The organism is Burkholderia sp. BCC1977, assembly GCF_905339595.1.
Classification (GTDB): Bacteria; Pseudomonadota; Gammaproteobacteria; order Burkholderiales; family Burkholderiaceae; genus Burkholderia.
This window is the reverse complement of record NZ_CAJPGQ010000045.1, coordinates 1-57,130: the sequence shown is the minus strand read 5'-3', so window position 1 is coordinate 57,130 and position 57,130 is coordinate 1. Positions and strand designations below refer to the sequence as shown.

50 protein-coding genes and 1 pseudogene (1 of these 51 cut by a window edge) are annotated in these 57,130 nt (G+C 68.2%); 21 read left to right on the top strand and 30 right to left on the bottom strand.

Going from position 1 to position 57,130, the window contains the following annotated elements; genetic code table 11:
- The 7 genes from U5771_RS28620 to U5771_RS28590 all read right to left on the bottom strand — a co-directional run.
- Positions 1–54, bottom strand: partial view of a YhfC family intramembrane metalloprotease gene (locus tag U5771_RS28620; RefSeq protein WP_322027087.1) — the 5' end (the start) only. It extends 735 nt beyond the left edge of the window; the window shows 54 of its 789 coding nt (coding positions 1–54); the start codon lies at positions 52–54; the stop codon falls past the left edge of the window.
- A 54-nt stretch (positions 55–108) separates the two neighbouring features.
- Positions 109–1,152, bottom strand: coding sequence for a LacI family DNA-binding transcriptional regulator (locus U5771_RS28615; RefSeq protein ID WP_322027086.1), 1,044 nt, complete (start codon positions 1,150–1,152; stop codon positions 109–111).
- Between the two features lie 322 nt (positions 1,153–1,474).
- Positions 1,475–2,440, bottom strand: a complete 966-nt coding sequence (locus tag U5771_RS28610; RefSeq protein WP_322027085.1) for an NAD(P)-dependent oxidoreductase — start codon at positions 2,438–2,440, stop codon at positions 1,475–1,477.
- 5 nt (positions 2,441–2,445) lie between these two features.
- On the bottom strand, positions 2,446–3,726 hold the full coding sequence (locus U5771_RS28605; RefSeq protein ID WP_322027084.1) for an MFS transporter: 1,281 nt from the start codon (positions 3,724–3,726) through the stop codon (positions 2,446–2,448).
- Between the two features lie 165 nt (positions 3,727–3,891).
- Positions 3,892–4,884, bottom strand: coding sequence for a sugar kinase (locus U5771_RS28600; RefSeq protein WP_322027083.1), 993 nt, complete (start codon positions 4,882–4,884; stop codon positions 3,892–3,894).
- A gap of 28 nt (positions 4,885–4,912) precedes the next feature.
- The gene (locus U5771_RS28595) at positions 4,913–5,677 is read right to left on the bottom strand and encodes a sugar phosphate isomerase/epimerase (RefSeq protein WP_322027082.1); all 765 of its coding nucleotides are present in this window, start codon (positions 5,675–5,677) and stop codon (positions 4,913–4,915) included.
- Positions 5,678–5,828: 151 nt separating this feature from the next.
- Positions 5,829–6,722 carry a LysR family transcriptional regulator gene (locus U5771_RS28590; protein WP_322027081.1) on the bottom strand — a complete coding sequence of 298 codons (894 nt, stop codon included), beginning with the start codon at positions 6,720–6,722 and terminating at the stop codon, positions 5,829–5,831.
- 111 nt (positions 6,723–6,833) lie between these two features.
- Between U5771_RS28590 and U5771_RS28585 the strand changes: the two genes are divergently transcribed.
- On the top strand, positions 6,834–7,904 hold the full coding sequence (locus U5771_RS28585; RefSeq protein ID WP_322027080.1) for a YeiH family protein: 1,071 nt from the start codon (positions 6,834–6,836) through the stop codon (positions 7,902–7,904).
- Between the two features lie 115 nt (positions 7,905–8,019).
- Entirely contained in the window at positions 8,020–9,753 is a 1,734-nt protein-coding gene (locus U5771_RS28580) for a ClcB-like voltage-gated chloride channel protein (protein ID WP_322027079.1), read from the top strand.
- 70 nt (positions 9,754–9,823) lie between these two features.
- Here the strand turns inward: U5771_RS28580 and U5771_RS28575 are convergent, their stop codons facing one another.
- Complete coding sequence (locus U5771_RS28575) at positions 9,824–10,444, bottom strand: TetR/AcrR family transcriptional regulator (RefSeq protein WP_322027078.1); 621 nt, start codon at positions 10,442–10,444, stop codon at positions 9,824–9,826.
- 191 nt (positions 10,445–10,635) lie between these two features.
- Between U5771_RS28575 and U5771_RS28570 the strand changes: the two genes are divergently transcribed.
- The 4 genes from U5771_RS28570 to U5771_RS28555 all read left to right on the top strand — a co-directional run bounded on the left by U5771_RS28570 (position 10,636) and on the right by U5771_RS28555 (position 17,660).
- The gene (locus U5771_RS28570) at positions 10,636–11,745 is read left to right on the top strand and encodes an efflux RND transporter periplasmic adaptor subunit (RefSeq protein ID WP_322027077.1); all 1,110 of its coding nucleotides are present in this window, start codon (positions 10,636–10,638) and stop codon (positions 11,743–11,745) included.
- Complete coding sequence (locus U5771_RS28565) at positions 11,742–14,888, top strand: efflux RND transporter permease subunit (protein ID WP_322027076.1); 3,147 nt, start codon at positions 11,742–11,744, stop codon at positions 14,886–14,888. The genes U5771_RS28570 and U5771_RS28565 overlap by 4 nt, the downstream gene beginning before the upstream one ends.
- Positions 14,889–14,890: 2 nt before the next feature.
- The gene (locus tag U5771_RS28560) at positions 14,891–16,498 is read left to right on the top strand and encodes an efflux transporter outer membrane subunit (protein ID WP_322027075.1); all 1,608 of its coding nucleotides are present in this window, start codon (positions 14,891–14,893) and stop codon (positions 16,496–16,498) included.
- A gap of 133 nt (positions 16,499–16,631) precedes the next feature.
- Complete coding sequence (locus tag U5771_RS28555; RefSeq protein ID WP_322027074.1) at positions 16,632–17,660, top strand: MerR family transcriptional regulator; 1,029 nt, start codon at positions 16,632–16,634, stop codon at positions 17,658–17,660.
- Between the two features lie 68 nt (positions 17,661–17,728).
- Here the strand turns inward: U5771_RS28555 and U5771_RS28550 are convergent, their stop codons facing one another.
- The gene (locus tag U5771_RS28550) at positions 17,729–19,126 is read right to left on the bottom strand and encodes a sigma-54 interaction domain-containing protein (RefSeq protein ID WP_322027073.1); all 1,398 of its coding nucleotides are present in this window, start codon (positions 19,124–19,126) and stop codon (positions 17,729–17,731) included.
- A 249-nt stretch (positions 19,127–19,375) separates the two neighbouring features.
- Here U5771_RS28550 and U5771_RS28545 point away from each other — a divergent pair, with 249 nt between their 5' ends.
- From U5771_RS28545 to U5771_RS28535, 3 genes are read left to right on the top strand one after another with little or no spacing between them, the layout of a single operon-like run.
- Positions 19,376–20,260, top strand: coding sequence for an MBL fold metallo-hydrolase (locus U5771_RS28545; RefSeq protein ID WP_322027072.1), 885 nt, complete (start codon positions 19,376–19,378; stop codon positions 20,258–20,260).
- Positions 20,261–20,289: 29 nt separating this feature from the next.
- Entirely contained in the window at positions 20,290–21,981 is a 1,692-nt protein-coding gene (locus tag U5771_RS28540) for a TIGR01244 family sulfur transferase (protein ID WP_322027071.1), read from the top strand.
- Between the two features lie 18 nt (positions 21,982–21,999).
- A complete protein-coding gene (locus tag U5771_RS28535; RefSeq protein ID WP_322027070.1) occupies positions 22,000–22,806 on the top strand; it encodes a sulfite exporter TauE/SafE family protein in 807 nt (268 codons plus the stop codon).
- A gap of 104 nt (positions 22,807–22,910) precedes the next feature.
- Here the strand turns inward: U5771_RS28535 and U5771_RS28530 are convergent, their stop codons facing one another.
- The 4 genes from U5771_RS28530 to U5771_RS28515 form a co-directional block, all read right to left on the bottom strand.
- Complete coding sequence (locus U5771_RS28530; protein ID WP_322027069.1) at positions 22,911–23,732, bottom strand: ABC transporter permease subunit; 822 nt, start codon at positions 23,730–23,732, stop codon at positions 22,911–22,913.
- Complete coding sequence (locus tag U5771_RS28525) at positions 23,729–24,658, bottom strand: ABC transporter permease subunit (protein ID WP_322027068.1); 930 nt, start codon at positions 24,656–24,658, stop codon at positions 23,729–23,731. Before U5771_RS28525 ends, U5771_RS28530 begins: the two co-directional genes overlap by 4 nt.
- Entirely contained in the window at positions 24,655–25,815 is a 1,161-nt protein-coding gene (locus tag U5771_RS28520) for an ABC transporter ATP-binding protein (protein WP_322027067.1), read from the bottom strand. The genes U5771_RS28525 and U5771_RS28520 overlap by 4 nt, the downstream gene beginning before the upstream one ends.
- A gap of 86 nt (positions 25,816–25,901) precedes the next feature.
- A complete protein-coding gene (locus tag U5771_RS28515) occupies positions 25,902–26,996 on the bottom strand; it encodes a polyamine ABC transporter substrate-binding protein (RefSeq protein WP_096471022.1) in 1,095 nt (364 codons plus the stop codon).
- Between the two features lie 533 nt (positions 26,997–27,529).
- Between U5771_RS28515 and U5771_RS28510 the strand changes: the two genes are divergently transcribed.
- The 4 genes from U5771_RS28510 (at position 27,530) to U5771_RS28495 (ending at position 32,405) form a co-directional block, all read left to right on the top strand.
- A complete protein-coding gene (locus U5771_RS28510) occupies positions 27,530–27,733 on the top strand; it encodes a DUF1289 domain-containing protein (protein WP_006753492.1) in 204 nt (67 codons plus the stop codon).
- A 625-nt stretch (positions 27,734–28,358) separates the two neighbouring features.
- Positions 28,359–28,997 carry a DUF1120 domain-containing protein gene (locus U5771_RS28505; RefSeq protein WP_322027066.1) on the top strand — a complete coding sequence of 213 codons (639 nt, stop codon included), beginning with the start codon at positions 28,359–28,361 and terminating at the stop codon, positions 28,995–28,997.
- A gap of 122 nt (positions 28,998–29,119) precedes the next feature.
- Positions 29,120–29,857: a fimbria/pilus chaperone family protein gene (locus U5771_RS28500; RefSeq protein WP_322027065.1), complete on the top strand. Its 738-nt coding sequence runs from the start codon at positions 29,120–29,122 to the stop codon at positions 29,855–29,857.
- 28 nt (positions 29,858–29,885) lie between these two features.
- The gene (locus tag U5771_RS28495; protein ID WP_322027064.1) at positions 29,886–32,405 is read left to right on the top strand and encodes a fimbria/pilus outer membrane usher protein; all 2,520 of its coding nucleotides are present in this window, start codon (positions 29,886–29,888) and stop codon (positions 32,403–32,405) included.
- An 11-nt stretch (positions 32,406–32,416) separates the two neighbouring features.
- Here the strand turns inward: U5771_RS28495 and U5771_RS28490 are convergent, their stop codons facing one another.
- The 3 genes from U5771_RS28490 to U5771_RS28480 form a co-directional block, all read right to left on the bottom strand.
- Positions 32,417–33,058: an OmpW/AlkL family protein gene (locus U5771_RS28490; protein ID WP_322027063.1), complete on the bottom strand. Its 642-nt coding sequence runs from the start codon at positions 33,056–33,058 to the stop codon at positions 32,417–32,419.
- Between the two features lie 65 nt (positions 33,059–33,123).
- The gene (locus U5771_RS28485) at positions 33,124–34,314 is read right to left on the bottom strand and encodes a nitronate monooxygenase family protein (RefSeq protein WP_322027062.1); all 1,191 of its coding nucleotides are present in this window, start codon (positions 34,312–34,314) and stop codon (positions 33,124–33,126) included.
- A 128-nt stretch (positions 34,315–34,442) separates the two neighbouring features.
- Positions 34,443–35,879, bottom strand: coding sequence for an aldehyde dehydrogenase family protein (locus U5771_RS28480; protein WP_322027061.1), 1,437 nt, complete (start codon positions 35,877–35,879; stop codon positions 34,443–34,445).
- A 256-nt stretch (positions 35,880–36,135) separates the two neighbouring features.
- On the opposite strand from U5771_RS28480, the gene U5771_RS28475 reads away from it, so the two are divergent.
- Positions 36,136–36,501 carry a hypothetical protein gene (locus tag U5771_RS28475; protein WP_014896950.1) on the top strand — a complete coding sequence of 122 codons (366 nt, stop codon included), beginning with the start codon at positions 36,136–36,138 and terminating at the stop codon, positions 36,499–36,501.
- Positions 36,502–36,545: 44 nt separating this feature from the next.
- On the opposite strand, the gene U5771_RS28470 is transcribed toward U5771_RS28475, so the two are convergent.
- Positions 36,546–37,010 carry an Lrp/AsnC family transcriptional regulator gene (locus U5771_RS28470; RefSeq protein ID WP_322027060.1) on the bottom strand — a complete coding sequence of 155 codons (465 nt, stop codon included), beginning with the start codon at positions 37,008–37,010 and terminating at the stop codon, positions 36,546–36,548.
- A gap of 133 nt (positions 37,011–37,143) precedes the next feature.
- Between U5771_RS28470 and U5771_RS28465 the strand changes: the two genes are divergently transcribed.
- Positions 37,144–38,190 (top strand): zinc-dependent alcohol dehydrogenase family protein, encoded by a 1,047-nt coding sequence (locus U5771_RS28465; RefSeq protein ID WP_322027059.1) that lies wholly within the window; start codon positions 37,144–37,146, stop codon positions 38,188–38,190.
- Between the two features lie 119 nt (positions 38,191–38,309).
- Here U5771_RS28465 and U5771_RS28460 read toward each other — a convergent pair whose 3' ends face one another.
- Positions 38,310–38,786 (bottom strand): DUF2501 domain-containing protein, encoded by a 477-nt coding sequence (locus U5771_RS28460; RefSeq protein WP_322027058.1) that lies wholly within the window; start codon positions 38,784–38,786, stop codon positions 38,310–38,312.
- Between the two features lie 239 nt (positions 38,787–39,025).
- Here U5771_RS28460 and U5771_RS28455 point away from each other — a divergent pair, with 239 nt between their 5' ends.
- Positions 39,026–39,583 (top strand): hypothetical protein, encoded by a 558-nt coding sequence (locus U5771_RS28455; RefSeq protein ID WP_322027095.1) that lies wholly within the window; start codon positions 39,026–39,028, stop codon positions 39,581–39,583.
- Between the two features lie 92 nt (positions 39,584–39,675).
- Here the strand turns inward: U5771_RS28455 and U5771_RS28450 are convergent, their stop codons facing one another.
- Both U5771_RS28450 and U5771_RS28445 read right to left on the bottom strand, forming a co-directional pair.
- Positions 39,676–41,268, bottom strand: coding sequence for an ABC-F family ATPase (locus U5771_RS28450; protein ID WP_415859444.1), 1,593 nt, complete (start codon positions 41,266–41,268; stop codon positions 39,676–39,678).
- 139 nt (positions 41,269–41,407) lie between these two features.
- Positions 41,408–43,705, bottom strand: coding sequence for an AsmA family protein (locus tag U5771_RS28445; RefSeq protein WP_322027057.1), 2,298 nt, complete (start codon positions 43,703–43,705; stop codon positions 41,408–41,410).
- A 152-nt stretch (positions 43,706–43,857) separates the two neighbouring features.
- Between U5771_RS28445 and U5771_RS28440 the strand changes: the two genes are divergently transcribed.
- Complete coding sequence (locus U5771_RS28440; protein WP_322027056.1) at positions 43,858–44,559, top strand: ATP-binding cassette domain-containing protein; 702 nt, start codon at positions 43,858–43,860, stop codon at positions 44,557–44,559.
- Positions 44,556–45,359 carry an ABC transporter permease gene (locus U5771_RS28435; RefSeq protein WP_322027055.1) on the top strand — a complete coding sequence of 268 codons (804 nt, stop codon included), beginning with the start codon at positions 44,556–44,558 and terminating at the stop codon, positions 45,357–45,359. Before U5771_RS28440 ends, U5771_RS28435 begins: the two co-directional genes overlap by 4 nt.
- A gap of 42 nt (positions 45,360–45,401) precedes the next feature.
- Here U5771_RS28435 and U5771_RS28430 read toward each other — a convergent pair whose 3' ends face one another.
- The 3 genes from U5771_RS28430 to U5771_RS28420 all read right to left on the bottom strand — a co-directional run bounded on the left by U5771_RS28430 (position 45,402) and on the right by U5771_RS28420 (position 47,946).
- Positions 45,402–45,875, bottom strand: a complete 474-nt coding sequence (locus U5771_RS28430; protein ID WP_322027054.1) for a PliI family lysozyme inhibitor of I-type lysozyme — start codon at positions 45,873–45,875, stop codon at positions 45,402–45,404.
- Between the two features lie 252 nt (positions 45,876–46,127).
- Positions 46,128–46,679, bottom strand: coding sequence for a DUF6013 family protein (locus U5771_RS28425; protein ID WP_322027053.1), 552 nt, complete (start codon positions 46,677–46,679; stop codon positions 46,128–46,130).
- Positions 46,680–46,929: 250 nt separating this feature from the next.
- Positions 46,930–47,946, bottom strand: coding sequence for a zinc-binding alcohol dehydrogenase family protein (locus tag U5771_RS28420; protein WP_322027052.1), 1,017 nt, complete (start codon positions 47,944–47,946; stop codon positions 46,930–46,932).
- 123 nt (positions 47,947–48,069) lie between these two features.
- Here U5771_RS28420 and U5771_RS28415 point away from each other — a divergent pair, with 123 nt between their 5' ends.
- Entirely contained in the window at positions 48,070–49,011 is a 942-nt protein-coding gene (locus U5771_RS28415) for a LysR family transcriptional regulator (protein WP_322027051.1), read from the top strand.
- A gap of 189 nt (positions 49,012–49,200) precedes the next feature.
- Complete coding sequence (gene serB, locus U5771_RS28410) at positions 49,201–50,046, top strand: phosphoserine phosphatase SerB (protein WP_322027050.1); 846 nt, start codon at positions 49,201–49,203, stop codon at positions 50,044–50,046.
- 79 nt (positions 50,047–50,125) lie between these two features.
- On the opposite strand, the gene U5771_RS28405 is transcribed toward serB, so the two are convergent.
- The 4 genes from U5771_RS28405 to rimO all read right to left on the bottom strand — a co-directional run bounded on the left by U5771_RS28405 (position 50,126) and on the right by rimO (position 54,474).
- Complete coding sequence (locus U5771_RS28405) at positions 50,126–51,307, bottom strand: cystathionine beta-lyase (protein ID WP_322027049.1); 1,182 nt, start codon at positions 51,305–51,307, stop codon at positions 50,126–50,128.
- A gap of 113 nt (positions 51,308–51,420) precedes the next feature.
- The gene (locus U5771_RS28400) at positions 51,421–51,963 is read right to left on the bottom strand and encodes a hypothetical protein (protein ID WP_322027048.1); all 543 of its coding nucleotides are present in this window, start codon (positions 51,961–51,963) and stop codon (positions 51,421–51,423) included.
- 219 nt (positions 51,964–52,182) lie between these two features.
- The gene (locus U5771_RS28395; protein WP_322027047.1) at positions 52,183–53,109 is read right to left on the bottom strand and encodes a sugar kinase; all 927 of its coding nucleotides are present in this window, start codon (positions 53,107–53,109) and stop codon (positions 52,183–52,185) included.
- Between the two features lie 3 nt (positions 53,110–53,112).
- Positions 53,113–54,474 carry a 30S ribosomal protein S12 methylthiotransferase RimO gene (gene rimO / locus U5771_RS28390; RefSeq protein WP_322027046.1) on the bottom strand — a complete coding sequence of 454 codons (1,362 nt, stop codon included), beginning with the start codon at positions 54,472–54,474 and terminating at the stop codon, positions 53,113–53,115.
- 280 nt (positions 54,475–54,754) lie between these two features.
- Here rimO and U5771_RS28385 point away from each other — a divergent pair, with 280 nt between their 5' ends.
- On the top strand, positions 54,755–55,009 hold the full coding sequence (locus U5771_RS28385) for a hypothetical protein (protein ID WP_322027045.1): 255 nt from the start codon (positions 54,755–54,757) through the stop codon (positions 55,007–55,009).
- Between the two features lie 353 nt (positions 55,010–55,362).
- On the opposite strand, the gene phaR is transcribed toward U5771_RS28385, so the two are convergent.
- The 3 genes and pseudogenes from phaR to U5771_RS28370 form a co-directional block, all read right to left on the bottom strand.
- Positions 55,363–55,929, bottom strand: a complete 567-nt coding sequence (gene phaR / locus U5771_RS28380) for a polyhydroxyalkanoate synthesis repressor PhaR (RefSeq protein WP_006478701.1) — start codon at positions 55,927–55,929, stop codon at positions 55,363–55,365.
- 118 nt (positions 55,930–56,047) lie between these two features.
- Positions 56,048–56,788, bottom strand: coding sequence for a 3-ketoacyl-ACP reductase (locus tag U5771_RS28375; protein WP_322027044.1), 741 nt, complete (start codon positions 56,786–56,788; stop codon positions 56,048–56,050).
- Positions 56,789–56,907: 119 nt separating this feature from the next.
- A pseudogene (locus tag U5771_RS28370) lies at positions 56,908–57,130 on the bottom strand (acetyl-CoA C-acetyltransferase); the annotation flags it as partial.

Below are 57,130 nucleotides of genomic sequence, written 5' to 3'. Positions count from 1 at the left end.
GATGATCAGCGTGGCGGCGATCAGCACCGCCAGCGTGACGGGGGCGACAGTCATGAATTTCCTTGTTCGGGGCAGCGCACCTGACGCGCCGCGTGCCCCGAATGATACTCAGCTTGCGGTCGACGCGCGCGCAATCAGCTCGCCCGGCAGCAGCGCGACGCGCACGTCGCCGACCGCGCCGTCGATGCGCTCGTGCACGAATTCGACGGCCTTGTAGCCGATCTCGTAGGTCGGCTGGCGGATCGTCGTGATGCCGATCAGCTCGGCCCACTCCGGATCGTCGATCGACAGCAGCGCGGCCTTTTCCTGCCACGCAGCGCCGAAACGCGCGCGCAGGTGGCGCGCGATCGCGAGCGCGACCGGCGCATTCGCGGCGAACAGCGCCGCACGCACGCCGCGCCGCGTCGCGTCGTCGATGCGCGCGTCGAGGTCGGCGAGCGCCGCGGCGGCGGCGGCAGGCTCGTTCAGGTCGAGCACGACCGTCGGCGGTACCGGCAGCCCGCGCGCCTCGAGCGCCGCGCGGAACGCAGCCTCGCGCAGGCGCCGCGAGCTGACGCGCTCGAACGGCTGCACGACGAAATGGATCGCATCGAAGCCGCGCGCGATCAGGTGCGCGAGCGCCGTCTCGATCGCATCGGTATTGTCGAGCCCGATCAGGTCGGCCTCGAAGCCCTCGACCGTCCGGTCGACCAGCACGGCCGGGATGCCGCCGCCGCGCAGCGGGCGCAGCACGTCTTCCTCGGCGCCGAGCGCGTTGACGATCAGCCCTTCGACACGATAGGTCGTGAGCAGCTGCAGGAAGCGCCGCTCCATCTCGACTTCATTGGCCGCGTGACAGATGAGCGGCATGTAACCGAGCGCGTGGCACGCGGCCTCGACGCCCTGCAGCACTTCGACGGTATACGGATTGGTCAGGTCGGCCGCGAGCATGCCGAGCAGCCGGTTGCGGCCGCGCTTCAGCCCCCGCGCCATCTGGTTCGGCCGGTAGTTGAGGCGCGCGATCGCCGTCTCGATCCGCTGGCGCAGATCGGCGGACAGCACGTGCGTCTCGCCGTTCAGATAGCGCGAAACGCTGGTCTTGCCCGTGCCGGCTTCGCGTGCGACGTCGCTGATCGTCGCCGGACGCTGCGTGGAAGGTTGCGAATCGCTCAAGTCGTGCCTCGCGTCGTACGATCCGCGCCGCTTCGTGTGCGGACGGACCTTTGTTGTTGGATACGAAAGCCACCCGGCGGACGCCGCCGCTCCCCTGCTTCGCGGTCGACCGGAGCCGGCGCATGCGCGCCCGCTCCGGTCGCCTGAAACACATGGCGACCGGCCGCACCGGACCTGGCACGGATGCCCGTCGCCGGACGCCGCCGGCCGTGCGGCCGGGTCGTCGATGCGACGAGCGGGCGATCATAACGCAGCCTGCCCTCCCGCACCAAGACCATCGCCTCTAACGGCGCCGGCGGCCCCGCCGGCTGGCGGCGCCCGCTCAGGCGCGCGCGAGCGCGTCGGGATTGACGAGGTTCGTGCGCAGCGTGCCGGCCAGCGCGCCGACCAGGTTTTCCGCGGCGCAGCGCGCCATCGCATGACGCGTCTCGTGCGTCGCCGAGCCGATATGCGGCAGCGCGACCACGTTGTTCATCCGCAGCAGCGGCGAATCCGCCGGCAGCGGCTCCTTCTCGAACACGTCGAGCCCCGCGCCGCGGATCGTGCCCGCGCGCAGTGCGTCGATCAGCGCGGCCTCGTCGACCACCGGCCCGCGCGATGCGTTGATCAGGATCGCGCCGCGCTTCATCTTCGCGAATTCGGCCGTGCCGATCAGATGATGCGTTTCCGGCGACAGCGGCACCTGCAGGCACACGAAGTCCGACTGCGCGAGCAGTGCGTCGAGCGAGACGCGCCGCGCGCCGTACTGCGTCTCGGCTTCGGCGTGCGCGGAACGGTTCGTGTACAGCACCTGCATCCGGAAGCCGAGCGCCGCGCGGCGCGCGACCGCGCCGCCGATCCGCCCGAGCCCGACGATGCCGAGCGTCTTGCCCTGCACGTCGGTGCCGTACAGATCGGGGCCGATGCTGCGATGCCAGTGGCCGGCCTTCACCCACTCCGCCAGTTCGACCACGCGCCGCGCGGATGCGAGGATCAGCGAGAACACGGTGTCGGCGGTCGATTCCGTCAGCACGTCGGGCGTATGCGCGAGCACGATCCCGCGCCGCGTGAGATCCGCGACGTCGAAGTTGTCGTAGCCGACCGAGATCGTCGACCAGGCCTTCAGCCGCGGCGCGCGATCGAGCATCCGCGGCGTGACCTTCAGGCTCGCGCCGATCGCGCCGTCCGCGTCGGCGAGGGCGTCGGCGAGCGCGTCGGCGCCGTCGGCCTGCACGACGTCCGCGTGCTCGCGCAGGTACGCGAGAACGTCATCGGGCAGCGGCTTGTACGCGACGATACGAGGCTTCATCGTTTTCACTTTCCTTGCAGCGGCGTCGCGAGCGGGTGCGCATCGCGCGCCTGGGGTTTGACGGACAGCGTGAGGATCACCGCGGCGACGAGCGCGACGCTCATGAACGCATACGACGCGACGGGCGAACCGGTCGCACCGTTCAGGTAGCCGACGAAATACGAGCCGACGAACGAGCCGAGCGCGCCCATGCTGTTGATCAGCGCCATCGCCCCGCCGGCGACGTTCTTCGGCAGCAGTTCCGGCACGATCGCGAAGAACGGGCCGTACGGCGCATACATCGCGGCGCCCGCGACGACCAGCAGCGCATACGAGATCCAGAAATGCGACGAGCCGAGCGCATACGACGCGGCGAACGCGGCCGCGCCGACCAGCAGGAACGGCCACACGAAGCCGCGGCGCGAGCCGACCTTGTCGGACGCCCACGACGCGACCAGCATCGCGATCGTCGCCGCGAGGTACGGCAGCGCCGACAGCCAGCCGGTCGCGACCATCCCGAGCTCGGAACCGTTCTTGACGATCGACGGCAGCCACAGCACGAAGCCGTACACGCCGATGCTCCAGCAGAAGTACTGCGCGCACAGCTTGATCACGGCCGGCGAACGGAACGCCTCGCCGTAGTTGCGCACGGGCTTGATCGTCGCCTGCTCGGCCGCGAGCGCGGCGTCGAGGTCGCGCTTTTCCTGCGCGTTGAGCCACGGCGAATCGGCCGGCTTGTCCTGCACGAGGAACCACCAGCACACGGCCCAGATCACGGCCGGCACGCCTTCGGCGATGAACATGTGGCGCCAGCCGAATTCGTGCACGAGGTAGCCCGACACGATCGACATCCACAGCACGGTGACCGGGTTGCCGAGGATCAGGAACGTGTTCGCGCGCGAGCGCTCGTTCTTCGTGAACCAGTTGCTGATGTAGATCAGCATCGCCGGCATCACGGCCGCCTCGACCACGCCGAGCACGAAGCGGATCGCCATCAGCGACGGGATGTTGGTGACGACGCCGGTGAGCGCCGCGCACGCCCCCCACAGCACGAGGCTGGCGAACACGAGCTTCTTGACGCTGCGGCGCTCCGCATAGATCGCGCCCGGAATCTGGAAGAAGAAGTAGCCGAGGAAGAACAGCGCGCCGATCAGCGACGACAGGCCCTTGCTGATCCCGAGGTCCTGGTTGATGCCGGCGGCCGCCGCGAACCCGTAGTTCGCGCGGTCGAGGTAAGCGAGGCTGTAGGTGATGAAGACGATCGGCATGATCGTCCACCAGCGTCGAGCTGCAAGATTGGCTGCCATCAGAGTGTCTCCTGGGTAGATCGGAGCAGGCGGATCAAACGCCTGGCTCCGCTCCCGTCCTGTCGGGAATCGACCGGCGTCGGCGCATCGGCGCCTGCTCCGGCCTCATGCAAAACCGTGCACGAAGCACGAAATGGGTCCGCGGATTGTGCCGTGTCCGGCCTCTCATTGCGCGGTGACGGTTTCCTCTAAGCGATCGGCGCGATTGCTGACGTTTTCGAGCTGATCGAGCGCCGCACGGGTCGGCAGGCCTTCCGAATCGCCGATCACCTGGATCGCGAGCGCCCCGATGCGGTTGCCGCGCGCGACCGCCTGCTCGACGGACCGGCCTTCCAGCAGCGCGCTGACCACGCCGACCGCGAAGCCGTCGCCGGCGCCGACCGTGTCGACCACGTTCGCGACGCGCTCGCCCGCCACCGTGCCCTCGTGGCCGTCGGCCGTGCGGAAGTACGCGCCCTCGGCGCCGAGCTTGATCACCACGCCGCGCGCACCCTGTGCCAGGTAGAAGCCCGCGATGTCGGCCGGCGTGTCGTGCCCGGTGAGCTGCTGCCCTTCGGCGAGGCCCGGCAGCACCCAGTCGGCGAGCGTCGCGAGCGCATTCAGCGTCTTCGCCATCACGTCGGCGGACGGCCACAGCGTCGGGCGCAGGTTCGGATCGAACGAGATCGTCTTGCCGGCCGCGCGCATCTCGCGCGCCAGCTGGAACGCGAGCTCGCACGACGTCGCGGAAATCGCAGGTGCTACGCCCGTCAAATGCAGGTGCCGCGCGCCGAGCACGTAGTCGGCCACATAGTCGTCGCACGACAGGTGGCTCGCGGCCGAGCCCTTGCGGAAATATTCGACGGTCGGATCGCTGCCGTCGTCGTTGCGCGACTTCAGCTGGAAGCCGGTCGGATAGCGCGGATCGACGGTCACGCACGACGCGTCGATGCCTTCGCGCGCGAGCGTGTCGAGCACGTAGCCGCCGAACGAATCGCGGCCCACCCGGCTCATCCAGCCGACCCGGAAGCCGAGCCGCGACAGGCCGATCGCGACGTTCAGGTCCGCGCCCGCGATCCGCTTCGAGAATTGCGCGGCATGCGCGAGGTGACCGGGCTCGGCGGCGACGAACATCGCCATCGCTTCGCCGTAGGTCACGACATCGAGTGCTGCTTTCATGAGTGCATTCCTCCGTATCCTTCCGGCGTCACGCGGCGGCGAGCCACGCGACGCGCCGGCCGGCATCGCCCGCCAGGTCGGCCGCATCGAACGGAAACTCGATGCCGCGCGGCGCCGCTTGCGGCAGGGCCGCGAGCACGCCCGTGACGAGCGGATCGCCCGGCGCCGGCGCCACCGCGAAGCGGCGCGCGCCCTCGCCAACGACTGCCTTGCAATGAATGTATTCCACGTGCGGCGCAAGCGCGTGCGCGCACGCGAGCGGCGCTTCGCCCGGCCACTGCCAGTTGCCGATGTCGAACGTCATGCCGAGTGCATCCGGCATGCTCGCCGCGGCCAGCGCATCGAACAGCCCGCGGAACTGCGCGAGCGCGCCGCCCACCGGCAACTGGCCGTTCTCGACCACCACGCGGGCACGCGCGCCGCGCGACAGCGCGACGATCTCGGCCGCATGCGCGTCGCCGGCGAAGCCGCCGAGCTGGAACTTGACGAAACGCGCGCCGAGCGCGTCGGCTTCCACGAGCGTGTCGCGCAGCGCGTCGGCATCGAGCGCGCCGGTTTCCGTGTACAACAGGGCCGGCGTCGAATAGACCGACCACAGCCCGTGCGCGGCGAGTGCCGTGCCGAGCGCGGCCAGCGCGCCGGGCGTCGCGTCGTCGTCCGATGCGAACAGTTCGCGCCGCACCTCGAAGCCCGTCGCGCCGGATGCCGCCGCGGTCGCGATGAATGCACGGTGGCCCTCCTGACGCACGCGGTCCATCCCGAATGCGCTCGCCACGATCACGATGTCTGCCATTTCTGCCCTTTTTTTCACCGGAATGGAACCGGTTCCATTTGCTTGAGACGGATGGTGCGCTTCGCGTCTGGTGCACGCCATAGAGGAAATCCCTAAGACCGGCTGCCGTGCGAGCGCGCGCCTGCGGCGTTCCCGGGCCGGCTTCGGCCGCCTATCGGGCGTCGTGCGTGACGCACATGTCGAGGAACTGGGCGGCCACGCGCGACGGCGCGGCGCCGTGCGGCACCAGGATCGAGAAATGGCGCGTGAGCGGTGCCGGCGCCAGCGAGCGCGGCACGAGCGCCGCCCCCTCGTGGCGCAGCGACATCGCGGACACGAAGCCGACGCCCATCCCCGCGCGCACGGCCTCCTTCACGGCCTCGACGCCCGCGATCTCGAACGCGACGCGCATCGGCGCGGTGCCGTGCGCGAACGCGCGTTCGACGAGCTGCCGCACGGCGGAGCCCTCCTCGCGCAGCACGAGCGGATGCGCGGCGAGTGCGTCGAGCGTGACGCCGGTTTCGTAGTCGGGCGCGGCGAGCGGATGTCCGGCCGGCACGACCGCGACGATCTCGTCCTCGTGCCACGCGTGCACGGCGGTGCCGGGCGGCAGCGCCTCGCCGGGCGGCCCTTCGATCATCGCGATGTCGAGCGACGCCAGCGCGGCCACCACGTCGGCCGTATTGCCGCTCATCGTGTGGATCGCGACCCGCGGCACGCGCGGCTGGAACGCCGCGATCAGGTACGGCAGCAGGTAGCTGGCCGGCGTCGTGCTCGCGCCAATCCGCAGCGTGCCGGCGTCGAGCCCGCGCACCGCGTCGCGAAACGCGCGCGCCTGCGCGAACGTGTCGCGCTGCGCCTTCGCGTACTGCGCGAGCTGCTCGCCGACCGGCGTCAGGCGGATGCCGCGGCCGTCGCGCTGGTACAGCGGCTCGCCGAATTCGTCCTGAAGCTGGCGCAGCTGGCCCGACACGGCCGGCTGCGACAGATGCAGCGCCACGGCAGCGTGGCTGATGTTCAGATGTTCGGCGACGGCCGCGAACGTTATCAGTTGATCCGGGGTCATGGAGATGAATTATCGGCTTTCCGGATAGTTTACGTCACAAATCACTATTTTTCATATCGATATAACCAAATTAGGATTAAGCCATCGCAACCTGCTTGATCACGGTGCCCCATGTCCACTGCTCCAACTCCCCATCTCAACCACGCCGCGCCGTCGATGCGCGGCCAGTTGAACGGCGTGCTGTTCGTCGCGCTGTTCGCCGCCGCCGTCACCAGTCTGTCGCAACTCCCGGCGATCGCCGGGCTCGGCCTGTCGCCGCTGATCGTCGGCATTGTCGCGGGCGCGCTGTACGGCAACGCGTTGCGCGACGGCATGCCCGCGAGCTGGGCGGCCGGCGTCAACTTTTCCGCGCGCAAGCTGCTGCGCATCGCGGTCGCGTTCTTCGGCCTGCGCGTGAGCCTGCAGGAAATCGCGCAGGTCGGCCTGCCGGGCCTGACGGTATCGGTGCTGGTCGTCGTCAGCACGCTCGCGATCGGCACCTGGGTCGGCATGAAGGTGATGAAGCTCGATCGCGACGCGGCGCTCCTGACCGCCGCCGGCAGCGCGATCTGCGGCGCGGCCGCCGTGCTCGCGTTCGAATCGACGCTGCAGTCGAAGCCGCACCAGAGCGCGATGGCCGTGGGCAGCGTGGTGCTGTTCGGCACGCTGTCGATGTTCCTCTACCCGCTCGCGTATCACGCCGGCCTGCTCAACCTCGACCCGACCGGCCTCGGCCTGTTCTTCGGCGGCACGATCCACGAGGTCGCGCAGGTGGTCGGCGCGGCGAGCGACATCAGCCCGCAGGTCACGCACGTCGCGACGATCGTGAAGATGACCCGCGTGATGCTGCTGGTGCCGGTGCTGCTCACGCTCGGCTGGTGGCTCGCCCGCTCCGCACGTTCGGCCGACGCCGACGGCGCGCAAGGCAAGCGCAAGGTGGCGGTGCCGTGGTTCGCGCTCGGCTTCCTCGGCTTCGTGATCGTCAATTCGCTGAACGTGCTGCCCACCGACGTCACGCACACGCTGAACGTGCTCGACACCTTCGCGCTGACGATGGCGATGACCGCGCTCGGCATCGAGACCCGCGTGTCGCAGATCCGCGAGGCCGGCCCGCGCGCCCTGACCACCGGCCTGATCCTGTACGTGTGGCTGATCGCCGGCGGCTACGGGATCACCTGGGCCGTGCAGCACTGGCTTGGCTGAGCCGCGCATCCCCGCCGCGACACGCGCCGCGCCCGACGGGAAGGTCCCGCGGGCGCGGCGCAGTGCTATGCTTCGCGTCGTTTTCCTTCGTCCTCTTCATCATCCTCTTTCAGCCGTGCTCTCGTTCCTGCTGAAGCTGCGCACTCGCGCCCAGACGCTGTTCCGCCTGTCGGACGCCCATACGATGCTGATCTGGTCGGCCGTCGTCGGCGTCGGCGGCGCCTTCGCCACCATGGCGTTCCGCGAAGGCATCGACCTGATGCAGCACCTGATCTCCGGGCACAGCGGCAGCTTCGTGCAGATGGCGAAAAGCCTGCCGTGGTACGTGCGCTTCTGGATGCCGGCCGCGGGCGGCTTCCTCGCCGGCTGCGTGCTGTTGCTCGCGACGCGCGGCGACCGGAAATCCGGCAAGACCGACTACATGGAAGCCGTCGCGCTCGGCGACGGCGTCGTGCCGGTACGGCAGAGCCTGTGGCGCAGCGTGTCGTCGCTCTTGACGATCGGCAGCGGCGGCTCGATCGGCCGCGAAGGCCCGATGGTGCAGCTCGCGGCGCTCGCCGCGTCGCTGGTCGGCCGCTTCGTGCACTTCGATCCGCCGCGCCTGCGCCTGCTCGTCGCGTGCGGCGCGGCAGCCGGCATTACCTCGGCGTACAACGCGCCGATCGCCGGCGCGTTCTTCGTGTCCGAAATCGTGCTCGGCACGATCGCGATGGAGAGCTTCGGGCCGATGGTCGTCGCGTCCGTCGTCGCGAACATCGTGATGCGGGAATTCGCCGGCTACCGGCCGCCGTACGAGATGCCGGTGTTCCCGGCCGTGACGGGCCCCGAGGTGCTGCTGTTCGTCGTGCTCGGCGCGCTGTGCGGCGTGCTCGCGCCGCAGTTCCTGCACCTGCTCGATGCGTCCAAGAACCAGTTCAAGCGGTTGCCCGTGCCGCTGCCGGTGCGGCTCGCGCTCGGCGGCCTCGTGGTCGGCGTGATCTCGGTGTGGATTCCGGACGTATGGGGCAACGGCTACAGCGTCGTGAACCACATCCTGCATTCGCCGTGGACCTGGCAGGCGCTCGTCGCGGTGCTGGTGTTCAAGGTGATCGCGACCGCCGCGACCGCGGGCTCCGGCGCGGTCGGCGGCGTGTTCACGCCGACGCTGTTCGTCGGCGCCGTGTTCGGCTCGCTGTTCGGGCTCGCGATGAACGCGCTGTGGCCCGGCCACACGTCGGCGTACTTCGCGTACGCGATGGTCGGGATGGGCGCGTTCATGGCCGGCGCCACGCAGGCGCCGCTGATGGCGATCCTGATGATCTTCGAGATGACGCTGAGCTACCAGGTCGTGCTGCCGCTGCTGGTGTCGTGCGTGTTCGCGTATTTCGTCGCGCGTGCGACCGGCACGACGTCGATGTACGAGATCACGCTGCACCATCATCAGGACGCACGGGAACGGCTGCGGCTGCGCACCACCCAGATGCGCGAGCTGATCCAGCCCGCGCAGACGGTCGTGCCGCTCGCCGCGAGCGTCGCCGACATGACGCGCGTGTTTCTCGAATACCCGGTGAAGTACCTGTACGTGACCGACGACGCCGGGCGCTTCCGCGGCGCGGTCGCGCTGAAGGACATCACGTCCGACCTGCTCGACAAGCGCGACACGACCGACAAGACGGCCGCGCACTACGCGCATACGCCGTTTCCACTGCTCACGCCCGACATGCCGCTCGCGACCGCGCTCGAACGCTTCATGGCGTTCCAGGGCGAACGGCTGCCGGTGATCGAAAGCGAGGCCGAGCCGACGCTCGCGGGGGTCGTCTACAAGACATCGTTGCTCGATGCGTACCGGCGGATGACCGGCGAGCGCTGACGGCTCCCGTGCGTGGCGCCCGGTGCGGCGGGCGCCGCCGCCTCGATCACCGCGCCGCCCGCCGGATCGTTCAGTCCGGCGCGCGCCCCAGCACGACCCGTGCGAAGAAGCCCGCGAGCACCGATTCGGCCACGTCGGCCGACACGTGCTGCGGATCGGCCGTGTAATACGACTGCACACCGTCGCACAGGCACATCAGCCCGAACGCGAGCGTCTCGGCCGGCAACAGCAGCGGCGTGCCCGCGCGCTCGGCGAAGCGCTGGATGAATTCGGCCATCTGCAGCCGCTTGCCGTGCAGGAACTGGTTGAAGCGCACGCGAAACTTCGCGTCGCGCGCCGCCTGCAGCTTCGCCTCGCCCCACAGCAGCGAATACTCGTCGTCGCGAAACAGCGTCCGGTAGTACGCGAGCGCCGTCGACTCCATCTGCTCGCGCGGCCCGCCTACCTCGAAGATCGCCTCGAAATCGGCCCGCACCGAATCATGGTCGCGCTCGAGCAGCTCGAGCAGCAGTTCCGACTTGCTGCGGAAGTTCGAGTAGAACGCCCCGCGCGTGTAGCCGGCGGCCGCCGCGATGTCCTCGACGCTCGCCGCGACATAGCCTTTCTTCATAAAAATCCGGTGCGCGGCATTCAGCAGACGTTCGCGCGTCTGGTCCCTGCTCTGCTCGCGAGTTAAGCGCTGTGGTTTCATGGCGCGCAGTCTAGCACCATCCGGCTTTCAGATTCATCTTTGCATTCAGATACAGGTGTGTATTAGAATCCGCCACAGTTTCCGAACGAATGCGTTCGGCTCTGTTCGTGCGCGCCGGGTCGGCGCCACTCGGGGCAAGCGCCCGCCGCGCTTGCCGGCTTCGTTCCGCTCTCACCTCATCTGGGGGTTTCGTGAATCGCTCCGGTTCCCGCGCCGTGCTGCTGATCGGCACCGCGCTCGTCCTCGCCGCCTGTCACCCGAAGGAAGCCGCGCCGCCCGCACCGCGCCCGGTCGTCGCGCTGCCCGCGCACGCCGACGGTGCCGCGGCCGCGGCCACGCTGCCCGGCGAGATCCAGCCACGTTATGCGACACCGCTGTCGTTCCGCATCGCGGGCAAGATCGTCGAGCGCAAGGTGCGGCTCGGCGATGCCGTCAAGGCCGGCCAGGTCGTCGCGCTGCTCGATCCGTCCGACGTCGAGAAGAACGCCGCCAGCGCGCAGGCGCAGCTCGATGCCGCGTCGCACAGCCTCGCGTTCGCGAAGCAGCAGCTCGAGCGCGATCGCGCGCAGGCGCGCGAGAACCTGATCGCGACCGCGCAGCTCGAGCAGACCGAGAACAGCTACACGTCGGCGCTCGCGCAGCGCGACCAGGCGCAGCAGCAGCTCGCGCTCGCGAAGAACCAGCTCCGCTATGCGACGCTCGTCGCCGATCACGCGGGTACCATCACCGCCGAACAGGCCGACACCGGCCAGAACGTATCGGCCGGCCAGGCCGTCTACCAGCTCGCGTGGTCCGGCGACGTCGATGTCGTCAGCGACGTGCCCGAAGCCGCGCTCGCGTCGCTCACGCCGGGTCACGCGGCGAGCGTCACGCTGCCGTCGCTGCCGGGCCGCCAGTTCGCCGCGAAGGTGCGCGAAATCGCGCCGGCCGCCGATCCGCAAAGCCGCACCTATCGCGTGAAGCTCACGCTCGCCGCCCCCGATCCGGCCGTGCGCCTCGGGATGACCGCGAACGTCGCGTTCGACGGCGCGCCGGTTGACGGCAACGCGCCGAGCATCACGCTGCCCGCGACCGCGCTGTTCCACGACGGCCCGCATCCGGCCGTGTGGGTCGTGCGCACGAAGGACGACACGCTCGAGCTGCGCCGCGTCGACGTCGCGCGCTTCAACGAACGCACCGTCACCGTGTCGCACGGGCTGCAGCCGGGCGAGCGCGTCGTGCTGCAAGGCGTGCATACGGTCAGCGCGGGCGAGAAGGTGCGGCCGGTCGCGCCGCTGCATCCGGAGGACTTCGCGTCATGAGCAGCCCCCGCGAAGAAGGCCGGTTCAACCTGTCGGCATGGGCGCTGCGCCACCAGGCACTGGTCGTCTACCTGATCGCGCTCTCGACGCTCGCGGGCATCCTCGCGTACACGCGGCTCGCGCAATCCGAAGACCCGCCGTTCACGTTCCGCGTGATGGTGATCCGCACGTTCTGGCCCGGCGCAAGCGCGCGGCAGGTGCAGGAACAGGTGACCGACCGGATCGGCCGCAAGCTGCAGGAAACGCCGGCCATCGACTTCCTGCGCAGCTATTCGCGGCCCGGCGAATCGCTGATCTTCTTCACCATGAAGGACTCGGCGCCCGTGAAGGACGTGCCCGAGACCTGGTACCAGATCCGCAAGAAGGTCGGCGACATCGGCTACACGCTGCCGCCCGGCGTGCAGGGCCCGTTCTTCAACGACGAGTTCGGCGACGTCTACACCAACATCTGGACGCTCGAAGGCGACGGCTTCACGCCCGCGCAGCTCCACGACCATGCGGACCAGCTGCGCACCGTGCTGCTGCGCGTGCCGGGCGTCGGCAAGGTCGACTACTTCGGCGATCCCGACCAGCGGATCTTCATCGAAGTGAACAACGCGCAGCTCACGCGCCTCGGCATCTCGCCCCAGCAGCTCGGGCAGGCGATCAACGCGCAGAACGACATCTCGTCGGCCGGCGTGCTGACGACCGCCGACGATCGCGTGTTCGTGCGGCCGAGCGGCCAGTTCGACAACGTCGCCACGATCGCCGACACGCTGATCCGCATCAACGGCCGCACGTTCCGGCTCGGCGATCTCGCCACCGTGACGCGCGGCTACGACGATCCGACCGTCACGCAGATGCGCACGGCCGGCCATGCGGTGCTCGGCATCGGTGTGACGATGCAGCCGGGCGGCGACGTGATCCGGCTCGGCAAGGCGCTCGACGCCGAATCGAAGAACCTGCAGGCGCAACTGCCGGCCGGTCTCAAGCTGACGCTGGTGTCGAGCATGCCGCACGCGGTCGCACATTCGGTCGACGACTTCCTCGAAGCCGTCGCCGAGGCCGTCGCGATCGTGCTGGTCGTGAGCCTCGTGTCGCTCGGCCTGCGCACCGGGATGGTCGTCGTCATCTCGATTCCGGTCGTGCTCGCCGTCACGGCGCTGTTCATGTACCTGTTCGACATCGGGCTGCACAAGGTGTCGCTCGGCACGCTCGTGCTCGCGCTCGGGCTGCTCGTCGACGACGCGATCATCGCGGTCGAGATGATGGCCGTGAAGCTCGAGCAGGGCTACAGCCGTGCGCGCGCCGCCGCGTTCGCGTACACGAGCACCGCGTTCCCGATGCTGACGGGCACGCTCGTCACGGTGTCGGGGTTCCTGCCGATCGCGCTCGCGAAATCGAGCACCGGCGAGTACACGCGCTCGATCTTCGAGGTGTCGGCGATCGCGCTGATCGCGTCGTGGTTCGCGGCCGTCGTGCTGATCCCGCTGCTCGGCTATCACCTGCTGCCCGAGCGCAAGAAGCACGCGCACGAAGCCCACCTGCCCGACGATCACGAGCACGACATCTACGACACACGCTTCTATACGCGGCTGCGCGGCTGGATCGACTGGTGCATCGAGCGGCGCTTCGTCGTGCTGCTGATCACCGGCGCCCTCTTCGTCGTCGCGCTGATGGGCTTCTCGCTCGTGCCACAGCAGTTCTTCCCGAGCTCCGATCGCCCCGAGCTGCTGGTCGACCTGCGGCTGCCCGAAGGCGCGTCGTTCGCGGCGACGCTGCGCGAGACCGAACGCCTCGAGAAGGTGCTCGACCAGCGGCCCGAGATCGACCACTCGGTGAACTTCGTCGGCAGCGGCGCACCGCGCTTCTACCTGCCGCTCGACCAGCAGCTGCAATTGCCGAACTTCGCGCAGTTCGTCGTCACCGCGAAATCGGTCGAGGATCGCGAGAAGCTCGCGAGCTGGCTCGAAACCACGCTGCGCGACCGGTTCCCGGCCGTGCGCTGGCGCCTGTCGCGGCTCGAGAACGGGCCGCCCGTCGGCTACCCCGTGCAGTTCCGCGTGAGCGGCGACGACATCGCGACGGTGCGCTCGATCGCCGAGAAGGTCGCGGCGACGATGCGCGGCGACGCGCGCACGGTCAACGTGCAGTTCGACTGGGACGAGCCGGCCGAGCGTTCGGTGCGCTTCGAGCTCGACCAGAAGAAGGCGCGCGAGCTGAACGTCACGTCGCAGGACGTGTCGAGCTTCCTCGCGATGACGCTGTCCGGCACGACCGTCACGCAATACCGCGAACGCGACAAGCTGATCGCGGTCGACCTGCGTGCGCCGCGCGCCGATCGCGTCGATCCCGCCCGGCTCGCGGGCGTCGCGATGCCGACCTCGAACGGCCCCGTGCCGCTCGGTTCGCTCGGCCGCTTCACGCCGACGCTCGAATACGGCGTGGTGTGGGAACGCGATCGCCAGCCGACCATCACCGTGCAGTCCGACGTACGCGCCGGCGCACAGGGCATCGACGTCACGCATGCGATCGACGGCAAGCTGAATGCGCTGCGCGCGCAACTGCCGGTCGGCTACCAGATCAACATCGGCGGGTCGGTCGAGGAAAGCGCGAAGGCGCAGACGTCGATCAACGCGCAGATGCCGCTGATGGCGATCGCCGTGTTCACGCTGCTGATGATCCAGCTGCAGAGCTTCTCGCGCGTGCTGATGGTCGTGCTCACGGCCCCGCTCGGGCTGATCGGCGTGGTCGGCACGCTGCTGCTGTTCGGCCAGCCGTTCGGCTTCGTCGCGATGCTCGGCGTGATCGCGATGTTCGGGATCATCATGCGCAACTCGGTGATTCTCGTCGACCAGATCGAGCAGGACATCGCGGCCGGCCACGGACGCTTCGACGCGATCGTCGGCGCGACCGTGCGGCGCTTCCGCCCGATCACGCTGACGGCCGCGGCCGCCGTGCTCGCGCTGATCCCGCTGTTGCGCTCCAACTTCTTCGGGCCGATGGCGACCGCGCTGATGGGCGGGATCACGAGCGCGACCGTGCTGACGCTGTTCTACCTGCCCGCGCTGTACGCCGCGTGGTTCCGCGTGAAGCGCGACGAACGCGACCCGCTGGACGGCCCGCCGCACGACGGCACGCCTGCCGCGCCGTCGGGAGCCTGATCATGGAACTGTCGATGAACCTGAAAACGAAGGCCGCGCGGGCGCTCGCGGCCGCGAGCCTCGTCGGCCCGCTCGCCGGCTGCGCGTGGTTCGCGCCGAGCGGCGAGCCGCCCGCGATGCCGTCGCCCGCGCATTACGGCGCCGCGCCGCAAGTGCAGCAGACGGTCGCCGCGCAAGGCGTCGCGCAACAGTTCGAAGTCGGCGCGCAGCCCGTGCCCGACTGGTGGACCCAGTACCGCTCCGAGGCGCTGAACGCGCTCGTCGACGAAGGGCTGCGCAACAGCCCGACGCTCGGTGCGGCGTCGCATTCGCTGGATGCCGCGCGCGAGCAGTTGCGCGGGCAGATCGGCAGCTCGATGCTGCCGTCGATCGACGCGGGCGGCCAGGCCACGCGCCAGCGTGCGCTCGGCGTGCCGATCCCCGCGCTCGGCGCGCCGACGCTGCTGTACGACACGTTCGTCGGGCAACTGCAGGCGAGCTATACGGTCGACCTGTTCGGCGTGTCGCGTTTCGCGAACCGCGCGCTCGCGAAGCGCGTCGACGTCAGCGCGTTCCAGCTCGAATCGGCGCGCCGCGCACTCGCCGCGAACCTCGTCACCGCGTCGATCACGGTGTCGGTGCTCAACGCGCAGATCGCCACCACCGAACGGCTCGTCGCGCTCGCGAACGACCAGGCGCACGACGCGCAACGCCGCTATGCGCTCGGCTCGGCGTCGCACAGCGACGCGCTGAACGCGCAGCAAAGCGCGGACACCTTCGCCGCGAGCCTGCCCGCGCTGCGCCAGCAGCGCGACACGGCGCGCCATGCGCTCGCCGTGCTGGTCGGCCGCACGCCCGACCGGCCGCCCGCCGACCTCACGCTCGCCGACCTCCACCTGCCCGAGCAGGTGCCCGTGGTCGTGCCGTCCGACCTGCTGCAAAGCCGCCCCGACATCCAGGCCGCCGACGCGGGGCTGAAAGCGGCCGCCGCCGAAGTCGGCGTCGCGACCGCGCAGCTGTTCCCGCAGCTGTCGCTGTCGGCGGCCATGGGCAAAGGCGGTTTCAGCTGGCCGACGATGCTGTCGGGCGCCGGCGCGATCTGGAACGTCGGCGCGTCGCTGAGCCAGCCGCTGTTCCACGGCGGCGCGCTGCTCGCGCAGCGCCGTGCGGCGAAGGCGACCTACGCGGCCGCGGTCGACCAGTACAAGCAGACCGTGCTGAGCGCGTTCCAGAACGTCGCCGATTCGCTCGCCGCGCTCGAGCACGACGCGGAGGCGCTCGATGCGTCGTCGCGCGCCGCGCTGTCCGCGCACGGCGCGTACGACGACGCGGCCGCCCGTGTGCGGCTCGGCGCGTTGCCGCCGGCGGCCGCGCGCGCGAGCGAGCTGCAGTACCGCAACGCGCGGCTCGACGAGATCCGTGCGACCGGCGCACGCTTCGCGGATACCGCGCGGCTCTATCAGGCGATGGGCACGCCGCCGGTCGACGCGACCGGCAAGGACGCGAAAGCCGCGAAAGCCGGGACAGCCGACTCGGCCGGCAACACCGGCCACACCGGCCACGCGGATCAAGACACCCCCGCCGCCCAGGCGCGCGCGGCCACGCCCGACGCGCCGCCGTCTCCGCAATAACCGCAATAGCGCGCCCCCGCGCCGGGCGCGCGGCGCGCGGGACCACCCCCGCGCGCCGATCCGCGATCTTCCGCTTGACCCTCACGTAGCGTAACGTTCGAGACTCCAGTGTGCGCACCGAACGGAGGACACCATGCGGCTGAAAGTGGGAGAACTGGCGAAACGCAGCGGACTGACCGTCCGCACGCTTCATCACTATCACGCGATCGGTCTCCTGACGCCTTCGGCGCGCGCCGACAACGGCTACCGGCTGTACGACCGCGACGACATCGCCCGGCTCCACCAGATCCAGGCCCTGCGTCGCTTCGGACTGTCGCTCGCCGAAATCGGCGATTACCTGAACCAGCCCGGCACCCCGCTCGTCGAGCTCGTCGCGAAACAGATCGCGTCGCTCGACCACCAGCTTGCGCAGACCGCGCAGCTGCGCGAGCGGCTCGTGCACCTGCACGCGCAACTCGCGGCGGGCACGGAGCCGGAACTGGCCGATTGGCTCACCACACTGGAGTTGATGACCGTGTACGACAAATACTTTTCCGAGGAAGAACTCGCGCGCCTGCCGATGTACCGCAAGAGCCAGGCCGGCGACGCGGAATGGATCGCACTCGTCGCCGACGTGCGCACGCTGCACGACGCGGGCGTGCCGCCCGAGGACGAGCGCGTGCGCGCGCTTGCCGGCCGCTGGATGGCACTGCTCGTGCGCGACACGAACAACGATCCGCGGCTGCTGGCGAAGCTCAACCTGATGCACGAGCGCGAACCGTCGATGCAGTCGAAAATCGGCATCTCGACGGCACTGCGCGACTATGTGCTGCGCGCGTCCTCGGAAACGAAGATGCGGATCTTCGAGAAGTATCTCGCGCCGGACGAGATCCGCTTCATGCGGGCGCACTACGGTGAGCGCGCGATGGAATGGCCGCAGCTGATGGGCGACGTGCGCGACGCGATCGATGCGGGCGCGAAGCCCGATTCGCCGGAAGGCCGCGCGCTCGCGCAACGCTGGCTCGACCTGTTCCGCGGCTATGCGGGCAACGATCCGGCCACGCACGCGAAATTCCGGCATGCGCTGATGAATGAGCCCGCGCTGACGAAGGACTCATGGGCCGACGACACGCTGCTCGGTTTCGTGCGCGCGGCGATGGCGCAGCTTGCGCCGGCGCGTTGATGGCGTGACGCCCGGGCACTGCGCCGGGCGCGACCGGATCGCGCCCGGATCGCACACGACGCGCCCGCTCACCGGTCGCGCACCCCGAGCCCGAGCGCCTTCATCCGCCGGTACAGCGTGCGCTCGCTCATCCCGACGTGCTCGGCCAGCTGCTTGCGCGTGCCGTCGAACGTGCCGGCAATCCGCACGAGTTCCGCGTCCGACACGCCGCGCGCGTCCGCCGCACGCGCGTGCGGCGCGGCCGACGCCGCGACCAGCTCGGCCGGCAGATGCTCGACGCGAATCGTCCCGTCGTCCGCAAACAGGCACGCGCGTTCGAGCACGTTGCGCAGCTCGCGGATGTTGCCCGGCCAGGCATACGCGTCGAGGCACGCCCGCGCACGCTCGGACAGCACGAACGGCCGGGCCGCGAACGGCCGCGCGAGTGCGTCGCCCGCGCCGGCACGCGCATTCGCGATGCGCCGCAGGATCGATTCGGCCAACAGCGCGACGTCGCCGCGCCGCTCGCGCAGCGCGGGCAGCGGAATCGGGAACGCGTTGATCCGGTAGTACAGGTCCTGGCGGAACCGGCCGTCGTCGATCATCTCGCGCAGCGGCTTGTGGGTCGCCGCGACGAGCCGGAAATCCGCGCGCAGCGCCTCGACGCCGCCGACGCGCCGGAACGTCCCCGACTCGATCAGCCGCAGCAGCTTCACCTGCATCGGCAGCGGCACGTCGCCGATCTCGTCGAGAAACAGCGTGCCGCCCTGCGCGGTCTCGACGAGGCCCGGCTTGCGCTGGTTCGCGCCGGTAAACGCGCCCTTCTCGTAGCCGAACAGTTCGCTCTCGAACAGCGTCTCGGCGATGCCCGAGCAATCGACTACCACGAACGGCCCCATCGCACGCTCGCTCGCCTCGTGCAGCGCCCGCGCGAACAGCTCCTTGCCGGTACCCGATTCGCCGAGCAGCAGCACGGGCAGCCTCGACGGCGCGACGCGCTGCAGCGCGCCGAGCGCCGCATTGAACGCGTCCGCGCCGCCGACGAGCCCTTCCGCGCTCGGTTGCGCGGACGCGCTGCGCACCGTCGTCAGCCGCTCGACGTACGCGATCACGTCGCCCTGTGCATCGAAGATCGGCCGCAACTCCACGTCGACGTGCTCGGGGCCGCGCGGCGTATGGTGAATGTGCAGCACGCGGTTCAGGCCGCGCGACTCGAGCGCCTGCTTCATCGGGCAATGCTCGCCCGCCTGGTCGCACGGCACGTCGTAGTGATGCGAGACCTGGAAGCAGTGCCGGCCCACGTGCTCGACGCCCGCCACGCCGAACTGGCGCCGGTACGCATCGTTCGCGGCGAGGATGCGGTAGTCGGGATCGACGACGATCATCGGCTGCGGATCCTGCTCCAGATACGCGACGAGCGCGCGCACGTCGGGCATGACGTCGCGCGACGGCGCGGGAACGATCGGAATGGTGTCGTGCGGATTCATGGGGAGGCTCGGGAACGGATGGCCGGACGGACTGCCAGGCTGGCTGCCAATTCTGCCACGACACTGCCAGACGTGGCAGTCTCCGTCGACGGCAAGCCGTCGGCCGCGCCCGCGACGCACCGCGATCGCACCAAAAATCCGAACCAAATCAAGCACCTGCCACATCACCCGGGATCGCCGCGTGAATTGGCATGCTTCTTGAACATGGGATACCCGATTGCAGATGCAGAACCCGATCGAGGACATCCCGTGAGCCATGCCCCCAAGCTGTCGGTCGAAGGCTTTTTCGACCCGGCGACCCACACCGTCAGCTATCTGTTGCTCGAACCCGCGAGCCGCGCATGCGCGCTGGTCGACAGTGTGCTCGACTACGACCCGAAATCCGGCCGCACGCACACCGCCAGCGCCGACCGGCTGATCGCGCGCGTCGCCGAACTCGGCGCGACCGTCCACTGGCTGCTGGAAACCCACGTGCACGCCGACCACCTGTCGGCCGCGCCGTACCTGAAGGCGCAGGTCGGCGGACAGATCGCGATCGGCTCGCACGTGCGCCGCGTGCAGCACGTCTTCGGCACGCTGTTCAACGCCGGCCCCGGCTTCGCGCAGGACGGCAGCCAGTTCGACCGCCTGCTCGACGACGGCGACACGCTCGCGCTCGGCCCGCTGACGATCCGCGCGCTGCATACGCCGGGCCATACGCCCGCGTGCCTGACCTACTGCGTCGACGACGCGACGCAGCGCGCGGCATTCGTCGGCGACACGCTGTTCATGCCCGACTACGGCACCGCCCGCTGCGACTTCCCGGGCGGCGACGCACGCACGCTGTACCGCTCGATCGCGCGCGTGCTCGACCTGCCGCCCGACACGCACCTGTACCTGTGCCACGACTACCAGCCGGGCGGCCGCGACGTGCAGTTCGTGACGACGGTCGCCGAGCAGCGCCGCGCGAACGTGCACGTGAAGGACGGCGTGACCGAGGACGATTTCGTCGCGATGCGCACCGCGCGCGACGCGACGCTCGACATGCCCGTGCTGATGCTGCCGTCCGTGCAGGTCAACATGCGCGCCGGCCACCTGCCCGAGCCCGAAAACAATGGCGTGCGCTACCTGAAGATCCCGCTCGACGCGATCTGAGCCGCCGCCCCGACCGGAGAACCCCCGACATGACCATCCGCACGCTGACCGACCTGCTGTCGGTCTCGCCCCAGATCGCCGCGACCGACCTGCCCGCGCTGCACGCGGCGGGCATCCGCACGATCGTCTGCAACCGCCCGGACGGCGAAGGCGCCGACCAGCCGACCGTCGCCGAGATTCGCGCCGCCGCCGCGCCGCTCGGCATCGCCGTCCATTACCTGCCGGTCGATACCGGCAAGGTCACCGACGAGCAGGCCGCGCAGTTCGGCGCGCTCGTCGCGTCGCTCGCCGGCCCGGCACTCGCGTACTGCCGCAGCGGCACGCGTTCGGCGACGCTGTGGGCGCTGTCGCAGGCAGGCCGGCGTCCGGTCGCCGACATCGTCGCGATCGCCGCCACGGCCGGCTACGACCTCGGCGCGCTCGCGCCGCGTCTCACCCAAGATCTCACCCAAGGTCTCGCGCAAGGCGGCCACCCGGCCGCACCGGCCGTCGACGCGCGGCACGACATCGTGATCGTCGGCGCGGGTGCGGCCGGCGTCGCGGTCGCGTCGAGCCTGCTTGCGCGCGACGCATCGCTCGATATCGCGGTGATCGACCCGGCCGATACGCACTACTACCAGCCGGGCTGGACGATGGTCGGCGCGGGCGTGTTCCGGCCCGACACGACCGCGCGCCGGCTCGCCGACCTGCTGCCGCGCGGCGTGAAATGGATCCAGGCGGCCGTCGCCGGCTTCGAGCCCGACGCGCACGCGGTGGTGCTCGACGGCTGCCGGCGCATCGGCTACCGCAAGCTGGTCGTGTGCCCGGGGCTCAAGCTCGACTGGCACGCGATCGACGGCCTTGCGGAAACACTCGGCCGCAACGGCGTCACGTCGAACTACCGCTACGATCTCGCGCCGTACACGTGGCAACTGGTGCAGGCGTTCCGCGGCGGCAATGCACTGTTCACGCAGCCGCCGATGCCGATCAAGTGCGCGGGCGCGCCGCAAAAGGCGATGTACCTGTCGTGCGATCACTGGCGGCGCACGGGCCGCCTCGGCGCCGCGAACGTCGAGTTCCTGAATGCGGGCGGCGCGCTGTTCGGGGTCGCCGACTACGTGCCCGCGCTGATGGAGTACGTGAAAAGCTATGACATCGCGCTGTCGTTCGGCCACAACCTCGTCGCGATCGACGGGCCGGCGCGGCGCGCGACGTTCAGGCGCGCGCTGCCCGACGGCGGCACGGAAACCGTCGAGCGTGCGTTCGACATGATCCACGTCGTGCCGCCGCAGAAGGCGCCCGATTTCGTGCGCGCGAGCCCGCTCGCCGACGCGGCCGGCTGGATCGACGTCGATCCGGCGACGCTGCGGCACAAGCAGTTCGCGGACATCTTCGCGCTCGGCGACGTCACCAACACCACCAATGCGAAAACCGCCGCGGCGGCCCGCAAGCAGGCGCCCGTCGTCGCGCACAACGTGCTTGCGTCGCTGGGCCGCGCGCACGGCGACGCCGCGTACGACGGCTACGGATCGTGCCCGCTCACCGTCGAGCGCGGCAAGATCGTGCTCGCCGAATTCCTGTACGGCGGCAAGGTCGCACCGACCTTCCCCGCGTGGCTGATCGACGGCAGGCGTCCGTCGCGACTCGCGTGGCTGCTCAAGGAGCGCGTGCTGCCGCCGCTCTACTGGAAGGCGATGCTCAAGGGCCGCGAATGGCTCGCGAAGCCCGCGATCGCACGTTGACCGGAACCCGATGACACCATGCTGATTTCCCTCGTACTCGGCGGCTTCGTCGGCGCCGTGCTCGGCCTCACCGGCGCGGGCGGCGGCATTCTCGCGGTGCCCGCGCTCGTCGTCGGGATGGGCTGGCCGATGCAGCAGGCCACGCCCGTCGCGCTCGTCGCGGTCGCGGGCAGTGCCGCGCTCGGCGCGCTCGAAGGGTTTCGCCGCGGGCTCGTGCGCTATCGCGCGGCACTGCTGATGGCCGTGGCCGGCGTGCCGCTCACGACGCTCGGCGTGAAACTCGCGCACGTGCTCCCGCAACGCGTGCTGCTCGCGCTGTTCGCGCTGACGATGCTGGTCGTCGCGGGTCGCCTGCTGCAGCAGGCGCTGCGCCACGCGCGCGGCGACACGGACGAATCGCCGCTGTGCGTCGGCCGCGTGAATCCCGATACGGGCCGGCTCGTGTGGTCCTGGCCGGTCGGGCTCGCGCTTGCATCGACCGGCGCGGTGACGGGGCTGATGACGGGCTTGCTCGGTGTCGGTGGCGGCTTCGTGATCGTGCCGATGCTGCGCAAGTTCACGAACGTGTCGATGCACGGCGTGGTCGCGACGTCGCTGATGGTGATCGCGCTGGTCGGCACCGGTGGCGTGTTCGCGACGCTCGTGTCGGGCACGCGCGCGCCGCTCGACATGATGCTGTGGTTCACGGTCGCGACCGCAATCGGGATGGCGGCCGGCCGCGGCGCATCCCGGCACCTGTCCGCGCGACACGTGCAGGCCGGGTTCGCGGGCGTGCTCGTATTGGTCGCGTTCGGGCTGTTGGCCAAGGCAGCGTTCGGCGCGTAAGCCGCCGCGTCGCGCCCCCCGAAGCAAAACGCCCGGCCCGACTCTTTGTCGGCACCGGGCGTTTTGCGTTGCGTCGGCAACCTGTGCGCGAGGACGTGAGGACCTCAGGTCGCGAACGCGGCCATCCGCTTGCGCTCCTGGCGCAGCATCACGAAGTTCGCGATCACGACGCCTGCCGTCACCGCGACGATGAACAGCGTCGCGAGCGCGTTCATCTCCGGGTTCAGGCCGAGGCGCACGCGCGAGAACACGACGAGCGGCAGCGTCGTCGAGCCGGGACCCGACAGGAACGCCGACAGCACGAGGTCGTCGATCGACAGCGTGAACGACAGCAGCCAGCCCGCGATCAGCGCCTGCGAGATCAGCGGCAGCGTGACCGTGAAGAACACCTTCAGCGGCGTCGCACCCAGATCGAGCGCGGCTTCCTCGAGCGACGGGTTCAGTTCGCGCACGCGCGACTGCACGATGATCGCGACATACGAGATGCACAGCATCACGTGGCCGAGCCAGATCGTGAAGATGCCGCGCTCGGCCGGCCAGCCGATCCACTTCGCGAGTTCGATGAACAGCAGCAACAGCGAGATCCCCTGGATCACCTCGGGAATCACGAGCGGCGCGTTGATCATCCCGCTGAACAGCGCGAAGCCGCGAAAGCGGCCCATCCGCGCGAGCACGAAGCCGGCCCACGTGCCGATGATCACCGACGCGAACGCGGTCAGCACGCCGATCTTCAGCGACAGCCACGCGGCCGTCAGCAGCTCGTCGTCCTCCACGAGCGCCGAGTACCAGCGGAACGAGAAGCCCGACCACACGGTGACGAGCTTCGACTCGTTGAACGAATAGACGATCAGGCTGATGATCGGGATGTACAGGAACGCGAAGCCGGCGAACAGCGCCGCGAACTGCAGGTAGCGATTCGGCTTCATCGACGGCGGCCCTCCTGCTCCTTCGCCTGGAAGTGCTGGAACATCGCCATCGGCACGAGCAGCAGCAGCACCATCGCGCAGGTCACGGCCGACGCCATCGGCCAGTCTGCGTTGTTGAAGAACTCATTCCACATCACGCGGCCGATCATCAGCGTGTTCGCGCCGCCGAGCAGTTCCGGAATCACGTACTCGCCGACCGCCGGAATGAACACCAGCAGGCAGCCCGCGATGATGCCGTTCCTCGACAGCGGCAGCGTGATCTGCACGAACGCCTTCCACGGCTTCGCGCCAAGGTCGTACGCGGCTTCGAGCAGGCGCAGGTCCATCTTCACGAGGTGCGCGTACAGCGGCATCACGAGGAACGGCAGGTACGAATACACCATCCCGATGTAGACCGCGTAGTTGGTGCGGTACAGCTCGATCGGCGTATGGGTCAGGCCGATCCACATCAGGAAGTTGTTCAGCAGGCCGTTGTTCTTCAGGATGCCGATCCACGCATACACGCGGATCAGGAACGACGTCCAGAACGGCAGCATCACGCCCATCATCAGCAGGTTGCGGGTCGCCGGGTTCGAACGCGCGATGTAGTACGCCATCGGATAGCCGATCAGCAAACACAGCAGCGTGGTGATCGCCGCGACCACCACCGAATTCACGTAGGTCGCGAAATACAGGCTGTCGGTGAGCAGGAACGCGTAGTGCGACAGGTTGAGCGCGACGTGCACCACGCCGTCCGCGTACGACGCGAGTTCCGTATACGGCGGGATGCCGAGCTGCAGCTCCGCGAAGCTGATCTTCACGACCAGCACGAACGGCACGAGGAAGAACAGCACGAGCCACGTGTACGGCCCCGCGACGACCGCCGAGCCGCCGGTCAGGTTGAAGCGTCGCACGGGCCATGCGAGCAGGGACTTGAACGTGGTCATGACGTCAGCACCACGCCTGCGGTCGCGCTCCAGCGCACGTAGATCTCGTCGCCGAGCGCCGGCGTGTCGAGCTCGGAGATCGCGAGGCTCGACACGTTCGCGATCACCGTCTTGCCCGCGTCGAGCTTCACGTGATACAGCGAATAGCCGCCCATGTACGCGATGTTGGTGATCTTGCCGCGCGCCCAGTTGAACGCACCTTCGGGCGGCTTGCGCGTGAGCGCGATCCGCTCGGGGCGCACCGACACCGTGACCGGCATCCCGAGCGGGCCCGTGATCCCGTGGCTCACGTACAGCCGGCTCGGCAGCTCCGGCGATTCGATGTAGACGTAGTCGGGCTCGTCCTCGACGGTGACGCCTTCGAACAGGTTGGTCGAGCCGATGAACTCCGCCGAGAAGCGGCTGTTCGGATATTCGTAGACTTCGTTCGGCGAGCCGATCTGCACGATCTGCCCTTCGCTCATCACGGCGAGCCGGTTCGCCATCGTCATCGCCTCTTCCTGATCGTGCGTGACCATGATGCAGGTGACGCCGACCTTGTTCAGGATGTTGACGAGCTCGATCTGCGTGCGCTGGCGGATCTGCTTGTCGAGCGCCGACATCGGCTCGTCGAGCAACAGCACCTTCGGGCGCTTGACGAGCGAACGCGCGAGCGCGACGCGCTGCTGCTGGCCGCCCGACAGCTGATGCGGCTTGCGCTTCGCGTACTTGCTCATCTGCACGAGCTCGAGCGCCGCCGCGACGCGCTCCTTCAGCTCCGCCTTCGGCGTGCCTTCCTGCTTCAGGCCGTAGGCGACGTTCGATTCGACCGACATGTGCGGGAACAGCGCGTACGACTGGAACATCATGTTCACGGGCCGCTTGTACGGCGGCATCTGCGCGAGGTCCTCGCCGTCGATCAGGATCTTGCCCGACGTGACCGTCTCGAGGCCCGCGAGCATCCGCAGCAGCGTCGACTTGCCGGAACCCGAGCTGCCGAGCAGCGCGAACAGCTCGCCCTGGCGCACCGTGAGGTTCACGTTGCGCACCACTTCGGTCTCGCCGAATTGCTTGACGACGTCGACGATCTGGACAAAGTTCTCGGCGCGCGTATCGGCGCCGGACGAAGGAACGAAGGACGGCGCGCCCGCAACCGGCGCACCCGACTGGCTATTCATGATGTGCTGCTTCTCTCCTGCGTTTGACGAACAAAGCCCCCGGGGGCACCAGGGGCTTCATGACTGCTGGCTGACTCCGGTTCGCTTCAGCGGCCCGATTTCAGCTCGGTCCACAGACGCGTCTGCAGACGCTGGATTTCAGGCGGCAGCGGCTTGAGCAGGAACAGCGTCTTCACGACGTCGGCCGGCGGATAGACGGCCGGGTCGTTCGCGACGTCCGGCCGCACGTACTTGCGGGCCTCGGCGTTCGCGCTCGGGTAGTACACGGCGTTCGTGATCGCCGCGTGCACCTTCGGATCCTCGATGTAGTTGATCCACTGCAGCGCGGCGTCCTTGTTCTTCGCGTCCTTCGGGATCGCCATCACGTCGAACCAGACCGGCGCGCCGCCCTTCGGAATGTAGTACTCGACCTTGTACGGCTTCTTCGCCTCGATCGCGCGATGCTTCGCGATCACGACGTCGCCCGACCAGCCGAACGCGAAGCAGATGTCGCCGCCGACCAGGTCGTTGATGTAGCCCGACGAGTTGAACTGCGTGATGTACGGGCGGATCTTCTTCAGCACTTCCATCGCGGCCTTGTAGTCGGCCGGGTTCGTGCTCATCGGATCCTTGCCGATGTAGTGCAGCGCCGCCGCGAACATCTGGTCGGGCGCGTCGAGCACCGACACGCCGCAGGTCTTCAGCTTCGCGAGGTTTTCCGGCTTGAACAGGATGTCCCAGTTGTCGAGCGGCACCTTGCCGAGCGCCTGCTGCGCCTTCGTCAGGTTGTACGCGAGACCGGTCGTGCCGTACGCCCAGGGCACCGAGTACTTGTTGCCCGGGTCCGCGCCGGCGACCAGCGCCATCAGTTGCGGATCGAGGTACTTGAGGTTCGGCAGCTTCGACTTGTCGAGCGGCGCGAAGATGCCGGCCGCGATCTGCTTGCCCGCGTAGTTGCTGGTCGGCACGACGATGTCGTAGCCCGAGCTGCCCGTCAGCAGCTTCGCCTGCAGCGTGTCGTCGCTGTCGTAGTTGTCGTAGCGAACCTTGACGCCCGCCTGCTTCTCGAAGTTCGGGATCGTGTCCTTCGCAATGTAGTCCGACCAGTTATAGACATTGAGCTGCGTATCCTTCGCCGCCGCCGCCGAAGCCCCCACGCACAGCGCGAGCGCTGCGAACCGGCCCACTACCTTTGCTTTCATCCCGTTCTCCCTCCGGCCGGACCGCGTGTCCGGCTGCCGTCTGCCTCGTCATGGCGGCGCATTCTGGCACGCCGCCCCTCGAAAACCCCGAACGCTACCACCATTCGCGCGCCGTCACAAAAAAATCATGCCCATGTCGCGCAAACGGAACAGATTCCCGCCGCCGGCCGCTCGGGCGGCCCGCGCAGCGGGGCGTTCCGGGAGAATTCTATCGGGTAATCGGCGTCTGTCCATCGGGAAAAGAGCGCGGCGAGGAAACCGCGTCCGCACGCCGCATCTGCGGTGCTCGCGACGGCCGTGCACAGCGCCGTTTCACCGGTGAAATCGCGACACGTCGCGACGCGCTGCGCGCGCCCGGTCCTGCCCGGCACGGCACGGCGGACGAGCCATTGCCGACGGCGATCCGGCCACCGTCCGGCCGGCCGTACCGTCACGACAACGCGACCGTACAGCACGGTCGCGGCGCCCGCCGGCCGCCCCGTTCCGATGCATTAAAATGACGCCCTGACGATTTCACTGCGCGAACCCTTCCGATGGCCTCCAATCTCCACGACCTGCCCGACAGCCCCTGCATCGGCGTGTGCTCGACCCTCTTCGACGAAGTCTGCAAGGGCTGCGGCCGCACGGCCGCCGAAGTGTCGAACTGGGTGTTCCTGAGCGACGACGAAAAGCAGGCGGTGTGGGAGCGCATCACGCGTGAAGGCACCGCGATGCGCTTCCAGTACGACAAGCTGTAAGCCGTCCCGCGTCGGCGCATGCCGACGCGATGCGCCCGACCGGGCGCCGCCGGCTCCGCTCACGGGCCGCCCACCGGCGGGCCGAATCCGGCCCCCGCCACCCGCCTCCGCCACTGCGCCACCGCGCACGCCCCGTCGCAATCGACGCGACGCACACCGATTCCGTTCCGACTTCCCGCTGCCGGCAAACGCCATGGCCGCAATGACGCCGCGCGTCCTTCTCACGATCGTCCGATACCGACCGGCGTGCCGCGGTCGTGCGCCGATCTTCGACCTCGTCCGCTCAGCTCGAATCCATGCCGCTCGCTCCTTATCGAAGCTGAAACAAATTGCATCTGACATTCGTAACGATCAAAACACCATTTCCCATCGATAAATCGGATTATTTTCTCGATTAAGCACCATCGATTTCGCGAAAATGGACGCGAAAATCTGTACAAGTACGATTTCAATTCAGACATCTAATTGATAAATTTCATCCGCTCTCCGGAAATTGCGTTGAGCGATTTTTCTTCCATTAATCGAAAAGCCGGATCACCGAATCAATTTCGGCGTTCCGGTCAGCTACCAGGAACCCCTTCAGATGAAATTCGTTAAGATGACGAAACAAACCTCGAGCCTCGTGATGGCAGGTCTGCTCGCACTGGGAAGCGCATCGGCATTCGCCGACTCGTTCGACGTCAAGGTCACGGGGAAGATCAAGCCCGGCGCCTGCACGCCGACGCTCGCCGGCGGCGGCACGTTCGATTACGGATTGATCGGGGTGGCCGAACTCAGCCCGGCCGCGCCCACGCTGCTCCCGGTACTTTCGGATTCGATCACGATCACCTGCGATGCCGCCGCCCGCGTCGCACTGAGCGCGCAGGATAATCGTGCCGGCACCGGCGCATTTAACAGCAATATCAATTTCTTCGGCTCGTCCAATTCGACCCTCTCGCAATTCGGCCTCGGCACGGCGGGTGGCAAGAATATCGGCGCATTTGCCTTCCGTTTCAGAACGAACACGTTCCAGGCGGACGGCGCAGCCGTCGATTCGATTTATTCGAGCACCAGCGGCGCCTCCTGGGTGTCGTCCAACGGGGTCGCCACCAACACCGGCGGCTACGAGTCGTGGGCAAAGAAAGGCCTGACCGTCCCGGTCGCGGCGAAGGTCTTCACCGGCACGCTCGACGTGCAGGCCGCGATCGACAAGACGCCGAACCTCGACCTGAGCCAGGAAATCAATCTCGACGGCCTCGCCACCGTGTCGCTCGTGTACCTGTAAAGCCGGTACGCCTCCTTCCATCGATCGTGTCGACCGCCTGCTGACAGGCGTCGACTACGCCGCCGCTTCGCCGAAGCGGCGGCGCGCTGCACGCTTGCGCCACCTCCCAACGACCTGCCTCCATGAAACTCCCTGCACGCCACTGCCTGCGGACGCCATTGCTCGCCCCGCTCTTCGCTTGCCTGATCGGTTCCAGCGCCGTCCACGCGATGGGCGTCGTGCCCGAAACGTCCGTGGTGATCGTCGACGAAGCCGACGGCGAAGGAACGGTCTCGGTCAAGAACACGGACAGCCACCCCACGCTCCTGCATACGACGATCGAGCCGATTCCCGACGACCCGGCCGAACTCGTCATCGTGACGCCGCCGATCGCGCGCGTCGAAGGCGGTGCGGTCCAGCTCGTGCGGTTCGTGCTCGCCGGCAACGAACCGCTCGCCACGCAGCGCCTCGCCCGCGTGTCGTTCTCCGGCATTCCACCGAAACGCCAGGGCAAGAACGAAATCCAGACGATCCTCCGCCAGAACCTGCCGGTGCTGATCCAGCCGACCGACCTCGCGCGCAACGACAAGCCATGGGAATTGCTGACGTGGTCGATCGAGGGCGGCGAACTGGTCGTGCGCAACGACAGCCGCTATGTGGTGCGTCTCGAACAGAAAGTGCAGTTGCTGCCCTCGCAGCAGATCGTGACGCTGCCGGCGCCCTACGTGCTGGCCGGCCAGAACCGCCGGATCGCCATGCCCGGCGGGACCGCGACACCCGAGCGCGTGCGCCTGTTCCCCGCCACCGTCTACGGCTACTCGGTCGACCACTTCGACGCCGCGCTCGCCCCCGCCGCGGCCGGTACGGTCACGCACCGGTAAGCACCGCACCTTCGATTCCGGATTTGCCATGTCAGGTGCCATCCATGGCCGGAGCGGTCTGCTCGCGTTCGGGCTGTCGCTCGTCGCGGGCTGCACGTCGTGCGCCGCCGCGCCCGGCCCGCGCGGCACCGCGCCCGACCTGCTCGAGTTCGATGCCGGCGCGCTGCACGAGCACGGCATCGACGCCGCGACGAGCCGCTATTTCGCGCACGCGCCGCGGTTCGCGCCCGGTACGGCTTCCGTTCGGCTGACGGTCAACGGCAGACGTGCCGGGCGCGCCGATGCGCGATTCGACGACAACGGCAACCTGTGCGCGACGCCCGGCCTGCTGCGCGCGGCCGGCCTCGTCGTGCCCGACGCCGTCCGTGAGGCGGCCGCGCGCAGCGACAGCGCCCGCATGCCGCCATGCCACGACTACGGGCGCGCCTATCCGCAGGCGATCGTCACGCTGCGTCCGGCCGACGGCGCCGTCGACCTCGTCGTGCCGGCCGATGCGCTCGATACCGCCCGACGCACGCCCGACACCTTCGAGCGCGGCGGCATCGCCGGGCTCGTCAACTACGACCTGCTCGCGATGGCAACGCGCAATCCGGCCGGCACGTCGCAATACTGGCAAGCCACGACCGAAGCCGGCTTCAACGCGGCGGACTGGATCGTGCGCAGCAGCCAGATCGCCACCGTCGTCGACGGCCGTGCCGGCGTCGACCATCAGGCCGCCTATGCGCAGCGTACGTTCGCATCGCGCGGCACGACGCTGCAGGCCGGGCAGATCGTCCCGCGCTCGACGCTGTTCGCGGTCGGCCGGATGTTCGGTGTGCAGACGTTTCCCGACGAGGCGCTGGCCGCGACGCCCGGCTCCGCCGCACGCGTGACCGGGATCGCACGCACGCAGGCACGCGTCGAGGTGCGCCAGCTCGGCGTGCTGATCCATTCCTCGCAGGTACCGCCCGGTCCGTTCGCGCTGGGCGACCTGCCGCTCGTCAGCGGTACCGCGGATCTCGACGTGACCGTCGTCGAGACCACGGGCGACGTGCAGCATTTCATCGTGCCGGGTGCGTCGTTGCCCGGCGCCGGGCTCGCTGCCGCCCAGGGGCTCGCGATCGCGGTCGGCCGCCTGCAGAACGACGGATACGCGCAGGCCCCGTGGCTCGCGACCGCCACGCGCGGCTGGCAGATCAGGCAACGCGCCCGGCTCAATGCCGGCATCCTCGTGTCGTCGCCGTTGCAGTCGGGCGCCGCGAGCGTCGAATTCGCGCCGCTTGCCGGCGTCGCGGCGGCCGTCGGCGTCGACGTCAGCCGCACGGCCGGTCGTCTCGGCACCCAGACGCGTATCGCGCTGGCGAGCAACCGCGACACGGCATGGAGTGCCAATGTGTCGTTCGTCCGGCGCACGCCCGGATACCGGGAACTGACCGATGCGGTCCGGCCGATCGACACGTTCACGCCGCCGTCGCCCACCCAGTTCGCGGCGGCGCTCGGCTGGCGCGATCGGTCGCTCGGCGCGCTGTCGCTCGACTACACGCGGGTCGCGGTGTTCGACGGCCGTCCGATGCAGCGCATCGCCGGCACGTGGACCCGCCCGTTCGGCCGCGGCGCGGTCGCGCTGAACGTGAACCGTACGCTCGGCACCCGCGGCGCCGGCGGCACCCAGGTTTACGTGACGGCGACCGTGCCGATCGGCACGCGCAGCGTCAGCACCTTTGCGAACGTCACCGGCGATTCGGTGCGTTCGGGCGCCCGCTATGCCGACACGTTCGGCCGGACCGGCAGCTACAGCGTCGCGGCCGACTACGACACCGCGCTCCGGTCGCCGTCGCTCCGTGCGACCGTCAGCGCCACGCCGAACCATACGCGCGCGACCCTGAACGCGGGCCTCTACGGCACCGACCGCGCCACGCTCGGCGTCAACCTGCGCGGCGCGGTCGCGCTGCTCGACGGCGCAGCCCTGCTGTCGCCGCACGAGATCCGCGACACATTCGCGCTCGCCCGCGTCGGCGATCGCGCCGGCATCGAGCTCGCGACGCCGTCCGGCCCGGTCTGGACCGATCGGCACGGCCGTGCCGTCATCGCGTCGCTGCCCGCGTACACACAAACGTTCATCCGGATCAACACGAAAAGCCTGCCGCGCAATCTCGACCTGAAGAACGGCATGCAGACCGTCGAAGCCGGCCGCGGTTCGGTCGGCCGCGTCGAATTCGCCGTCGAGCAAACCCGCCGCGTCCTGCTCACCGTGACGCAAGAGAATGGCGCGGCGCTGCCGGTGCTGTCGACCGTCATCGACGACGACGACCGGTTCGTGACCGTCACCGGCAGCGAAGGCAGGTTGCTGCTCGCGGGCGCCCAGTTGACGACGCCGCTGCGGGTCGCGTTGCCGGACGGGACGTTCTGCCGCCTGGCGATCGCGCTGCCGGACACGCCACCCGCCACGACGCGCTATTACGAGCGGGCCGACGCGCGCTGCGCGTCGTCGTCCGCGCCCGTCGCACACGCCGCACAAAAAAAGAGCGGCATGCCGACTGCCATGCCGCCAACCCCAACTCTGTTCTGATCCGCAGGTGTCTAGAACTTCATCCCGACGCCCACGCCGACGATCAACGGATCGATGTGCAGCGTGCCGATGCCCTTGTCGCCGAGCGTCGCATCGGTGCTCATCCAGATCTTCTTCACGTCGACGTTCATGAATACCTTCTTCGTGACCTGCACGTCGACGCCGAACTGCAGCGCCGGCCCGAAGCTGCTCTTGTTGATCGACACGCCCTGCCCGCCGACGTTGAGCCCGTTGTTGTAGAAGTACGTGTAGTTCAGGCCCGCGCCCACGTACGGACGCACCTTGCCGGCATGGTTGAAGTGGTACTGCAGCAGCAGCGTCGGCGGCAGCACGCCCACGCCGCCGAGATTGCCGAGGCTCGACGTCATCTGGTGCCGCGACGTGCCGAGGATCAGCTCCACGCCCAGGTAGTCGCGGATCATGTAGGTGAAGTCGAGCTCCGGCACGATCGCGTTGTTCACGCCGGTATTGATCGCGCCGAGCGTGTCGCTCGCGCGCTCGTTCGGCTGGATGCTGATCGCGCGCAGCCGGACCAGTACGTCACCCTGGTTGATCCCGTCGCCCGGCGACGCCGCGTGCGACAGCGTGGGCATCGTGACGAGACTCGCCGCGACGGCGGCAGCGGTGACACAGGTTCGAATCGTTTTGTGCATGGTGCGGACCCTTGAAGAATGTATTCCATTCTCCTCGTAGGGTCTTTTCGTCGTCTTGATATCCGTCAAGCCAGCGTAAACATCGGACGGTTTGTCGCAGGCTCCGCCGCACGGCCCGTCAGCAGCAGATCGAACAGATCGCGCACGCTGCGGATCGCGTTGCCGAACGGCAGCGCTTCGCGGCCGCGGAAGAACAGGCCGTTCGCGACGTCCCCGCGCAACGCGGCCGCGAGCCGCGTGTCGATGCAGAAATGGCCGAATTTCTCGATGCCGTCGCGCAGCCCGCAGACGCTCAGGCATTCGAGCGCGGTCGGGCAGCGCTGCCTGAACGCGCCGAGCTTGTTGCGAATGCGCGTTTCGTTGCGCAGGTAGCGGTCGAGCCAGGGCGTCTTCACCGCGCGCGCCGGCAGACCCGTCACGCTGACGAATTCGACGATGTCGTCGGGCAGCGCATCGGCCAGCACGCGCTTGAAGTTCGGATGCGCGTCGCCCTCTTCCGTCACCGCGAACGGCGTTCCCACCTGCACGCCGTTCGCGCCGGCCGCGAGCGCCGCGCGCACCGTGTCGTGACTGTTGATTCCGCCCGCGACGATCAGCGGGATCGTGTCGCGCGCAAGGCCGAGCGACGCCATCACCTGCGCGGTCTCGTCGAGCACGCGCGCGAAATCGAAGCGCGCATCGTGCATGTCGTCGATCTGCGTGACGCCGAGGTGGCCGCCCGCATGCGCGGGATGCTCGATCACGATCGCATCGGGCAGCCGCCCCTTCTTCATCCACCTCTTCAGCACCAGCGCGATCCCGCGGCTGTCCGACAGGATCGGGATCAGCGCGATGTCGCGGCCCTGCGTGAGATCGGGCAGATCGAGCGGCAGGCCGGCGCCCATCACGATCGCGTCCGCGCCTTCGTCGCACGCGACGCGCACGTAGTCCGCATGCGCGCTCACCGCCTTCATCACGTTGACCGCGATCATCCCGCGTCCTTCGCTATAGGTCTTCGCGAGGCGAATCTCGCGCGCGAGCGCGTCGAGGTTCGCGGCCTCGAGCGTCGCGCGGTCGGGATTCGCACGACAGCGCGCGAGCAGGTCCGCGTGGTGGTGACGCAGGTCGATGCTGGCGATCGTGCCGAGCGCGCCTTCGCGCGCGACGGTGCCCGCGAGGCGGTGCGCGGAGATGCCGACGCCCATGCCGCCCTGCACCACGGGCAGCAACGTGCGGCCGCGAATCGTGAGCGGCGGGAAGGAAGTGCGTGCGGTCATCTGAACCTCGTCGAAACATCGGAAATCGGAAACGCGATGATCGACGATCCACCGGCGCGCACCTTGACGGCCGTCAATAAAAAAACGGCACGCGAGCGTGCCGTTTCGGGTCATGCGGGGTGAAACGCTCAGGCCGGATTCGCCGGCTTGAGCTGCATCGACTTGTATTCGAGATACTCTTCGAGCCCGTACACGCCGTTCTCGCGGCCGTGCCCCGACTGCTTGTAGCCGCCGAACGGCGCGGCACCGTTCCAGGTGCCGCCGTTGATGTCGACCTGCCCCGTGCGGATGCGGCGCGCGACGCGCATCGCGTGCTCGTCGCTGCCCGCCCACACCGCGCCGCCGAGCCCGTACGGCGAATCGTTCGCGATGCGCACGGCTTCGTCTTCGTCGCGATACGTGATGATCGACAACACCGGCCCGAAGATTTCTTCCTGCGCGATCGTCGATTTCGGATCGACGCGGCCGAACACCGTCGGCTTCACGAAGAAGCCCTTCGCGAGCCCTTCCGGCAGGCCCGTGCCGCCCGTCACGAGTTCCGCGCCGTCGTCGATCCCGCGCTGGATGTAGCCCTGCACGCGCTGCTGCTGCGCGGCCGATGCGAGTGCGCCGAGGCGCGTCGTTTCCTGGCGCGGGTCGCCCGCGACATACGCTTCGGCCGCCGCCTTCGCGATCGCGCGCGCCTCGTCGTAGCGCGCCTCCGGCACCAGCATCCGCGTGTGCGCCGAACAGGTCTGGCCCGCGTTCAGGTAGCACGCGTTGACCGTGCCCTTCACCGCCGTCGCGAAATCGGCATCGTCGAGGATCACCGACGCCGACTTGCCGCCCAGTTCGAGCGCAACGCGCTTCACGCCCGCGGCCGCGAGTTCGGCCACGCGCTTGCCGGCACGCGTCGAACCCGTAAACGACACCATGTCGACGTCCGGATCGGTCGCCAGCACCTCGCCGACGACCGGCCCATAACCGCACACGAGGTTGAACACCCCCGGCGGCAGGCCCGCTTCATGAATCGCCTCGGCCAGCATGAACGCGTTGAGCGGCGCGACTTCGGACGGCTTCAGGACGACCGTGCAGCCGGCCGCCAGCGCCGGCGCGACCTTCAGCGTGACCTGGTTCAGCGGGTAGTTCCACGGCGTGATCGCCGCGACGACGCCGACCGGCTCGCGCACCACCAGCGAGTTGCCGACCGTCGCCTCGAATTCGAACGATTCGGCGAGCTTCGCGTACGCCTTCCAGTTGTAGATCGGGCCGCCAACCTGGATCGCGCGCGACAGCTTGATCGGCATCCCGACTTCGCCGGTGATCGACTGTGCGAGTTCCTCGCTGCGCGCCTGCAGGCGTTCGACGATCTTGCGCAGGTAGCCCGCGCGCGTCGCGGCCGGCGTCGCGGCCCACCCGTCGAACGCCGCGCGCGCCGCGCGGATCGCGTCCTGCGCGTCCGACGCCACGCCCTCGGGAATCCGGCCGATCACGGCCTCGGTGCCCGAGTCGATTACGTCGATCGTGCCCGTTCCGGCCGGTTTGCGCCATGCGCCGTCGATGTAGAACTGATCGTAGATTTTCATCGCTTCCTGTCTCCCGGAAAACGGCCATTCTAACGAGTGTCGCGCGGCGCGGCGACGCCGCCGGACCAGACTGCAGGCGCCGCCGAACGGCCCGCCCGGACGCCGGCGAACGGGCGCCGGACACCCGCCTCCCGCGGCTACGGCATCCGCGCCACGCGCAGCGCACCATGTGGCCCGCATCGTGCTATGTTTTTAATATCGGCGCCGGCCGCTGCAGGCCGCGCCACCCGGAATCGATGCCTTCGTGAGCGCTGCCATGACCGACGCATCCCATATCCTCGGCTCGCAAGATCGCCTGGAGCTGCTGTGCTGGCTCACCTGCGGCAATCTCGGCGCGTTTTACCTGAATGAGTCCTGGCCGGACGCATCGTTCCAGGTGCAGGCCGCGCACCGCTGGCTCGACCGCCATCACCGGCAGTCCGACTGGCTCGCGATCGCGAAGCTGGCCGCGCTGGCGCAGGACATCGCGAAGCGGCACGCCGGCTTCGTCGACGCGTCGTGGGCGCGTGACGCGGTCGAGGAAATCGTCGACACCGACGATCTCGACTACCGGGCGAAACTCGTGCAATGGGTGTACGAAGACTGCTGCAAGGCGCTCGCCGACAAGCGGCTGGCCGACTGACCGCTCGCGCATGCACGAGCGCCGGTGTGCGCCGGTGCGCGCCGTCACGCGATCGGCAGCCGCTGCGTCGACTTCAGCTGCCGCAGCGACAGGTTCGAGCGGATGCTCAGCACGCCCGGCAGTTTGCGCAGCACCCTTTCGACGAAGTGACTGTAGTCGTCGAGATCGGCTGCCACCACCTGCAGCAGGAAATCCGCCTCGCCGGTCGTGTTGTCGCAGGCAAGCACGTTGGGGCTTGCCTGGATCAGGCGCTCGAACTCGGCCGTCACTTCCTCGCTGTGCTGCGTGCAAACGATCTGCACGAACGCCATCACGCCGAACCCGAGCTTTCTCCGGTCGAGCCGCGCGTGATAGCCCGCGATCAACCCCGCTTCCTCCAGCCGTCTGAGCCGGCGCCAGCAGGACGTCTCGCTCAGCGAGAACGCTTCGGCGAGTCGCGCGTTCGACACGCGTCCGTCCTGCTGGAGCATGTCGAGCATGCCGCGATCGATCCTGTCCAGTGGTTCCATGAAAGCTCCTTGCGGCAATCGCGCGATGGTCGCAAGGCTATATCAAAAACATCCGTTTCTCAATTGCAAAACGAAATATAAATCCACTCTTTCCCGGATATATTGAAAGGGTCATTCGATTCAGGAGGAGATAGTGAAAGCAGTCGTCTATGAAGCATTCGGCGCCGCGCCTCGGTTGATGAACGTCGACGATCCGACGCCGGCACCCGACGGCGTCGTGATCGAAGTGAAGGCGACCGGCGTGTGCCGCAGCGACTGGCACGGCTGGATGGGGCACGATCCGGACATCGTGCTGCCGCATGTGCCGGGCCACGAACTCGCGGGCGTCGTGGTCGCGGCCGGCGCGGCGGTCACGCGCTGGAAGGCTGGCGATCGCGTCACGGTGCCGTTCGTCGCCGGTTGCGGCCTCTGCCCGGAATGCCACTCGGGCAACCAGCAGGTATGCGAGCAACAGTTTCAGCCCGGCTTCACGCACTGGGGCTCGTTCGCCCAATACGTCGGCATCCAACACGCGGACCTGAATCTCGTGCGACTGCCCGATGCGCTCGATTTCCCGACCGCGGCGAGCCTCGGATGCCGCTTCGTGACGTCGTTTCGCGCGGTTGTCGACCAGGGTCGCACGTCGGCCGGCCAGTGGGTTGCCGTGCACGGCTGCGGAGGCGTGGGTTTGTCGGCGATCATGATCGCGAATGCGATCGGTGCGAACGTCGTCGCGATCGACATTTCGGACCAGGCGCTCGCGCTTGCGCGATCGGTCGGCGCAGCCGCGACCGTCAATGCGTCACACGTGACCGACGTTGTCGATGCGGTGAAGGAGATCACGCGCGGCGGCGCGCACGTGTCGCTCGATGCGCTTGGCCATCCGACCACCTGCTTCAACTCGATCAGCAATCTGCGCCGCCGCGGCAAGCATGTGCAGGTCGGGCTGATGCTCGGCGAGCATGTGACGCCGGCCGTGCCGATGAGCAAAGTCATCGCGCACGAGCTGGAGATTCTCGGCAGCCACGGGATGCAGGCGCATCGTTACGACGCGATGCTCGAGATGGTGCATGCCGGCACGCTCGCGCCGAACCGGTTGATCGGCAAGGAAATCAGTCTCGGCCAGTCGATCGACGCGCTGATGAACATGAACCGGTTCGAAGGCGCCGGCGTGACGGTCGTGACGGATTTTTCGGGCTGACGCGGCCTGACATTACCGCCGGCGATGGCGACAGCCTGCTTCCGGTGCCGCCGCACCGGCCTGTTCTGCGGTGCGCGCACGCCTTGACTCGACGCGCGCGAACGGTACGCGACGCCGGCTTACAGCAACGACTTCCCTTGCGCCAGCACCTTGTCGCAGATCTGCTTGGCGACCTGCTGCTTCAGGCCGCCGCCGCTCAGGTCGAGCTTGTTGCCGTTGCCGGCGTCGAGGATCCCGCTTGCGCCGCTCGTATAGCCGCTGTCGGACGATGCGTTGCCGCCGAGCTTGCCCAGCAGCGCGTCCTTGACCGACGATGCGCCGCCGGATGCACCGCCGAGATAGTTGTTCTGGACGCAGAACTGCAGCAGCCCCGCGACGTTGCCGGTGCTGCCCGGCATCAGCGACGATGCACCGCCGCCCGTCAGTGCACCGCCGAGGCCGCCGAGACTGCCCAGCGCGCCGCCCGCGCTGCTGCCCGAGTCGCCGCCGCCGACCTGCTTCAGCACATCACCCAGCTGCGCATGGGCCACCGAAAACGGCGCGAGCAATCCGATCAGCGCGCCGGCAACGGTCGCGCGGTATAGACGTGCCTTCATGTGAAGCCTCCCTGTAGTGACTGCGTGAGTGCCGCGATTCGAATCAAAGCATACTCAATCGATCGGTCGATGACAGTCTCGGCGCAGGCGCGAAACGTCAGGCATCGTGATATCGGCGGGGATTTGACAATGCTTGACGGGGCATGCGGTACCTACCGATGACGCACTCGGGTCGTCTAACATTCATTTCCGGCGGCGTCGACCGCTCGATTCCAATCATTACTCACAGGGACCACCGCGTGGCGCGCCTCTCCCGATTTCCGCTTGCAGCCGGCGTATTTGCCGCGCTGACGCTGTGCGCCGGCGCGACTTGGCCTGCGACGCCGTCAGCCGTGATGTCCGTGAGCGAATGCCCGACGCCGTCGTTCGAGCGCTACCCGGCGCGCGCAGCACACGCGCCGCGTACGCCGGCCAGGTCGCCGCGACTGGGCGGCAAGGAAGCCCGTCTTTATCGCACCGTCATTCGCGATGCGTTCACGCAAGCGGCCAATTTTGCCGGCCACTACCGCGTCGCGATCTGGGGCTGCGGCACGGATTGCCGGAATTTCGCGATCGTCGACAAGTACAGTGGCGCGACCTATACGATGCCGGGCGTGCGGGCGATCTCGGGCGTGATGGGCAACGACGACGAGCGCGTCGATTTTCGCCCCGACAGTGCGCTGCTGATCGTGTCGGGCTGCTTCAACGACGACTGCGACGACAGCAACGCGAAGGCCGCGCGGTTCTTCTATGAATGGACGGGCACGCGGCTGCGTCCTGTCGGCCGATGCCCGCTGCGCATCGAGCCGATCCAGTAACGGCGAGCGCTTGCCCGAATACGAAAAAGCCCGCCAGGCTTCCACCTGGCGGGCTTCCGGGACCTCAGTGTCGGGCATGAACGCCCTGGCAATTACTCCTGCCCCTGACTCGTCAGGAAATCCTCGTAATTCCCGCCGAAGTCGAACAGCGTGCCGTCCGTCTTCACTTCGATGATCCGGTTCGCCAGCCCGCTCACGAATTCGCGGTCGTGCGACACGAAGATCAGCGTGCCTTCGAACTGCTCGAGCGCGATCTGCAGCGACTCGATCGACTCCATGTCCATGTGGTTGGTCGGCTCGTCCATCAGCAGCACGTTGTGGCGGCCGAGCATCAGCTTGCCCCAGATCATGCGGCCCTTCTCGCCGCCCGACAGCACCTTCACCGACTTCTTGATGTCGTCCGACGAGAACAGCAGGCGGCCCAGCGTGCCGCGCACCATCGTCTCGTCGTCGCCGTCCTTGCGGTACTGGTCGATCCAGTCCATCAGCGTGATGTCGTTCGGGAACTCCTCGTACGTGTCCTGCGGCATGTAGCCGACATTCGCGTTCTCGGACCACTTCACCGTGCCGTGCTCAAGTTCCAGCGCGCCGAGCAGCGAACGCAGCAGCGTCGTCTTGCCCGCGCCGTTCTCGCCGATGATCGCGATGCGCTCGCCCGGCTGCACCGACAGGTTGAAATTCTGGAAGATCGTGCGCTCGTACTTCTTCGTGATGTCTTCGGCGACCACCGCGACGTTGTGCAGCTTCTTCTCGAACTCGAAGCGGATGAACGGGTTCTGACGCGACGACGGCTTGAATTCCTCGATCTTGATCTTGTCGATCTGCTTCGCACGGCTCGTTGCCTGGCGGGCCTTCGACTTGTTCGCCGAGAAGCGGCGCACGAAGTCCTGCAGTTCGGCCACGCGTTCCTTCGCGCGCGCGTTCGCCGCGGCCTGGCGCTCGCGCGCCTGTGCCGATGCGAGCATGTAGTCGTCGTAGTTGCCCGGCCAGACCTTCAGCGTGCCGAAGTCCATGTCGGCCATGTGCGTGCACACCGAGTTCAGGAAGTGACGATCGTGCGAGATGATGATCATCGTCGAGTTGTACTCGTTGAGCGTGTGCTCGAGCCAACGGATCGAGTTGATGTCGAGGTTGTTGGTCGGTTCGTCGAGCAGCAGGACATCCGGCTTCGAGAACAGCGCCTGCGCGAGCAGCACGCGCAGCTTCCAGCCCGGCGCGACGTCGGCCATCGTGCCGTTGTGGAACTTCTCCTCGATACCGATGCCGAGCAGCAGCGCGCCCGCGCGTGCCTCGGCGTCGTAGCCGCCGTATTCGGCGAACTTGCCCTCGAGCTCGGCGGCGTGCATGTAGTCGTCGTCGGTGGCTTCCGGGTTCGCGTAGATCGCATCGCGCTCGGACATCGCGGCCCACATTTCGGTGTGGCCCATCATCACGACGTCGAGCACGCGCACGTCTTCATACGCGAACTGGTCCTGGCGCAGCTTGCCCAGGCGCACGTTCGGCTCCAGCGCGACGTTGCCGGCGCTCGGCTCGAGGTCGCTGCCGAGAATCTTCATGAACGTCGACTTGCCGCAGCCGTTCGCGCCGATCAGACCATAGCGGTTGCCCTCGCCGAATTTGACCGAGATATTCTCGAACAAGGGCTTCGGCCCGAATTGCATCGTGATGTTGGCAGTAGAAAGCACGGCAGGTCCCGTAAGAGAGAAATCGACGGAAAACCGTGTATTTTAGCAGGTGTCGGCGAAACTGCCGACCGCACTGTTCCGGCCCCGCCAGCCGGGCCGCTGCGCGCGACGCCGGCCTCCGGGTGCGCTCCGGGTCCGGCTACTTGCCGGCCTTCGCCGCCGCCTTCTGTGCCGCCTTCTCCTTCATCTGCCCGAACAACTCCGAGCACGGCACGTCGCGGTTGTTGCTCGGCGCGATCAGCGGAATCAGCGCCGCGAACGGGTTGATCAGGCCCAGCCCGACCATCGCGCCGGCGCGCAGCGCGAGCGCGCCCGCATCGACACCGACGTTCGGTTTCTTGAAGGTGCCCTTCGCGTACAGCGGCGAGCGCAGCGAGAAAATCCGGAACCCCTTCGTATGCGGATGGATCTTCAGGTCGAGCGTTTCGTCGCGCAGGCTGATCGGGCCGTCGACGTTGATCAGCGCATCGTCCGTATCGAGCGCGAACACCTTCGGGTCGAGCATCCCGTTGGTCGCGACGAAGTCGATCGCCGCGCAGTTGATGTTCACGTCGCGGTTGCCGAACAGCTTCTCGTAGACGACGTTCGCGACGTTCAGCCCCGCCGCCTCCATCAGCAGGCGGCTGATGCGGCCGTCGGTGACGAGCGCCTTCACTTCGCCGGTCGACGTCGCTGCGAGCGCGGCCGGCGAGTTGCCGGTCGCCGACAGCGACGCGTCGCCGTTGATCTCGCCGAGCGCCGACTGCATCACCTTCTGCGTCGGGAACAGCTGCTTGAGCTTCAGGTGCCGCGCGGCCACGGTGAAGCGGCCCTTGAGCGGCGTGCCGCTGCCGTCCAGATGCGCGGTCGTCGCGAGCGTGCCGCCCGCGACGCCGAACTGCAGCGGTTCGAGCGACAGCACGCCGTCCTGCATCACGATATGCGTGTACAGGTTGGTGATCGGCAGGTTCGCGCTCTTGATCAGCTTGCGGCCCGTGAACTTCACGTCCGCGTCGAGTGCGCGCCAACGGTCGGTGCGGAACGTCTCGACCGGGAGCACGCGGTCCGGCGGCTGGCGCGTCGTGTCGCCACGCTTGGCCTTGCTCGCGGCCGTGTCGGCGCCGATCACCGGCGCGAGGTCGGAGAACTGCAGCAGGTTCGACACGAGCTCGCCCGACAGCTTCGGCCGCGGTTCGAGCTGCGCCCACGTGAGCGTGCCGCCGAGATCGCTGCCGCCGACGCGGCCGTTGAAGTTCTCGTAGCGGAACGTGCTCGCGTGCGGCTTGAAGTTGCCGATCAGGCGCCCCTCGGTCGCATACGGCGGCGTGTCGGGCAGCGTGATGCCGGTAATCTGGTAGAGGTGCGACATCGAGGTGCCCTGCAGCCACAGCCGCAGGTCGATCGCCGCGAGATGCATCGGATCGGTCAGCGTGCCGACGATCGCGAGCCGCGTGTCGCCGGCCTTCACGTCGGCCTGCAGCGGGAACGGCTGGGTCGTCTTCCCGATCGCCAGCACGCCGCCCACCTTGCCGGTGCCGCTGATCGGCACGTTCTTGTAGCGGCCGTCGACCTTGAGCCCGAACGCATACGTCGGGCCGGACGGCTTCACGGGTGCGGCGGCACCGGATGCCCCCGACGCACCGCTTGCGCCGGATGCCTGCGCAGTCGTCGATGCAGAGGAACCCGAAGTAGCCGGCGCAGCAGCAGCGGCACCCGACGCCGCGACGGCAGACGCCCCGCTCGCGCCCTGCGCCGCCGACGCACCCGATGCGGCCTCGGCACTCGCCTTCGCGCTCAGCTGCGCGGCGCCGCGCTTGCCGACGCGCTGGGCCGACGCCGCCCGCGACGTTTGCTCCTGCTCCTTCAGCACGTCGCCGAGCGGAATCGGCTGGCCGAGCGTATCGATCGCGACCGTGAGATCGGCCTTCGTGATCGCATCGCGATACGTGACGGTGCCCTTCGCGAAACCGAAGCTGTCGAGCCGCACCTTCCACGGCGACGGCTGCGACGATTGCTTGAACTGGAAGGTCCACGTATTGCGGCCGTCGGCGAGCCGCTCGAGGTCGACCGCGGGATTGACGACATCGATCGACGGAATGACGATCTCGTGCGCGAGGAGCGGCAGGACCGCGAGGTCGAAATGCGCGGCATCGAGCGTGACGAACCTGGGCCCCTTCGCCCAGTCGGGATTGCCGATCTCGAGTTGCGTGGCCGAGAAGCTCGGCCAGGGCACCCATGCGCGCCAGCCGGTCTCGCCGTCGGGGCGGCGCCAGCCGACCTTGAGATCGCCGTTGATCGCGAACGGGCGGCCGAGTGCGGCACTCACCTGCTCGTTGACCCACGGCTTCGCGCGGTTCCAGTCGAACGTGAAGATAAAGATGCCGGCGGCCGCGACGATCAATGCGACGATGCCGACGATCCATGCAGCCGATTTGCCGATGGCTCGGGCTAGCGTCATGGCGGTTCCGTTGTTGTTATGCAGAGTGTGCACGCCATGTCGGGCCACGTGCGTGAGTGAACGAAGCACGACACTGGCGGCTTTTCAATCGGTATTATGACGCACGCCGTGGCCACGCTTCGGCGCCATTAACGCTTTTTTTCATTTGTGACATGACAGCCCCAAACGGTCTCATCGAAGCGCAGCACATCACGCGCCGCGACGCCGGCAGCGGCAAGACCTTGCTCGCGCCGACCGACTTCAGCCTCGCCGCGGGATCGCGAATTGCTGTCACGGGACCGTCGGGCTCCGGCAAGAGCGTGCTGCTGCGCGCGCTCGCGTTGCTCGATCCGCTCGACGGCGGCCACCTCCTGTGGCGCGGCCAGCGGATCAGGCGCGGCGCGATTCCGCGCTACCGGCGCAGCGTCGCCTACGTGCGCCAGCGGCCCGCGCAGATGGACGGTACCGTCGAAGCGCAATTGCGCTACCCGTATTCGCTCGCGATCTATCGCGACGTGACGTTCGACCGCGCACGCGGCGAGGCGCTCGCGGCGCGCGCCGGCCGCGGCGCCGATTTTCTCGACAAGCGGGCGAGCGAACTGTCGGGCGGCGAAGCGCAGATCGCCGCGCTGCTGCGCGTGCTGCAACTCGACCCCGACGTGCTGCTGCTCGACGAGCCGACGTCCGCGCTCGACCCCGACTCGACGCGCGCGATCGAAGCGCTCGTCGGCGCCTGGTTCGACGCGGCGCCCGATGCGCGCGCCTACATGTGGATCTCGCACGATCCGGCGCAGGCCGCGCGGATCGGCATGATGCGGCTCGTGATGCAGGCGGGCGTACTGCACGCAGCGAGCACGACGGAGGCGGCGCGATGAGCCCGGCACTGCAGGACCTGAGTCTCGTCGACGTCGGCATCGCCGCCGCACTCGTCGCGGTCAACGGCGCGATCTCGGCCGCGCTGTCGCTCGGCCTCGGGCGCAAGCTCGCGCTCGCCGCCGTGCGCACCGTCGTGCAGCTGCTCGCGATCGGCTACGTGCTCGGCTGGGTGTTCGGTCATCCGCACTGGACCGTCGTGCTGCCGCTCACTGCGTTGATGACGCTGATCGCAGGCTTCGCGGGCGCCGGTCGCGGCAAGCACACGTATCGCGGACAGCGCATCGACAGCATCGCGTCGATCTGGTTCAGCAGCTGGTTCGTCGCGGCGGTCGGCCTGTTCGTCGTGATCCGCATTCATCCGTGGTACGCACCGCAGTACGCGATCCCGATCCTCGGGATGATCCTCGGCAATACGCTCACGGGCGTGTCGCTCGGCGTCGAACGGATGATGGACGAACTGACCGCACGACGCGACCGCGTCGAGACCGCGCTCGCGCTCGGCGCGACACGCTGGGAAGCCGCGCAGGACGCCGCGCGCCAGGCCGTGCGCGCTGGCATGCTGCCGACGCTCAACCAGATGGCCGTCGTCGGCGTCGTGAGCCTGCCGGGGATGATGACGGGCCAGGTACTGGCCGGCCAGTCGCCGCTGCAGGCCGTGCGCTACCAGATCGTGATCATGTTCCTGATCGCCGCGGCGTCCGCGCTCGGCACCGTCGGCGCGGTGCTGATGACGTATCGCCGGTTGTTCTCGGCCGACCACCGCTTTCTTGCATCGCGGCTCGAGGAACGCGCGCATTGACCCGCGGTGCTGCGATGCACGCGGCATCCGCGTGACGTGCGATCAGGGAGCGGCGCGGCGTTTGCCGAGGGCCTGGCGCAACGCGGCCGTGACGTCGGCGTCGGGCGCCAGCCCGTCGACCGACGCGACGAGCCGCACCGCGCGCGGCGTCGTCACATAGGCCTGCGCACCGACGTAGCCGCCGCTGCCCGCCGAGCGCGTCGTGACGACGAGCGCCTGCGGCGCGCGGGCACCGAGATCGGTCGTGAATGCGTCGGCGACGGTGCCGTCACGCGCATGCAGCACACCCGTCACGTAGTCGTCCGTATCGAAGCCCGGTGCGGCATGCGCGGTCGAATACACGCGCACCGCATAGCTGCCGGTCGAGCACGGTTCGAGCGCGCCGCTCGACACGACGGCGGTCTGCTGTCGCGACGGCAGCGCGACTTTCTTCACGAAGCTGCAATCGTCGGCCGCCTGCGCGTGGGCAGCGACGAACGCAGCGGCCGACAGCAGCACGCGCATGCGAAGTTTCATCGGGATATCGTTCGGGGAAGATGGAGGATGCCAGCAGGATAACGCGACATCCGCATGACGTCACGCAAGCCGCCCGGTGAATGGCCGCACGATCGGCTCGTGGCGGGCGTGACGAACTCGGACATCGAACGGCGGAAAAGCACGAAACCGCGCGCCACGAAACCGTCACGCACGGCCCTGCCCGGATCGCCCGGATGCGCACCGCCGCTGGTTGCGCGCGCACCGGACGCCTCGCCGGCCCGCGCGCCCCGCTCAGCGCTTGATCGACACCGTCACCTTCGTGCCGTCGCTCATCGTGACGGACTTCGACCCGCCATTGGTCGAAACCGACACCCACTTGACCTGGCTCACCGACACGACGTCCGGGCACTGCAGCGACTTCCCGCCCGCGCTCACGTTGCGCGTGCCTTTCGGCGCGGCCGCCTGGAAGCTCATCTGCACGTTCGCGATCCCCTTCGCGTCGACCGACGGCGCGAGCCGCACCTGGGTCTGGCGCACCATCGCGCCATTCGCGTCGCGCGGCAGGTTGTCGGCGTTCGGGCAACCGTCCGGCATCGCGATCGCGCCGCCCGGCGGCACCGACTTCCAGTTGAAGTCGTCCGTTTCGCCCGAGCGGATCTTGCGGGTCTCCTGCGTATTGCCGAAGGTCTTCGAGTCGACCTTGACGGTGTATTCGAGCTGCCCTGTCCCGCCACCCTTCAGGCTGCCCTTGACCGGCGGCGCCGCGAATACGCTCGCGCTGACGCACGCCGCCGCGAACACGGCAGACCACGATGCGGCGACTGACAAGCTGCGCTGGCTCATGCTGACCTCCTTGTAATGCGGCGGCACGCGCGTGCCGCGCGGTTTTCGATGCATGATGCGTTGTCAGTCTACCGCCAAGCGGGATGCAATGCGCCGCAAACGCATCGGGTGTTACCCCGCTTGCGTTCGCGACGCGGCATCCCGTACGGGCGACGCCGGCTCGCACGAAAACGCCGGGCCGCCCCAAGTCTTCCGCTCCGAAGGAAGTCCCGTCGGGGCGCCTGGCGCGACGCGACAGGCTTGGGGGCACTCAGAAGCCGCTCAGCACCAGCTTGCCGATCGCGCGCCCGGCCTCGAGCAACTGGTGCGCGCGCCGCACGTTCGCGGCGTTGATCGTGCCGAGCTGTTCGCCGAGCGTCGTGCGCAGCGTGCCGCCGTCGACGAGCCGGGCCACCTCGCTCAGGATCTTGTGCTGCTCGATCATGTCCGGCGTCTCGAACATCGCGCGCGTGAACATGAATTCCCAGTGAAACGCGGCGCTCTTCGCCTTCAGTTGCTCGACCGGAACCGGCTTCTCGTTCTCGACGATCGTGCAAATGCCGCCCTGCGGCCGGATTACTTCCGCGGCGGCAGGGAAATGACGGTCCGTGTCGTTGAAGATCAGCACGTAGTCGACGTTCGGATGGCCGATCTCACGCAGTTGCGCGGGCAGGTCGCCGAAATGATCGACCACGTCGTCCGCGCCGAGCGCGCGCACCCATTCGGCCGACGCCGGCCGCGACGCGGTCGCGATCACGCGCAGCCTGGCGAGCGTCTTCGCAAGCTGGATCGCGATCGAACCCACCCCGCCCGCGCCGCCGATGATCAGCACCGACTTGCCCGCGTCCGCGCCCTGCGGCGACACGCGCAATCGGTCGAACAGCGCCTCCCACGCGGTCAGCGCGGTGAGCGGCAACGCGGCCGACGCCGCGAAATCGAGCGAGCGCGGCTTGAGCGCGGCGATCCGCTCGTCGACCGCGTGGAATTCGCCGTTCGCGCCGGGGCGCGTGATGCTGCCCGCGTAGAACACCTCGTCGCCGGGCCGGAACAGCGTGACCTCGGCACCGACCGCGACGACCGTGCCTGCCGCATCCCAGCCAAGCACGCGCGGGGTCTCCTCGACCTGCGGTTTCGGCGCGCGCACCTTGGTGTCGACCGGGTTCACGGAGATCGCCTCGACCTTCACGAGCAGGTCGCGCGGGCCCGGCACCGGTTGCGGCAGTTCCACGTCGACGAGTGCCTGCGGGTCGTCGATCGGCAGGTAACGGGTCAGTCCAACGGCTTTCATCACGACACTCCTTCAGGGAAATCGGGCGGGCTGCGGCGCAGCCCCATGCATGCCATCGTAGGCGGCCCGATCCTTCGAGAAAACCGCTATATTTCCTGAAACATTTTCAGGAATTTCAGAACAATGGCGTCCGATTCGATCCCGGCCCCCGACAAGCCGCTCGACCTGCTCGACGTCGGCCTGTTCGTGCGTGCCGCGCTGCTCGCGAACGTGAGCGCGGCCGGACGCGAGTTCGGCGTGTCGGCCGCGGTCGCGAGCGCGCGCATCGCGCAGCTGGAGCGCCAGCTCGGCGCGCGCCTGCTGCATCGCACCACGCGCCGCATCAGCCTCACGCAGGACGGCGAAGTCTTCATGGCGCGCGCCGAGGCGCTGCTGTCGGCCGCCGACGCCGCACGCGCGTCGGTCGGCCACGGCCGCAGCGAGCCGTACGGACGGCTGAAGGTGTCGATGTCGTCGTCGTTCGGCCGCCAGCATGTCGCGCCCGTGATTCCCGCGTTCCTGCGCCGCTACCCGTCCGTGTCGCTCGACCTGCGGTTGTCCGACGAGATCGTCGATCTCGTCGACGAAGGCTACGACGTCGCGATCCGCCTCGGCGCGCTGAAGGATTCGACGCTGGTCGCGCGCAAGCTCGCCGCGAACCGGCGCGTGCTGTGCTGTTCGCCCGCGTATCTCGCCGAACACGGCACGCCACGCCATCCGGCCGACCTCGCGCAGCACGAATGCGTGATCCTCGGCGACCAGCGCGACTGGTCGTTCGCCACGCCGCAGGGCCCGCTCACCGTGAGGGTCGGCGGCCGGCTCGTCGCGAGCAACGGCGAGGCGATCCGCGAAGCGCTCGTCGACGGCTTCGGCATCGCGATCAAGTCGACCTGGGACGTCGGCCCGCTGCTCGCGAGCGGCGCGCTCGTCACCGTGCTCGACGACTACCCGTTCGCGCACGACGTCGCGATCTGGGCCGTCTATCCGAGCCGTGCGCACGTGCCGCTCAAGACGCTCGCGTTCATCGCGTTCCTGGCCGAGCACTTCGGCGATCCGCCTTACTGGGATCGCGAGGACGGGCGATGAACGCGATCCTGTAAGCGGAGCGTGCGGCGGCGCCGGCCGGGTGTCCGCCACGATCCGGTCGCGATCGGATACCAACCGGCTACAATGGCGCGTTCGCGACGCAATGGCCCGACGCCAGACGGGGCCCGCGTTCGCAGGCGGCCGCACGCCGGCCGCGCACGCGTTTCATTCGCTTCCAAACATTCCGTCATGACCCACAACCTCGTCATCCAGAGTCTCGCGCCGCTGTCGGACGCGCATCACAAACCGCTGCTCGCGCTGTCGCGCGGCACCCGCATCGTGCAGACCGACGATCACGCGCTGCGCATCGAAAACGCGAACCCCGCGCAGCGTCTCGACATCGACGCGTACTGCGGCACGCATGCGCTCGACTTCGGCTTCGTCGAAGCCGGCCGTACGCTCGGCGAGTTCGGGCTCGTCGTGATGGACATGGATTCGACGCTGATCACGATCGAATGCATCGACGAGATCGCCGATTTCTGCGGGCTGAAGACGCAGGTCGCCGAGATCACCGAAGCGTCGATGCGCGGCGAGATCCGCGACTTCAACGAAAGCCTCACGCGCCGCGTCGCACTGCTCGCGGGGCTCGACGCGCAGGCGCTCGAGCGCGTGTACGAGGAACGGCTGCAGTTGTCGCCGGGCGCGGAGACGATGCTCGCCGGCGTGAAGGCCACGGGCCTGAAGACGCTGCTCGTGTCGGGCGGCTTCACGTTCTTCACCGAGCGCCTGAAGGCGCGCCTCGGCCTCGACTACGCGCACGCGAACACGCTCGAGATCGTCGACGGCAAGCTGACCGGCAAGGTGCTCGGCGAGATCGTCAACGCGGACGTGAAGGCGCGCATGCTGCGCGACACCTGTGCGTCGCTCGGCATCGAGCCGAGCCGCGCGATCGCGATGGGCGACGGGTCGAACGACCTGAAGATGATGGCCGAAGCCGGGCTGTCGGTCGCGTTCCACGCGAAGCCCGTCGTGCGCGATGCGGCCACCGTCGCATTCGACCACGTCGGCCTCGACGGCCTGCTGCGGCTGTTCTGATCCGCGCAAGCCGCCCATGAAAAACGCCCGCGCGATGTCGCATCGCGCGGGCGTTTTGTATTTTGCTCGGATCCGGTGCTCAGCCGAGCGTGGCCTGCATCGCGCGTTCGATGTCCGCACGCAGGTCGGCTTCGTCTTCGAGACCGACGTAGAAGCGCACCAGCGTGCCGCGATGCGGCCAGTCCGTGCGCATCGACGCCACGTCGTAAGGCATCGCGAGGCTGCATGCGCCGCCCCAGCTCCAGCCGATCGCGAACAGCTCGAGCGCTTCGACGAAGCGATCGATCTGCGCGGCGCTGTAGCGTTCGTCGAACACCACCGAGAACAGCCCGCCCGCGCCGGTGAAGTCGCGCACGAACGATGCGTGACCCGGGCAGTCCGCCAGCTGCGGATGCAGCACGGCCGCGATCTCCGGCCGCGCCTTCAGCCATTGCGCGAGCGCGAGCGCGCTCTTGCTGTGCGCGTCGAAGCGCACCTGCATGCTCGGCAGGCTGCGCAGCACGAGCGAGCAGTCGTCGACCGACACGCCGATCCCGCAGCGCATCCGCGCGAGCTTCAGTTGCGCCTGCAGCTCCGCGTTCGCGGTGATCGTTGCGCCCATCAGCACGTCGCTGCCGCCCGATTGATACTTGGTCAGCGCCTGCACCGAGATGTCGACGCCATGCTCGAACGGCTTGAACGCGAGCCCGGCCGAATACGTGTTGTCGATCGCGGTAACGATGCCGCGCGCTTGCGCGACCGTCGTGATCGCACGTACGTCGGGCACTTCCATCGTCACCGAGCCCGGCGCCTCGATCCAGATCAGCCGCGTGTTCGGCTGGATCAGGTCGGCGATGCCGGCACCCACGAGCGGATCGTAGAAGCGCGCGGTGATGCCGAAATCCTTTGCGAGCCAGCTGCCGAAGTCGGCGTTCGGCCCATAGATGTTGTGCGGGATCAGCACGTCGTCGCCCGCCTTCACGATCCCGAAATAGACGTTCATGATCGCCGCGAGGCCCGACGGCTGCAGCAGCGCGTGCGTGCCGCCTTCGATCTCGGCGAGCCGCTGCGCGAGCGCGAGCGACGTCGGGGTCGCATGCAGCCCGTAGCGCCACTGGTTGTCGTTGTGCCAGACCAGCGCGCGCATCGTCGCGAGATCGGGGAACACGACCGTCGATGCACGCTCGACCGGCGGCACGAACGAACGGAAGCCGTCCGGAATGACGTCGTCGGGTTGAACGATGCGGGTCTGGAGTGCGCGCTTCGGAGTGGATGCAGTCATGGCAAGAGGCTGGGGAAAAGACCGTTCGGTTGCGGAATAGGTCGGTAGATTAGTCAAAATCGGCGCGATTGGCCCGGTACAATGCGCGCCGCACGCACCGAGCCAGCGCTCGCTCAGTCGTCGGTACGCAGGTTGACGACGCCGCCGACCGTCTCGATTTCCTGCACGCGGCCGTCGCGCACCTGCAGCGCCGCACGCTTGCCCGGCGCCAGGCGCAGCACGACGGGTTGCGGATCCGATTCGTCCGAGTTCATCCGGTCGGCCTTCAGGTCGCCCGCCGCATCGAAGCGGCCGATCCACACGCCCGTGATGTTCGTGCCGTCGTTCGACTCCTCGATCTCGAGTGTGTCGCCGTCGCGATCGCCGGCGAGCAGGACCACCTCGCCCGTGTCCGTGAACTGGTATTCGCCGTGCACGCCCGCCTCGTCCGTCTTCGGGCCGAGATGCACGACGATCGGTCGATCGCCGAGCTTGCCCTCGTAGCGCGGCAGGCGGGCGAATTCCGGATTCGGCCGCAGCGGCCGTGCGGGCACCGCTTCATCCTGCTGCGCGCCCGGTGCCGCGGCCTGTGCCGCGACCACGCCCGGCATCGCGACGCCCGCCGCCAGCGCGCCGGCGATCAGCAGCGCCCGTTGCCATTCCGAATATCGACCCACCTTGTGTTGCTCCCTTGCTTCAGATTCGCTCGAAAATCGCGGCGATGCGCTGCCCGCCGCCGATGCATATCGTCACGCACGCATGGCGATCGCCGCTGCGCAAACGCCGATCGCGGTACGCACGCCGCCGGCCACCTTCACGTTGCGTGTCGCCCGTCATCCGGGTGTCGAATGCGTGCGCCGCGTGTGCGGGGCCGGGGCCGGCGTGCGTGATCCGCGTCAGCCCTGCATCAGGCGTTCCACCGCGTCACGGCGCGGAATCGGCGCGACCGCGCCATAACCCGTCGTCGACAGCGCCGCCGCCGCGTTCGCATAACGCGCGGCCGCGAACGGATCGTCGCCCGCGACGATCCGCGCCACGAATGCACCGCCGAAGCAGTCGCCGGCGCCCGTCGCGTCGACGGCCTCGACCGCGAAGCCCGGCACCACACGCCGTTCGTTCGGGGTCGCCACGTACGCGCCTTCCTTGCCGAGCTTCAGCGCGACGACCTGCGGCCCGTGTTCGAGCATCGCATCGACGATCGCGTCGCGATCGTTCGCACCCGTGAGCGCCGTGACGTCGTCCCAGCTCGGCAGGCAGATGTCCGTCTGGCGCAGCGCCTCGCGCATCACCGCGCGGGCGCGCGGCAGCGGCCACAGCTTCAGGCGCAGGTTCGTGTCGAAGCTGACCTGCGCGCCGTTGCCGTGCGCGTGGTCGATCGCCGCGAACGCGGCGTCGCACGCAGCCGCGCTGATCGCGAGGCTGATGCCCGACAGGTGCACGGCCTTCGCCGCTGCCAGCGCATCGAGCGGCAGGTCGGCCACCGCGTAGCGGCTCGCCGCGGAGCCCGCGCGCAGATAGTCGAACTGGTGGCCGTCAGCGCCGTGCGTGACGAAATACACGCCGGTCGGCGCCGCGCGGTCGACTCGTACGTAAGTCGTATCGACGTGCTCCGCCGCCCACATGTCGGCCAGCAAGCGGCCGAACGGATCGTCGCCGATCGCCGACACGAAGCCCGTCGACGCACCCTGGCGCGCCGCGGCGATGCAGAAGTTCGACGTGTCGCCGCCGAAGCCCTGCAGGAACTCGGGACGGCCCGGCTGCGACTGGTTGAATTCGATCATCGCCTCGCCGAGCGCGAGGATCTGCGGAAATGCTGCGGTCATCGCTTAAACCTCGCCCCACAGGTCGTGGCCATCCGCGCCCGTGATCTTCACCGACACGAAATCGCCGACCTTGTAGCGCTTCGACGCCTTCGTCGCCGGCTCGACATACACAACGCCATCGATCTCCGGCGCATCCGCCGCCGTGCGGCCGATGCCGCCTTCCGCGCTGACTTCGTCGATCAGCACCTTGAGGGTCTTGCCGACCTTGCGCTGGATGCGCTGCGCCGACACTTCCTCCGCGACTTCCATGAAGCGCGCGCGGCGTGCTTCGCGAACGTCGTCCGGCAGCGCGCCGTCGAGGTCGTTCGCGGTCGCGCCTTCGACCGGCGAATACGCAAAGCAGCCGACGCGATCGAGTTCCGCCTCGCGGATGAAGTCGAGCAGCGTTTCGAACTGCTCTTCCGTCTCGCCGGGGAAGCCGGCGATGAACGTGCTGCGGATCGTCAGGTCCGGGCAGATCTCGCGCCACTTCTGCACGCGCTCGAGCACCTTCTCGGCGTTCGCCGGGCGCTTCATGCGCTTCAGCACTTCCGGATGCGCGTGCTGGAACGGCACGTCGAGATACGGCAGCACGTGGCCCTTGAACGGGCCTTCGGCCATCAGCGGAATGACTTCGTCGACGCTCGGATACGGATACACGTAGTGCAGGCGCACCCAGGCGCCGTACTGCGCGGCGAGTTCGCCGAGCGCGGCGACCAGGTCGGTCATGCGCGTCTTGATCGGCTTGCCGTTCCAGAAGCCCGTGCGGTACTTCACGTCGACGCCGTACGCGCTCGTGTCCTGCGAGATCACGAGCAGTTCCTTCACGCCCGACTTGAACAGGTTCTCGGCCTCGAGCATCACTTCGGCGACCGGACGCGACACGAGATCGCCGCGCATCGACGGGATGATGCAGAACGTGCAGCGGTGGTTGCAGCCTTCGGAGATCTTCAGGTACGCGTAGTGGCGCGGCGTGAGCTTGATGCCGGCGGCCGGCACCAGGTCGACGAACGGGTCGTGCGGCTTCGGCAGGTGCGAATGCACGGCCTGCATCACTTCGCCCACCGCGTGCGGGCCGGTGACGGCGAGCACCTTCGGGTGGACTTCCTCGATCAGGTTCGAGCCGCTGGCGCTCGACTTCGCGCCCAGGCAGCCGGTGACGATCACCTTGCCGTTCTCGGTCAGCGCTTCGCCGATCGCGTCGAGGCTTTCCTGCACGGCTTCGTCGATGAAGCCGCAGGTGTTGACGACGACGAGGTCGGCACCGTCGTAGGTGCCGGAGATTTCATAACCTTCGGCGCGCAGCTGGGTGATGATTTGTTCGGAGTCGACGAGGGCCTTCGGGCACCCGAGCGACACAAAGCCTACTTTGGGGGACTGGGACATCTGGAATGTGGGGGCGTGGCGGCAAAAGCGTGAGTTTACAGCTATTTATGGGTCAGCGAGGCAAAACCGGCGGCCGGAGTGCCGTGGATGGCGCCCCCAATATGCGGTGCGCACGGGCCCATCGAGCCGCCACGCACGGTTGATCCAACCCTTTCACGCCTCCTGTGATGAGCCGACGCCCCGATCACCCCACGCCACCGCTCAACAATCCCCCAGCCAAGCCCCGCCGCCATGCGAAAATCACGGCATCCATTCTCTTCACTTACCCAACGGGGTTCGCATGACCACCCACATCACGATCGAATTTACCGAGCACGCCGCCGAAGCCATCGGCGAGCAGACCAGCACCAGCTTTTCCTATGACCAGGGCGCCCACGTGCCGCAACCCGGCGACTTCGTCGAGCTCGAGAATTCGCGGCAGACGTTTCTCGTGATCGGCCGCGTGTTTTCGCTGAAGGCGAACTACTGCGCGGTGAAGCTCGTGCTCGATCTTCCTCCGGCGGACGACCATCAGGATTTCGATCCGGCACTTTGAGCGATACGGGCGAACTGCACCCGCTTCGCGCCCGGTGTCGTTGCACGAACCCGACGCAACGGCACCGGACCTTACCGGCACGACCGCGCGCCGTCATTAGGCGCGACACCTGCGGGTCTTGCTTCGTTGAGTATCTGGAATTCGATCGACCGGACGACGATCAAGCCCGCGCCACGCGAGGGCACAGGCATTCGGTGCCGACGATCAAGAGCGACCGTCGGCGACATCTTGCGGCAGCGGGCCACCGACCACCGTCGCGCCCGAGCACACGATCGGCCTGATCGCACCGCCGCACGCCGCGGCGCCGACCGCCCGGCGGCACGTGCCGCCGCGGCCGGCCTGCCGCGCAAGCGTTACTTCTTCTCCGGCTCCGGCGTGCCCGGTTGCTTGAACGGGAACGTGCTGAACATCGACTTCGCCTGGTTCTGCATCTGCTCCTGCATCTGCACGAACATGTTCTTCGACTGCTCGATGTAGCTCGTCATCATCCCTTGCATCATCGGCGCCTGCATGTTCATGAACTGCGACCAGACTTCCGGATTCATCGCGTTGCCTTCGTACAGGTTCTTCGATTGATCCGCGAGCTTGTTCTGGATGTCGATGAACGCCTGGATGTTCTTTTCCAGGTACGTGCCCATCATGCCCTGCATCGCATGACCGTAGAAACGGATGATCTGCGACAGCATCGACGACGAGAACATCGGCACGCCGCCGCTCTCTTCCTCCAGGATGATCTGCAGCAGGATGCTGCGCGTCAGGTCTTCGTTCGATTTCGCATCGACGACCTTGAAGTCCTCCTGTTCCAGCACGAGCTGCTTGACGTCGGTCAGCGTGATGTACGTGCTCGTCTCGGTATCGTAGAGCCGGCGGTTCGGGTACTTCTTGATGAGCCGCTCGGCCGTCTTCTTTGTAGTAGTCATGTAACGCCTTTGAGTGCAGCGTAGCGCAAGTGACAAATCCCCGCCTCCCGGATCCGGGAGGCGGGGGCCTTCGGAAACGCCGGGCTGCGCGGCCACCCGGCCCGCGCAGCCCGCGCGTTCAGCCCATGTGCAGGCCGCCGTTCAGCGAGAAGTCGGCGCCCGTCGCGAAGCCGGAGTCGTTCGACGCGAGCCACGCGACGATCGAACCGATTTCCTCCGGCCCACCGAGACGGCGCACCGGGATCGTCGCGACGATCTTCTCGAGCACGTCCGGACGGATCGCCTTCACCATGTCGGTGCCGATGTAGCCGGGCGACACGGTGTTGACCGTCACGCCCTTGGTTGCGACTTCCTGCGCGAGCGACATCGTGAAACCGTGGATGCCGGCCTTCGCGGTCGAGTAGTTCGTCTGGCCGAATTGCCCCTTCTGGCCGTTCACCGACGAAATGTTGACGATCCGGCCCCAGCCGCGCTCGACCATCCCGTCGATCACCTGCTTCGTCACGTTGAACAGGCTCGTCAGGTTGGTGTCGATCACGGCCGTCCAGTCTTCATGCGTCATCTTGCGGAACACGACGTCGCGCGTGATGCCCGCGTTGTTGACCAGCACGTCGATCTCGCCGACTTCGGCCTTGACCTTGTCGAACGCTGCCTTGGTCGAGTCCCAGTCGCCGACGTTGCCTTCCGACGCGATGAAATCGTAGCCGAGCGCCTTCTGGTCCTCGATCCACTTCACCCGGCGCGGCGAGTTCGGGCCGCAGCCCGCGACCACCTTGAAGCCGTCTTTCAACAGACGCTGGCAGATGCTGGTGCCGATGCCGCCCATCCCGCCCGTTACGTACGCAATTCGCTGAGACATGAATCTCACTCCATTTTCTTGGTTTCGAGAGCCGCCGGCGGCCCCTCTGACTTCACGTGCACCGGCCGAAGCCGCAATCGGCCGGCGCCCGGATTGGTTTCGCAGTGACGGACGGCCGGTTACGGACGTTCGACCGCGAGTGCGACGCCCATCCCGCCGCCGATGCACAGCGACGCCAGCCCGCGCTTCGCATCGCGCTTGGCCATCTCGTGCAGCAGCGTCACCAGGATCCGGCAGCCCGACGCGCCGATCGGGTGACCAATCGCGATCGCCCCGCCGTTCACGTTCACCTTCGACGTGTCCCAGCCCATCTGCTTGTGCACCGCCAGCGCCTGCGCCGCG

What these genes read in the sequence shown, in the direction of transcription:
- U5771_RS28610 (WP_322027085.1), bottom strand. Translation starts at nt 2,440, where the DNA reads ATGAAGCCTCGTATCGTCGCGTACAAGCCGCTGCCCGATGACGTTCTC.
- U5771_RS28605 (WP_322027084.1), bottom strand. Translation starts at nt 3,726, where the DNA reads ATGGCAGCCAATCTTGCAGCTCGACGCTGGTGGACGATCATGCCGATC.
- U5771_RS28600 (WP_322027083.1), bottom strand. Translation starts at nt 4,884, where the DNA reads ATGAAAGCAGCACTCGATGTCGTGACCTACGGCGAAGCGATGGCGATG.
- U5771_RS28595 (WP_322027082.1), bottom strand. Translation starts at nt 5,677, where the DNA reads ATGGCAGACATCGTGATCGTGGCGAGCGCATTCGGGATGGACCGCGTG.
- U5771_RS28590 (WP_322027081.1), bottom strand. Translation starts at nt 6,722, where the DNA reads ATGACCCCGGATCAACTGATAACGTTCGCGGCCGTCGCCGAACATCTG.
- U5771_RS28585 (WP_322027080.1), top strand. Translation starts at nt 6,834, where the DNA reads ATGTCCACTGCTCCAACTCCCCATCTCAACCACGCCGCGCCGTCGATG.
- U5771_RS28575 (WP_322027078.1), bottom strand. Translation starts at nt 10,444, where the DNA reads ATGAAACCACAGCGCTTAACTCGCGAGCAGAGCAGGGACCAGACGCGC.
- U5771_RS28565 (WP_322027076.1), top strand. Translation starts at nt 11,742, where the DNA reads ATGAGCAGCCCCCGCGAAGAAGGCCGGTTCAACCTGTCGGCATGGGCG.
- U5771_RS28560 (WP_322027075.1), top strand. Translation starts at nt 14,891, where the DNA reads ATGGAACTGTCGATGAACCTGAAAACGAAGGCCGCGCGGGCGCTCGCG.
- U5771_RS28555 (WP_322027074.1), top strand. Translation starts at nt 16,632, where the DNA reads ATGCGGCTGAAAGTGGGAGAACTGGCGAAACGCAGCGGACTGACCGTC.
- U5771_RS28550 (WP_322027073.1), bottom strand. Translation starts at nt 19,126, where the DNA reads ATGAATCCGCACGACACCATTCCGATCGTTCCCGCGCCGTCGCGCGAC.
- U5771_RS28540 (WP_322027071.1), top strand. Translation starts at nt 20,290, where the DNA reads ATGACCATCCGCACGCTGACCGACCTGCTGTCGGTCTCGCCCCAGATC.
- U5771_RS28535 (WP_322027070.1), top strand. Translation starts at nt 22,000, where the DNA reads ATGCTGATTTCCCTCGTACTCGGCGGCTTCGTCGGCGCCGTGCTCGGC.
- U5771_RS28530 (WP_322027069.1), bottom strand. Translation starts at nt 23,732, where the DNA reads ATGAAGCCGAATCGCTACCTGCAGTTCGCGGCGCTGTTCGCCGGCTTC.
- U5771_RS28525 (WP_322027068.1), bottom strand. Translation starts at nt 24,658, where the DNA reads ATGACCACGTTCAAGTCCCTGCTCGCATGGCCCGTGCGACGCTTCAAC.
- U5771_RS28520 (WP_322027067.1), bottom strand. Translation starts at nt 25,815, where the DNA reads ATGAATAGCCAGTCGGGTGCGCCGGTTGCGGGCGCGCCGTCCTTCGTT.
- U5771_RS28515 (WP_096471022.1), bottom strand. Translation starts at nt 26,996, where the DNA reads ATGAAAGCAAAGGTAGTGGGCCGGTTCGCAGCGCTCGCGCTGTGCGTG.
- U5771_RS28510 (WP_006753492.1), top strand. Translation starts at nt 27,530, where the DNA reads ATGGCCTCCAATCTCCACGACCTGCCCGACAGCCCCTGCATCGGCGTG.
- U5771_RS28505 (WP_322027066.1), top strand. Translation starts at nt 28,359, where the DNA reads ATGGCAGGTCTGCTCGCACTGGGAAGCGCATCGGCATTCGCCGACTCG.
- U5771_RS28500 (WP_322027065.1), top strand. Translation starts at nt 29,120, where the DNA reads ATGAAACTCCCTGCACGCCACTGCCTGCGGACGCCATTGCTCGCCCCG.
- U5771_RS28495 (WP_322027064.1), top strand. Translation starts at nt 29,886, where the DNA reads ATGTCAGGTGCCATCCATGGCCGGAGCGGTCTGCTCGCGTTCGGGCTG.
- U5771_RS28490 (WP_322027063.1), bottom strand. Translation starts at nt 33,058, where the DNA reads ATGCACAAAACGATTCGAACCTGTGTCACCGCTGCCGCCGTCGCGGCG.
- U5771_RS28485 (WP_322027062.1), bottom strand. Translation starts at nt 34,314, where the DNA reads ATGACCGCACGCACTTCCTTCCCGCCGCTCACGATTCGCGGCCGCACG.
- U5771_RS28480 (WP_322027061.1), bottom strand. Translation starts at nt 35,879, where the DNA reads ATGAAAATCTACGATCAGTTCTACATCGACGGCGCATGGCGCAAACCG.
- U5771_RS28475 (WP_014896950.1), top strand. Translation starts at nt 36,136, where the DNA reads ATGACCGACGCATCCCATATCCTCGGCTCGCAAGATCGCCTGGAGCTG.
- U5771_RS28470 (WP_322027060.1), bottom strand. Translation starts at nt 37,010, where the DNA reads ATGGAACCACTGGACAGGATCGATCGCGGCATGCTCGACATGCTCCAG.
- U5771_RS28460 (WP_322027058.1), bottom strand. Translation starts at nt 38,786, where the DNA reads ATGAAGGCACGTCTATACCGCGCGACCGTTGCCGGCGCGCTGATCGGA.
- U5771_RS28445 (WP_322027057.1), bottom strand. Translation starts at nt 43,705, where the DNA reads ATGACGCTAGCCCGAGCCATCGGCAAATCGGCTGCATGGATCGTCGGC.
- U5771_RS28440 (WP_322027056.1), top strand. Translation starts at nt 43,858, where the DNA reads ATGACAGCCCCAAACGGTCTCATCGAAGCGCAGCACATCACGCGCCGC.
- U5771_RS28435 (WP_322027055.1), top strand. Translation starts at nt 44,556, where the DNA reads ATGAGCCCGGCACTGCAGGACCTGAGTCTCGTCGACGTCGGCATCGCC.
- U5771_RS28430 (WP_322027054.1), bottom strand. Translation starts at nt 45,875, where the DNA reads ATGAAACTTCGCATGCGCGTGCTGCTGTCGGCCGCTGCGTTCGTCGCT.
- U5771_RS28425 (WP_322027053.1), bottom strand. Translation starts at nt 46,679, where the DNA reads ATGAGCCAGCGCAGCTTGTCAGTCGCCGCATCGTGGTCTGCCGTGTTC.
- U5771_RS28420 (WP_322027052.1), bottom strand. Translation starts at nt 47,946, where the DNA reads ATGAAAGCCGTTGGACTGACCCGTTACCTGCCGATCGACGACCCGCAG.
- U5771_RS28415 (WP_322027051.1), top strand. Translation starts at nt 48,070, where the DNA reads ATGGCGTCCGATTCGATCCCGGCCCCCGACAAGCCGCTCGACCTGCTC.
- serB (WP_322027050.1), top strand. Translation starts at nt 49,201, where the DNA reads ATGACCCACAACCTCGTCATCCAGAGTCTCGCGCCGCTGTCGGACGCG.
- U5771_RS28405 (WP_322027049.1), bottom strand. Translation starts at nt 51,307, where the DNA reads ATGACTGCATCCACTCCGAAGCGCGCACTCCAGACCCGCATCGTTCAA.
- U5771_RS28395 (WP_322027047.1), bottom strand. Translation starts at nt 53,109, where the DNA reads ATGACCGCAGCATTTCCGCAGATCCTCGCGCTCGGCGAGGCGATGATC.
- rimO (WP_322027046.1), bottom strand. Translation starts at nt 54,474, where the DNA reads ATGTCCCAGTCCCCCAAAGTAGGCTTTGTGTCGCTCGGGTGCCCGAAG.
- U5771_RS28385 (WP_322027045.1), top strand. Translation starts at nt 54,755, where the DNA reads ATGACCACCCACATCACGATCGAATTTACCGAGCACGCCGCCGAAGCC.
- phaR (WP_006478701.1), bottom strand. Translation starts at nt 55,929, where the DNA reads ATGACTACTACAAAGAAGACGGCCGAGCGGCTCATCAAGAAGTACCCG.
- U5771_RS28375 (WP_322027044.1), bottom strand. Translation starts at nt 56,788, where the DNA reads ATGTCTCAGCGAATTGCGTACGTAACGGGCGGGATGGGCGGCATCGGC.